Origin of the sequence: Halogeometricum pallidum JCM 14848 (genome assembly GCF_000337095.1) — an archaeon.
GTDB classification, from domain to species: Archaea; Halobacteriota; Halobacteria; order Halobacteriales; family Haloferacaceae; genus Halogeometricum; species Halogeometricum pallidum.
On record NZ_AOIV01000008.1, the window covers coordinates 1 to 53,682 of the forward strand.

A 53,682-nucleotide genomic window follows, 5' to 3' on the forward strand; every position below is an offset into this window, starting at 1 on the left:
CGCCGGAATCGTGAACGCGACGCCGAGCCCCTGGCCGAGGCGGATGAGAAGAATCGCGGTGTAGCTGTCGACCAGCGAGTACGCGAAGTTCGCCACGGTGAGCACGAGCAGTCCGACGACGACGAATACCCGCCGCTTGCCCGTTCGGTCGGAGAGTTTCCCGACGAACGGCTGGAGAGCGCTGTTGAAGAACCCGTACGCCGAGAGGATGATTCCGGTGATGAGCGCCGGCGCGAGGCCGAACGTCCCGCCGCTGACGACGCCGCTCGTGATGTACAGCGGCAGGACGACGATGAGAAACGAGTTTCCCAGCGAGTCGGCCATCCGGGCGACTCCGAGCGCGAGGATGCGCCGGTCGATGTCGGCGATGCCCACTACGGGGAACCTCCGCCGCGGTCCGAACGCGAGTCGTAGATATCGTTCTCTGTCATGATCGATCTGACTGACTGCTCAGTCAGTACTCGGTCGTTCCTACCTTCGCCTCGCGTAAAATGCTGTTGCGTGCGGCAACCCGCACCTCGGTCGAAAGAGACCGCGTTCGCGGACGGCCGTCCGCCCCGGAAGCGATAGCGGTTTGGTCGGAGGGTGACGAGATGTAGCCGTGCCCGTCTCTCACGTTCCGCCCGCGGTCCGTCGCGGCGTCCGCGACGCGACTCCCGTCGCCGTCGGCATCATCCCGTTCGGGCTGGTCACGGGCGTCGCCTCCGTCGAGGCGGGGCTCTCGCCGGTGCAGGCGGTCGGGCTCTCCTTTCTCGCCTTCGCGGGCGCCTCGCAGTTGGCCGTCGTCGACCTCTTGGGCCGAAACGCGGCGCTCGCCGTCGTCGTCCTCACGGGCGTCGTCATCAACCTCCGAATGCTGATGTTCTCCGCGTCCATCGCCCCGTACTTCCGGGCGTTCGGCGCGCGCTGGAAGACGCTCTCCTCGTACCTCCTCACCGACCAGGCCTACGCGCTCGCCGTCTCGTGGTACCGCGAGGAGGACCCGGACCCGACGGCGCGCTTCCGGTACTTCGTCGCCGCCGGGGGGTCGCTGTGGGTCGTCTGGCAGGCGTCGCTGGTCGTCGGGGTGTTCGCGGGCGCGAACGTCCCGGCGTCGTGGGGACTGGAGTTCGCCGTCCCCCTCGTGTTCCTCGGCCTCCTCGTCCCCGCCGTGTCGAATCGGCCGACCCTCGCGGCCGCAGTCGTCGGCGGCGGCGTGGCCGTCGCGGGCGACGTGGTAGCGGTGGGCGGCGGCACCGGCCTCCCGTACAACCTCTCGCTCATCGTCGGCGCCGTCGCCGGCGTCCTCGCCGGCGTCGTCGTCTCCGCGGCGGGCGACGGAGACGAGGGGAACGCGGGGTCGCCCGAGGAGGCGGAGCACTGATGCCCACCGACTACGGTCCGGTCGCCGTCTGGGGCGTCGCCGTCGTCGTCGGTCTCATCACGTTCGCCGTCCGCGGGTCGTTCGTCTATCTGTTCGGCCGCGTCGAGACGGTGCCGCCGCGGGTGACGCGTGCGCTCCGGTTCGTCCCGCCCGCGGTGTTCGCCGCCCTCGTCGTCCCCTCGCTGGTGGTCGTCGACGGCTCGGCCGACCTCGTGCCCGTCGCCGTCTCCGCCTCCGAGGGGCTCTCCGTCACCGTCGGCAACGAACGGCTCCTGGCGGGCCTCGTCGCGGCGGGCGCCGCGTGGGTCACGGAGGACGTCTTCGCCACCATCGCCGCCGGCATGCTGACGCTGTGGCTCCTTCGCTTCGTCGTCTGAGTTACGTCGGCGAAACGGAGGGGCCGGGGCGGTTACCGGCGGACGAAGAACACGGCGACGCCGACCACCAACAGCAGGATTCCCCAGAAGAGCGAACTCCCCGGGAGCACCGCGAGGAGAAGCGTAACGATACCGGACGTGATGAGAGACCAACCGAGCGTCGTCTGATAGCTCATGGAGACGTTCGAGCGCCGACGCGGTTGTGCGTTCTGCCGGTAGCTACTTACGCCGAGATTGACTCGCCGACGAGTCCCCCGCGGCGTCGACGGCGGTGGCCGGACCGCGCGGCGGGCACGTGCCACCGCCCGATGCGGCGCTACCGTACGAGGAAGGCGTCGACGCCGTCACGGGCGCGCACGAGAAGGGTGCTCCGGCGGGCGACGACGAGCGTCCGGGTCTTCGTCAGCGACGCCCCGTCCGCGCCGACCGACATCTCCGCGCGGTAGAGGCCGGGTCCGGGGACGAACTCCTCCACCGTCGCCGTCTCCCCGGACGCGAGATCAGACGACCAAGCGGCCGCGCGTTCGCCGTCCCTTCGGAGAACGATACCGGCGGTTCGCGGCCCGCCCTCGTTCCGGAACCGGAGGTCCGCGCCCGCGTCGGGCCACGCGTCGATGCGCACGCCGTCGGCGTCGACGGCGAGGGGGAGAGCAACGCTGCGGTCCTCGTCCAACCGCCCGCTCCACCGGTCGCCGGCCGCCTCGACGGTCACGCGGAGGCGTCTGAGCGGCGGGACGGTCGGGAACGTGAGGACGCTGCCGGGGGGCGGCCGGTAGCGGTAATCCAGCGCGGTCCGGCCGTCTATCTCGAAGTCGACGCGGACCTCGCGGCGTTCGGCGCCCGCGTTGGCGACGGTGACGCCGTACCCCGCCCACGCGTCCACCTCCGGCCACCGCGGATTGCCGAACGGACGAGCGTCGCCGCCGACGGAGACCGGTCCGCAGTCGGGCGCGCAACGAACGGCCTGCCGGACGCGCACGTCGCCGTCGAGTTCCACCGTCGCGTCGGCGTGGACGCCGTCCACGCGGAGTGCGCCGCGCCCCGTCACACCGTCGTCCGTCTCGGCGAACACGTCGTAGACGCCGCGCCGAGCGACCAGCCCCGGGTAGCGCCGCGTGCGGTCGGTTCCCTCCGAAGCGTACTCGGCGCTGTCGACGAAGAGCGTCTCCTCGCCCCAACTCACGACGACGGTGGCGAACCGCGTCTCGGACCCGACGTTGCGCACGACGAGACCCAACGGTCGCTCGACGTTCTCGGCGTCGTCGGCGGCGCGATAGGGCAGCGACGACGCCTCGTCGGGAACCGAGTCGACCGACCGCGTCCCGGTTCCGACCCCGGCCCCGGTCTCGGTTTGCCCCGTCGCCTCGGCCGTCGTCCGCCGCTCCGTCGACCGGTCGCCGCCGAGACCGTCGCACCCGGCGACGCCGGCGCTCCCGGTTGCTGCGAGCGCGGCGAGAACCCTGCGACGAGTTGGCACACCGGAGGTTCGGAGCGGAGCGACAAGACGCTTTCTCGGGGAACGTGCGCTCCGGCCGCGTTTCGACGAGGACTGACCGATCCACGCGGGCGGAACTGGAAGGGGCCGCCCTCTCGTCAGCCGAGACGACGCAAGCACCGCAGGTCAGAGAGCGAGGAGCGCAGCGAGGCGCAGGCGACGAGAGAGCGGGGGCTTTCGTGGTGGTGTCGACCCTCTTGTCGCGGTTTCTCGACGTAACGGTTCCATCGAAGTGCAGGCGAAGCGGATTTACGCGCACGTCGGATACCATCGGTAATGAGTCAGCCGAGCCCCGAGGTGTACGAACGGGGGAAGGGCATGGACGCCCACAACGAAGTGATGCGCGAGATTCGCTCGCGCAAGGACCGAACGTACGACCCGCACGAACCCACGCGCGTCTGGTTGGACGAGGACAACACCCCGGACGGCGTGAAGCAGTCGCTCACCATCATCCTCAACACCGGCGGTTGTCGCTGGGCGCGCGCCGGCGGATGCACGATGTGCGGCTACGTCGCCGAGTCCGTCGAAGGCGGCAGCGTCGCCCACGAGGCGCTGATGGACCAGATACAGGTGTGTCTGGACCACGAGGCGGAGGAGTCCGACGAGACGGCCGACCTCATCAAGATATACACCTCCGGGAGCTTCCTCGACGAGCGAGAGGTCGGCGCGGAGACGCGCCGCGCCATCGCCGAGACGTTCGGCGACCGCGAGCGAATCGTCGTCGAGTCGCTGCCCGACTTCGTCGAACGCGAGCGACTGGAGGATTTCACCTCCCAGGGGCTCGAAACCGACGTGGCCGTCGGACTGGAGACGGCGACCGACCGCGTGCGACACGACTGCGTGAACAAGTACTTCGACTTCGCCGACTTCGAGGAGGCCTGCGCGGAGGCGGGCGCCGTCGGCGCGGGCGTGAAGGCGTACCTCCTGATGAAGCCGCCGTTCCTCTCGGAGTCCGAGGCCGTCGAGGACATGAGATCCTCCATCCGCCGGTGTGCGGCGGTCGAGCACTGTCACACCGTCTCGATGAACCCGACGAACGTCCAACGCTACACGATGGTGGACGAACTCTTCTTCCAGGGTGGCTACCGTCCCCCGTGGCTCTGGTCGGTCGCGGAGGTGCTCGAATCGACCGCCGACGTGGACGCCATCGTCGTCTCCGACCCCGTCGGTCACGGCTCCGACCGCGGTGCGCACAACTGCGGCGACTGCGACGACTTGGTGCAGAAGGCCGTCAAAGACTTCGACCTGCGGCAGGACCCCGCGGTGTTCTCGCAGGTGTCCTGCGACTGTGAGGGCACGTGGGACGTCGTAACGGACGAGGAGACGTCCTACTCGATGCCGCTGGCGCGCTGAGCGTCTATTTAACCGTTAGGACGCGGAAAACCCGGTCTATACGACCCCATACGCTTTCCTAACCGTCGCTTACGCCCCGCGAAGGCTGTGGGTAGTAAGGATGGTGTCCACCCTCTCGGGAAGTAGGTGCGGCGCACGCATCGGAGGCGTTCCCGCGCGCCCGAGCGGTGTCGCACCTCACTATGACAACAACGTACAAGACGGTGTACTACGCCGACGGCTGGCTCGAAATCCGGGAGGGAGACAACCCTGACGGATGGATAGCCACGAGCGACCCGCACGCGGTCGACCCGTAACGACCTGATTCACGCCGATAGAACGGTTTGTTTCGCTCATGGGGTCGGAGACGGGCGGTCCGCGGACCGCCGGTTCGACGTCGACGGTTCAGCGGTGGCGCGACGCGTCGTCGCGGCCGCCTCACCTTTTCGGAGACTCGTGCGCTCGAGCAACCGCTTCGGATTCAGATGCCCTCGAATCCGCGGAGCACGCCCGCGCCGTCGGTGCTGGCGTTCAGGTCCGGGAGCGACGCGCGTTCGGGATGCGGCATCAGCACGCCGACGTTCTCGAACTCCCCGCGGACGCCCGCCACGTTGCCGCGCGACCCGTTCGGGTTCGCCTCGGGCGTGACGTTCCCCTCGGCGTCGCAGTAGCGAAACAGGATGCGGTCCTCCTCGACCAGCGTCTCGTATCGGTCCTCGCTCAACTCGAAGCGCCCCTCGCCGTGCGCGATGGGGAGTTCTATCACGTCGCCCTCCTCGTAGGCCGCCGTCCACGGCGTCTCGGCGTTCTCCACGCGCAGGAAGACGTGTTCGCACTGGAAGCGGGCGCTCTCGTTCGTCGTGAAGGCGCCCTCGGTGAGGCCGGACTCACAGCCGACCTGCGCGCCGTTGCAGACGCCGAGGACGGGCGTGCCCTCGGCCGCCGCATCGCGGACGTCGCCCATGATGGGCGAACGCGCGGCCATCGCGCCCGCGCGGAGGTAGTCCCCGTAGGAGAACCCGCCGGGGAGCACGATACCGGTCGCGTCCGCCGGGAGGCCGTCCTCGTGCCAGACGCGTTCGGCGTCGATTCCGAGGTGTTCGAGGGCGCGTACGGCGTCGCGGTCGCAGTTCGACCCGCCGAACTGGATCACCGCGACCGTCATCGGACTGCACCTCCGTGTGCAGTCTCGACGGGCGGGGTGAAGGCGGCGACTGTCATCGGGATCCGCCTCCGTGCGGGTCCTCGATAGTCGCCGTCGCAGGTGCGACGGCCATCTACGCCTCCGTCACGTCGACGTCGTAGTCGTGAATCGTCGGGTTGGCGAGGAGTCGCTGGGCCATCTCGTCGGCCCGGTCCTCGGCGTCCGACGCCGACGTTGCGTCGACGTCCACCTCGAACTGGTCGGCCGAGCGGAGCGCCTCCAACTCGAATCCGAGGCGTTCGAGGGCGCGCTTGGTCGTCTCGGCTTCCGGGTCGAGGACTCCCCGCTTCAGGCGGACCGTCACCGTGGCGGTGTAGGTCGTCATCGGTTCGTGGTGCGCGGTCGTGCGTAAAAGCAGTTTTGGACTGCGTTTGGTGTGCACGAACGTGCAACCCGGTCGTCGGGCGAATCCCGCGATATCGATACGTACGAATCGCTGCGCGGATGAACATCCTTTTCACCGACCGTCGTCTCCCTTCGCCGATGACTCCGCAGCACGACAGTCGGAGGTGGCACCGATGACAGAACTCACCGAAATCACGGTCATCGGAGGAGATAAGACCGGACTCATCGCCAACTTCACCACCCTGCTGTTCGAGCGCGGGATCAACGTCGAGGACCTCGACCAGGCGGTCCGCGACGGCGTCTTCCGGATGACGCTGAACGCGGACACCTCCGAGATGGTCTGCACGGAGGACACCCTCCGGGAGGCCCTCCAGGACCTCGGCGACGACCTCGGGGTCGACGTGCAGGTCCGGTTCCCCTCCGACCGGGAAACCAAGCGGATAGCCGTCCTCGCCACCCGGGAGAGCCACTGCCTCGAAGCGCTGTTCGAGGCGTGGGCGAACGACGAACTCGGCGCGGACATCTCCGTCGTCATCGGCAACCGCGACGACCTGCGGCCACTCGCCGAACACTACGACGTGCCGTTCCACGACGTCGGCGACGAGAAGGGGTCGCCCGACGAGGACGAACTGCTCGACCGTCTGAACCAGTACGACGCGGACCTCATCGTCCTCGCGCGCTACATGCGCATCCTCGGGCCGAACGTGGTGTTCCGCTACGAGGACCGCATCATCAACATCCACCCGTCGCTGCTCCCGGCGTTCCCCGGCGCGGCCGCCTACCGGCAGGCGAAAGAGGAGGGAGTCCGCATCGCGGGCGTCACCGCTCACTACGTGACGACGGACCTCGATCAGGGCCCCATCATCACCCAGCGAGCGTTCGACGTGCCCGACGACGCCTCCATCGAGGAGATAAAATCGCTCGGCCAACCGCTCGAAGCGGACGCCCTCCTCGAGGCGGTTCACCTCCACCTCGACAACGCGGTGAGCGTCCACCGCGGCCGCACCAGTCTCCGCGAGGACGCCTCGAAGTACCAACTCGGCGCGACCGAGGAAGCGATAGCGGCGAATCCGGACCGCCCCATCGACGGCCTGACCGGAGCGCTCGACGGAGCGGAGAAGGGCGAGGAGAGCGGGGAGGACGACGCGGCGGCCGGCGAGGAGACGGCGCCCGGACCGTCCGGCGACTAGCTCGTTCGGTTTCTTTTCGCGGAACTATTCGGAACCGGCGACCGGCGCGCGTCGCTACAGATTTCGCACGCGGTCGACCGCGTCCGCGACGGGCGGCGCGTCGAACCACTCCGACCCGGTGTAGACGTTCGTCCCCGCGGCGTACAGTTCCGAGACGCCGGTGACGACGGCGGCCGGAAGCGGGTCGGGCGACTCCTCGCAGAGCGACCGCCAGTCGGCGATGCCCTCCTCGCGGGCGCGTTCCTTGGCGTCGGCGACGGCGGCCACCCACTCGGGGTCGGTCTTCTTGTAGTACTGGCGGACGACCTCTTTCGACACTTCCTGCCCGTCGTAGGAAAAGCGGTTCTCGTCGAACGTGCCGACCACGTCCGCGACCTTTATCGTCCCGTCGTGGTACAGACACTCTATCTTCCCGTCCTCGTGGGCGAATCCCGCGCGCTCGGCGCGTTCGTTCAGGATGTGGTTGACGCCGAGAGCGAGTTCCTCCAACCGGTCGAGTTCGGCGCTTCCGGCTATCGACTCGGCCTCGGGACGGTCGAGATAGCGGTCCTGTTCTTCGTACTTCGTGGAGAACTCGACGACCGGTTTCGGAAGGTCGACGACGCCGTCGGGCCACACGTCGGCGTCCAGTCCGTAATCGCGCGGGGTCCCCCGACTCCGGAGGCTGGACCCGACGGGGACGGTGTTTCGGAAGACGATTTCGAGCGGAATCAGGTAGTTCTCGCCCGCCTCGGCGTGGTAGGCGTCGTAGTCGTACGCGCCGTCCTCGTACGGCAGGTCCGGCACCTGCGTGAGTTCGATGACCATCTCCGTCGGCGGCGACTCGCACTCCCCGAGGTCTTTCACTTCTCCGTCCGCTCTCACTCCGAGGTAGTGCGTCGGGATGTGATTGAGGTCCAGAAGCTCGAAGTTGAACGCGCCCATCGTGCAGAGCGACGCCCCCTTTCCGGGAACGTGGTCGGGCATCTCGCCCCAATCGAACACCGAGTACTGGTCGGTGAACACGAACCGGCCGCGTCCCGGTTCCGTCGCCGTCGGCTCCGCCTCCACGCGGAACTCCTTCACGCTGGTCATGCGAGAGGTGGGGTCGGCCTCTCACAAGAATCCTTCCACTCCCGTGCCTACTCCCGCCGATACGCCATCTGATGTAAACACGTACGTGCACCGTTAAGAGTTCTTATTGGCGAATTAATGTCAGGCGTGACGTTTTTACACTTTGACTACTATGGACAGCTATGGATGAACAGGTGGCCGAACTGGCGGAGACGCTGGTCGAGGCCGATGGGGTAACCGTGCTGACCGGTGCGGGGGCGAGCGCCGCCTCCGGCGTACCGACGTTCCGCGGCGATGGGGGAATCTGGGGATCCGAGTTCGCCGTCGAAAATTTCACGCTCGACCGCTTCGAGCGCGACCCGCGAGGGTTCTGGGAGGACCGCCTCGAACTGCACGACCGGATGTTCGGGGACGTCTCCGGACCGAACGAGGCCCACCGCGCGCTCGCGTGGCTGGAGGAACTCGGCGTCGTCGACGCCGTCGTGACGCAGAACACCGACGGGCTTCACCGCGAGGCGGGGACGCAGCGACTCGTCGAACTACACGGCGACGCATCGCGGTCGGTGTGCGTGGAGTGTGAGAACGCCGTGTCCACCGAGGACGCGCTCGCGGCGGTCCGCGCCGGCGACGCTCCGCCGTCGTGCCCCGAGTTCGGGTGCGAGGGTCACCTCAGACCGGACGTGGTCCTCTACGGAGAGGATCTCTCGGAGGCGGCCTACGGGTCGGCGCGCCGACTCGCCTGGGAGAGCGACGTGCTCCTCGTCGTCGGGTCGTCGATGACGGTCGAACCCGCGGCGTCGCTCCCCGTCGAGGCGGCCGAGCGGGGCGAACTCGCCGTCTTCGACGCCGCGGAGACGGCGAAGGACCACCTCGCGGACTACGTCGTCCGCGGCGACGCCGCGGAGACGCTCCCGGCTCTCGTCGAGGCGGTACAGGCGCAGATGCCCGGAATGGAGAAGGCGCGTTCGACCCGGGAAGCGACGCGGGTCAGATAAGAGCGTCTGAGGCGGCGAGACGGACGCGCTCAGGTTCAGATGGAGGTGTCGGTGTCGACGTCGTCGCCGCGGCGGCGCGCGCCGTTCCCGCGTCCGGTTTCTTCGCGGACGTAGACGCCGAGGTAGCCGCCGACGGCGGAGAGACCCGCCGATAACGCCACGACCAGCAGCGTCGCGAGCATCAGGAGGCCCGCGAAGAACACCGTCGCGCCGACTGCGTTCTCCACGATGGTGAAGAACCCGATGCCGCCGAAGATGAGGGCGACCAGCAGGACGACGGGAATCGCGGCGATGACTCCCGAGGCGGCGCCGACGCGGAGGCCGTCCTCGCGCGACCCGGCGTGCAGGTAGCCCGCCACTCCGCCCCCGATGACGGGCGAGAGGGGGACGAACGAGGTGACGACGCTCACCACCGCGCCGAGGAGGGCGCTGACCCAGAAGTTCATTCCGTCCTGTCCCGCAGTAACGATCGATTCATCGTGCATGGTTTCACAGACGCGCGCCGAGGAGATAAATCGCGAGCGACGGGTGCTGTCACCCGTCTGTGAACGAGGGTGAGGTCCTGAGAACGGCTGTGTCGGCCGCTCGCGTCCCCGCGGGTGACCGCTACCGCCCCACTTTTGTGCGCCGGTGCGGTGGTCGTGGGTATGGCCGACACGCCGGTACCGAGCGGGGACGAGGTCGAGTTCGACCACGTTCCCGACACCGACCAGTCGTTCGAGAACGCCTTAGCGAAGGCGCGCGCCGGCGACCGACTCGCCGTCGCCGACGGCGTCGAACTGATGACGACGGGGACGGACCGGGAGGGCATCGACCTCCGGCGCAAAGAGCAGGTGCTGGAGGCCGCGGACCGCCGCCGCGCCGAGGTGGTCGGCGACGACGTCACCTTCGTGGCGAACCTGAACAACAACGTCACGACGGCCTGCAACACGGGCTGTCTGTTCTGTAACTTCAAGAACACCGCCCACCAGTTCGAGTCCGACCACGACGAGGAGCACACCGGGTTCACGAAGACGCCCGCGGAGTCGCGCGAAATAGTCGAGGACGCCCTCGACACCGGCATCTACGAGGTGACCTCCGTCTCGGGCCTCCACCCCGCGTTCGTCCTGAACGAGGAGCACCGCGAGATTCTGGAGGGCTACGACAACCCCTACGCCGAGGTGGACTACAAACCGCCGGCGGCGTACGACAAAGACCCCGGCGCGTACGTCGACCAGATGCGCGCGATGTCCGTCGGCGGCGCGCACCTCCACTCGATGACGCCCGAGGAGGCCTACCACGCCCGCCGCGGCACCGACTGGTCCTACGAGGAGGTCTACCGGGAGCTAAAAGCGGCGGGGCTGAGTTCCGCCCCCGGAACCGCTGCGGAGATTCTCGTCCCCGAGGTGCGCGACGTCATCTGCCCGGGGAAGATTTCGACCGAGGAGTGGGTCGAGGGGATGGAGGGCGCCGTCGCCGCCGGCCTCGACGTGACCGCGACCATCATGTACGGGCACGTCGAGAACGCCGCTCACCGCGTGATGCATCTGAAGGTCATCCGGGACCTGCAGGACCGCACGGGCGGCATCACGGAGTTCGTCCCGCTCTCTTTCGTCCACCAGAACACGCCGCTGTACGAGCGCGGACTCGTCACGGAGGGCGCCTCCGACGCCGAGGACGAACTGATGATCGCCGTCGCGCGCCTGTTTCTCGACAACGTGGACAACGTGCAGTCCTCGTGGGTGAAGTACGGCAACGCGAAGGCGCTGAAACTGCTCAACTGCGGCGCCAACGACTTCATGGGCACCATCCTCTCCGAGGAGATAACGAAGCGCGCGGGCGGCGGCTACGGCGAGTACCGCTCGTTCGACGACTACGTCGACATGGTCTCGGCCATCGGCCGACCGCCGGTCGAGCGCTCGACCGACTACCGACGGATGCGATCGCTCGACGTCGACGACGGCCCGCACGGCCCGACGCTCGGCCCGCGCGCGGACGGGACGCCGATGCTCCCCGACTCGGACTCCGGGGACGGCGGCGGGAGCCCCGCTCCGGCGGACGACTGACCGCGCTCCGGTGAGCGGCGCCGGCGGGCGCAGTCTGAAGTACGCGCCGCCCCTCCTGTCTCCCCATGATGGTGACGACCCACGCGGCCGCCGCGCTCTTTCTCTTCGGCTCGCCCGCAGCGCTCCTCGCGCCGCAGTTCGCCGCGCCGGCGCTCGTCGGGGCGCTCCTCGGCGGCATCGCGCCCGACCTCGACCTGTTCGTCGGGACGCACCGCAAGACGCTGCACTTCCCCGTCTACGCGTCCCTCGCGGGCGTCCTCGTGGCCGTCGTCGCCGCCCTCGCCCCGTCGGCGGCGTCCGTCGCCGCGGCGACGTTTCTCCTCGGTGCGGGTCTGCACGCCGCCTCCGACTGGTTCGGCGCCAGCGACGAACTCCGGCCGTGGGAGCGCACGTCGCCCCGCGCGGTGTATCTGCACCCCGCGAAGCGGTGGCTGAAACCGCTCCACGTCGTCCGCTACGACGGCGCGCCGGAGGACTTCCTGCTCACTCTCGCTCTCTCGCTGCCCGTCGCGTATCTCTTCGGCGGCCCCGTTCGCGTCGTCGTCGGAGCGGGCCTCCTCGTCGCCGCGGCGTACACGTTCTTTCGCCGCCGCGTCCCCGACGTGTTCGGCGTCTGAGCGGTCGTCCGTTCAGTCCGCGGACCCCACGGCCAGCGGTCCGTCGCGGCGGGCGACGCCGCGATACCGCTCGCCGTGCACGTCGTCGGCGTCAATCGCACGTTCGACCCGGTCGGAGAGCCACGAGCGGTCGGTCTCGATGCCGTCGAAACCCTCGCGGCGGTGTCGCGCGGGGAGGTAGCGCTCGTAGACGGGCAGGCGCTCGTAGAGGGGGACGCCGCCGCCGTCCGCGATGTCGCGGAGTTCGTCCAGGGCGGGCCACGCGTAGTCCGGATTGACGTAGTCGTCGGTGACCGGGGAGACGCCGCCCAAGTCGTCGACGCCGCAGTCCAAGAGGTCGCGCGTCGGCGAGAGGTTCGGCGGGACCTGAACGGATATCTCCTCGGGGAGGGCGACGCGCGCCATGGCGGCGACGCGGCGCATCGTCTCCACCGAGGGCTGCTCGAAGTCCGACCGCTCGTTCGGGACGACGTTCTGGACGATGACCTCCTGCACGTGGTCGTACCGCTCGTGCAGTTCGCGGATGGCCAGCAGGCTCTCGGCTCTGTCGCGCCACGTCTCGCCGATGCCGACCAGGAGACCGGTCGTGAACGGGACGCCGACTTCGCCCGCCGCGCGGAGGGTGTTGAGCCGCTGACCGGGCGTCTTCCGCCGCCCGCCGGAGTGGGCTTTCACGTCCGCCGTCGTCTCCAGCATGACGCCCATGCTGGCGTTGACGGGAGCGAGGCGCTCGAACTGGGCCTCGGTGAGGTCGCCGGGGTTCGAGTGCGCCAGCAGACCCTCCTCCATCGCCATCTCGCAGCAGTCGACGAGGTACGCCAGCATGTCGTCGTATCCCCATTCGGCCAACTGGTCGTGAACCGCCGTGTAGCGCTCGTCGGGTTCGTCACCGAACGTGAACAGCGCCTCCGTGCACCCGGCGTCGGCCCCGAGCCGAAGCGTCTCGCGCACGTCCTCGGGCGACATGAGCGTCGCCTCGCCGGGCACGTCGTAGTAGGTGCAGTAGGTGCAGGTGTAGCGACAGGCCGTCGTCAGCGGGAGGAAAACGTTCCGTGAGAACGTGAGTTCGGGCGCCGCGGAGACGTCCTCGGGCGTCGCGGAGAGCAGTCGCTCGACGTCGGCGTCGTCGGGTTCGAGTTCGATGCCGTACTTCTCGGCCGCGGGAAACACGACTCCGCGTGCGCATCGGACGCACAAAAGGGTTCACTTCCGGGCAGACGCGCCGCCTCGGCGGTCGAGCGACGCGCGGGCGGCCGAACCGTGCTCGCGCTACTAACCGTCGCTTCGAGCGACGCCGACGCGCCCCTCTCGGACGGTGACCTCGAAGCCGGCGTCCGCCAGCCAATCGCACGCCCGCCCCTCGCCGTGGACGAGGACCTCCGCGAGGTCGGCGGGTTCGTCGACGTCCGTCGCCAGCCGCATCGAATCGACGACGCCCACGGAGAGACCGGCTTCGGCCGCGATTCGGCGGTGGTCGCGGTACGACGCGCCGTGGTAGTCGACCCGGAAGTCGAGATGACGGACGACGAGCGCGTTCGTGCCGCCGCCGCGACCCGGTGCGACGGCCACCTCGCCCGGCGTCTCGAACAGGCGCGACAGCGACTCGGGCGTCGCCAGCGCGAGGTCGGCCATGACGACGGCCACTGTCTCGCCCGGTTCGTCGGGGAGCGCGTCGTTCACGGCGTCCGTGAGCGGCCTGTCGTCGACGACGACGGGGACGCCGCCGAGTCCGTCGGCCGCGCCCGACGCGACCGGTGCCGTCGTCAGGAGCGTCGGCGCCCCGCCCGCGGCGCGGACGGCGTCGAGCACGTCCGCTCGCATCGCTCGCGCGAACGTTCGTCGCTCGTCGGCGTCGAGAACGTCCGCGAGGCGGCTCTTCGGGTCACGCGCCGCGTACGGGACGACGACCTGCATGGTACGAGTACATCCGCGCCGTCCGAAATAAAGAGCGGTCCGTTTCGTTTGCGAGCCGAGAGTCAGCCCAGCTTGTCGTAGCCGGTCTGCTGGGAGCGCCAGTAGAAGACGCCGCCCACCACGGCGCCGAGGGCGAGGAGCCCGCCGGCGGCGTAGATGGCCATCTGCTTCGTCTGACTCGACTGCTGCGCCTGCCGCGCCTGCGACTGGGCGTCGCCGGCCAGTTCCGTCGCGAGGCCGAAGCTGTTCCCGCTCTCGAAGGCGCTGACCGCCTTCTCGAACGTGTTCTGCGCCTCCTCTGACCCCGAGTCCGCGACGGCGGCCTGCGCCTCGTCGAGCGCGTTCCGCGCGCTCTGGCTCTCCTCGGTGAAGTGGCGCGCCGACCACGAGTCGATGGCGTTCGTCGACCCGCCGCTTCGGGTCTGTTCGAGGCTCAGCACCGTGAACGACTGGGCGGGGTCGTAGGCGTACGACTCCACCTCGGGCGCGGTGCCCGAGACGCTGACTTCGACCTCGCTCGTGCCGTCGTCGGCGACGACGCTCGCACCGCTGAAGTTCTGCCCGTCGAAGGACTCCTGTCCGACCTTCGCACCGGTCTGGTCGTAGTAGGTGACGGTCCACGTCACGTCCTCCAACTCGGTCGAACCGGCGAGCGTCCACGACTCCAACTGCGGGTTCTTGTACAGTTCGTCCAGCGTCACCGACGCGGTGACCTTCGAGCCGACCTGCGCGTCGCTGGGCACGTCGTTCTCGCCGACCGAGACGGCGGCCGCGGGGGCCGCCGCGGTCACGAGAACGACGAGGCAGGCCAGCGCGAGCTTAGAACAGCGACTCCAACTCGTCTTCGTCATCGTTGACTAAGTTCTCCAAGTTCTGGTCGCTCTCCTGTCTGATATCGTCGATGTTCTCCTGCGCCTCGATGGCGACCTGCTGGAGTTCCTTGATGCGGGGCACGTTCGTGATGCCCGACAGCAGGATGACCGACGCGACTTTGCCGGAGTTGCGGATGGGGTAGTCCCCGCCGCGGACCTCCATGCTGCCGGTCTGCTCTTCGATCCACTTCCGCCCGCGCTCTATTCCTTTCCGATTCAGGTGCTCCGGCGGGCCGGCCATCACCAACAGTGCGCGTTCGGTGCCCTCTATCTCGCAGGGGAGCGTGAGGCGGCCGAGCGCCGCTTTCCGGACCAGCGACGTGATGCGGTTGGTCGTGTGAGCGGTGTCTATCTGCTCGTCCTCGCCCCCGCCCGTGATGCGCGAGAGGAGACCGCCGCTCGAACTCTTCTCCTCGACGGTCTCGGAGGCGTATCCGACCGTGGAGACGCCGCCGCCGGCGAGCGTGTTGATAATCTCCGAGGAGTCGACGACGCTTTCGGCGACTTCTCCCCCCTGTTCGATCTCACCGGCCCCGAAGAGCACGCCGAAGCGCGTCACTATCTCCTCGTTAATCTCGTCGTAACCGCCCTGAACCGACTCCCCGGTCTTCCGCCAGGAGTCGTTGTCGAACACCATGAGGTTGTCCACTTCGCGGACGAACGTCTGGAACGATCGCGCGGCGTTGAGGGTGTAGATACCGCCCTCGTCGCCGCCCGGCAGGACGCCGATCCCGTAGACCGGTTCCGTGTAGATGCGCTTCAGATGCTTCGCGAGTACCGGCGCGCCACCGCTTCCGGTGCCGCCGCCGAGACCCGAAATGACGAGGAACGCGTCCACCTCGTGGACGGGGATGCTGTCGACGGCACCCTGTACCTCGTCGATGTCCTCTTCGGCGATTTCCGCGCCGAGTTCGTTGTCGGCGCCGACGCCGTGGCCCTTCACGCGAGACTGCCCGATCAGGACTCGCTGGTCCTGCGGGATGTGCTCGAGGCCCATCAGGTCGGCTTTCGCCGAATTGACGGCGACCGCGGCCCGGACGATTCCGGACCCGTGTCGCTGGTCGTACTCGACGAACTTGTCGACGATCTTTCCCCCGGCTTGCCCGAATCCGATCATTGCGAGCTTCATCGTTTCTTTAGTCCCCTCACCATTGACTGTCACCTACACGAACACGAACATAAACTTTACGCCGAACTAATATCAGTAAAATGATATAATAATTTCGAGAAACGGCAGACTACGGCCACTCGTGGCGCATACATTATGATATAAAGTTATGTAATAAAATAAAGACTGTGTATGTTATAGAACTGTTTTTGGTCGATTAACGGCCGAAAAAGAGTCGTAAATCGGTCAGTTCGGGGTCGGAACTATCGCCCGCGCCGGTCGTTGAGGTACGCTTTGAGGGTCGTCAGTTCACCGGTTCCGTAGTTGAACGCGCCGATGTCGTTGTCGTCGGTGACGTTGTCGAACTTCAGCGAGCGATACTGATCGGCCCCCATCGGGAACCCGGGAACCGACCCCGCGACGGTGAGTCCGATCTTCGCCAGGCCCATCGGGAGCGGAACTACCGTCGTCGACTGGCCGTTCGACTTGTGGATCAACTTCGCTATCTCGGCCAGCGTCATCTTGTCGGGGCCGCCGATCTCGTACACCTGTCCGACGTGCGACTCGTCCTCGACGGCGTCGCTCATCATCGGCACGAGGTCTCCGACCCAGATTGGCTGGAATCGGGTCTTACCGCCGCCGGGCAGGACGCTCACGTACGGGGGTGCGAGCATCTTCGTGAACGAGACGAACTCGCCCCCGTCGCCGAACACCACCGAGGGTCGAAACACGGTCCACTCGAGGACGGACTCGGTGACTATCTCCTCGGCCCGTCCCTTCGCGCGGATGTAGGCGGTCGGACCGTCCGGGTCGGCGCCGAGCGCACTCATGTGGACGAGATGGCCCACGTCGTGTTTCTCGGCGGCGCGCACGACGTTCTCCGTCCCCTGTCGGTGGATCTTGTCGTGCATCTCGTTGCCCCCGCTGGGTTTGAACAGCGGCGAGAGGGCGACGAGGTTGTAGACGGCGTCCATTCCCTCGAACGCCTCCGTGATGGAGTCGTACGCCGTGACGTTCCCCATCGTCTTGTTCACGCCCGACGGTAGGTCTTCGCTGCTCGGACTCCGCGAGAGTGCCGTCACCTCGTGACCCCGCGATTTTAGTTCGCGACACAGGTTCGTCCCGATAAAGCCGCTGCCGCCGACGACGAGAACTTTCATCGCCTATAGTTGTCGCCGATGCGACGTAAATGTACTCCCGGTCGCCCCCGTCGTCTTTCGGTTTCGCGTCGGATTCGAGGAGTGGGCCCGCGGGTGCTCGTGCCGCTCTCGACTCGTGCGATTTTAACCCCGCCGCCGTCCACCCCGAAGCATGCTCATCACGCTGGAGGGGTTGGACGGCAGCGGAAAAACCACCGTCTGGGAGGCGCTACAGGCCGTCTACCCGGACGCGGTCTTTACCTGCGAACCCACCGACTCGTGGTACGGCGACGCCGTCTACCGCTCGATGACCGACGAGGACGCCGACTCGTTGGCGGAACTGTTCTTGTTCACCGCGGACCACGCCGACCACCTCTCGCGGGTGGTTCGCCCCGCCCTCGCCGAGGGCGACCTCGTCATCTCCGACCGGTACTCGGACTCCCGGTTCGCGTACCAGGCGGCGTCGCTCGAAGACTCCGAACTGCGCCGACCCCTTGACTACGTCCGCGGTATCCACGCCGCGTTCTCCCGGCCGCCCGACGCGACCATCTACCTCGACGTCGACCCCGAGACGGCCGCCGCCCGCGCCGGCGCGACGAACAAATTCGAGCGCGCCTCCTATCTTCGACGGGTGAGAGAGAACTACGAGCGACTCATTGACGCCCAACCGCACCGCTTCGTCCGCGTCGACGCGACCCAACCCCCGGAGGACGTCGTCGAGATGGTCGAACGAAGCGTCGAACGACTCGTCCGAGAGGGCGACCGGACGTAACCCGCTCAGTTCTGCGTCTCCGGCAGGTCGTACTCCTCCGGCGGCGGGACGTACAGCGTATCGACGGTGAACCCGAGCGCCAGCGGCATCCCGACCATCACCGCCAGCGCCGCCACCGGATCTCCGAGGTTCGGCCCGATGCCGAGGACGCCCGTGAACACCAGCGTCGTGACGAATAGGGTGACGGGGATGAGCGTCAGCGAGTACACCACGTACCCCCACTGCGTGTTCAGTCGGATGCGGAAGAACCGGGTCATCACCGCCGCGAGGAGGGTGTGGCCGGCCAGCACCACACCGAACAGCACGAGGTTGAGGACCGAGACCATATCCGACGTAGGGCGTCTGCGAACTTTACACCCTCGGGTCGGGGCGGCCGAACGGAGCGTGAACCGCGGACGTTTATCACGGACGCCGGTGAGGTGGCCGACATGCACCGACTCATCGGCGAACGCTCCCTCGCCGACTCGTGGCTCGACGAGGCGGACGCACGCGCCGCGTTCCGCGATATGGTCCGGACGCGGCGCTTCGACGAACGCGCACTCGCGCTCCAGCGGCGCGGGTGGATGAGCGGCTACCCGCCGTTCCGCGGACAGGAGGCCTCGCAGGTGGGCGCCGCCCACGCGATGCGCGAGGACGACGTGCTCTTCCCCACGTACCGCTCGAACGCCCTCCAGATAGCCCGCGGCGTGCCGATGAGCGACGTGTTCGCCTTCCGCCGCGGTCACCCCGAGTTCACCTCCGGACACGACGTACCCGTCTTCCCGCAGGCCGTCCCCATCGCCACGCAGATTCCGCTGGCGACGGGCGCGGGGATGGCGGCGACGTACCTCGAGGACGCGCACGTGATTCTCGTCTGCTTCGGTGACGGCGCCACGTCCGAGGGGGACTTCCACGAGGGGCTGAACTTCGCGGGCGTGTTCGACGCGCCGGTGGTCTTCTTCTGTGAGAACAACGACTGGGCCATCTCGATGCGGCGGGAGCGACAGACCGCGAGCGACTCCATCGCCGTGAAGGCCGAGGCGTACGGCTTCGAGGGCGTACAGGTCGACGGCAACGACCCGTTCGCCGTCCGCGAGACGGTCACGGAGGCGCTGACGGACGCGCGCGAGGGCAGTCCCGTCCTCGTCGAGAGCCTCACCTACCGACGGGGGCCGCACACGACGGCCGACGATCCGAGCGCCTACCGCGACGACGACCCGGACCTGCCGGAGTGGCGCGTCCGCGACCCCCTCGAACGGACCGAGGAGTTCCTGCGCGAGGAGGGGACGATAGACGAGGAGTTCGTGGAGTCGACGTACGAGGCGGCCGACGAGGAACTGCGCGAGGCCGTCGAGACGGTGGAGGACCTGCCGACCCCCGACCCCGACGACGTGTTCGAGCACGCCTACGAGTCGCTCCCGCCGGACCTGGCGGCCCAGCGGGAGGGGATGCGCGACTTCCTGACCCGAAACGATCCGAACGAACTGGAGCGCTGAGGCGTCTCCGGCGGCGAAGACGCGTCCCCCGTCGCGGGCCGTCGTCAGTAGATTGTCTGGAGGCCGCCGAACATACCACCGCGGCAGTGAGGGCGGGAATCGCGCTTCGGGCTCAGTCTTCCATCGAGATGTACGTCTTCGTGTCGGTGACGCCGTCGAGGCCCTGAATCCCGCTGGAGGCCGTCCGCAGCACCTCGTACACCTCCTCGGCCACCACCTCCGCGATGATGTCGTACGCGCCCGCGACGACGTGCGCCTCCGACACCGTCTCCAACTCCCGAATCGGGGCGAGCAGCGACTCGGAGACGCCCGCTCCCGTCTTCACCATAATGTATGCGTGTACCATGGCATACAGGTGCACGGCGCGCGACATAGCGTTTGCGCCGGCCGGTTCGGCGGGGCAAGGTTATTCATCTCAGACGGCGTACCACATCCCATGCGGTTCGTTATCATTGGATCAGGACGTGTGGGGCTTCGAACGGCCCGTGTTCTCAGAGACGAAGGGCACGAAGTAACGCTCGTAGAAATCGACGACGACCGGGCCGAACGCGCCCGCGAGGCGGACTTCCAGGTCGTCGAGGGAGACGGATCTCGGGAGGAGGTGCTCGAACGGGCGGGCGTCGTCGACGCCGACGCGCTCGGCGCACTCACGAGCGACCTGAACGTGAACTTCGCGGCCTGCTCCATCGCCAAGCACCACGGGCTTCGGACGGTGCTCCGCGTCGACGAGGACTACCGCGAGGAGGTGTACCAGCAGTACGCCGACCAGGTCGACGAGGTGGTCTACCCCGAGCGACTGGGCGCCATCGGCGCGAAGAACGCCCTGCTCGGCGGGTCGGTTCGCGCCATCGCGGACATCGCGCAGAACCTGCAGGTCGTCCTCATGACCGTCACCGACGACTCCCCGATGCACGGATACTCAATCGAGGAGGTGGCGCTCCCGGGGCAGGCGCGCGTCCTCGCGTTCGGGAAGGCGGACCGGCCGATGGGCATCCCGGTGACCGACGACTCCCTTGAGACGGGCGACAGACTGGCCGTCCTCGCCGACTTCGAGGTGCTCGGGGAGGTCCGACAGTTGATCGTCGGCGAGAACAGCGTCGCCGCCGCCGCGGGGGGTGCCTGAGATGGTCACCGCCTACGTGATGGTGAAGGCGTCGACGGGCGACGTGGACGGGTTGAAACACTCGATGCTGAACCTCCACGACGGCGTCGAGAGCGTCAGCATCGTCGCCGGCGACGTCGACTTCATCGTCAAAACGAGCGTTGACGACACCGCGCAGGTCAAAGAGATAGCGGCGTCCATCCACGAGATGTCCGGCATCGAGGACACCCAGACGTACATCGCGATGGACTGAGCGCGGTCAGAGCGGCGTCCCCTCGCTGTTCGCTGCGTCGGTGGCTCGGTTGATGAGGCCCGCGACGGGGTCGGTGTACTCGTACCCGGGGATGATGCCCTGCACGTACGTTCCTTCCACGTAGTCGATGACGGCGCCCGCGTCCTCGACGCCTCGCCGCTCGTTGATATCCGAGAGCGACGTCCTGACGACGGCCGACGTCCCCTCGCGGGTCACGTCCACGTCGAATTCGCGCTCCTTCTTCGTCACGCCGCCCACGTCCTCGACGCGCAACTCGAACGTCTCGTACCAGCCGTCTTCGACGACGGGGGCCACCGCGTCGGCGGTGACGTCGGCGAGCATCGGCACGCGGACGGTCACGTCGAACGTGATTTCGCCGCCGTCTTCGCCGACGTCGACCCGGCCGTCGAACGCCGTCGCGGTCCACTCGTAGGTCGATCCGTCTCGCTTCTCGAAGGAGTCGTGGTCGCGGAGGGCGCGCCGCGCCCTGTCGGGTAGTTCGCTCATAGGACGGGAGAGGCGTTCACGGGACAAAAGCCCCTCGCGTCGGCCGTTCGGTCGGCGGCTACCGACTCGTCTGTGGCCCTCGCCGGCGCTTCCCCGGACGGCACCTCTCCCGTTCTCGATAGCGGGCACGTAGCCGGAGGATTTGCGAGCGTGCGGCACGCTTAAGTGGTTGCCAGGCCTGGTTGCAAGTGACGCTTCGCTTTGGAGGGCCGAAGCGTCAGCGGGGACCAATTCAGGGCGGCAGCGTCCGTTCGGGCTGTTCCCGAACGGACGCTACCTTTTCCCACGATACTCACGTTCTGAGCGTGCCGTCCGTCGCGTGCGATAACTCGATAAAACGCGCAGTGGCGACGCTCGCAGAGTCGTGTCCCGGAGAACGGTCGAAGCGCGGAACGAAACGCGACAGTTCGCTTTCGCGCTACAGGTACTCGCCGAGGGTGCCGCCGACGAGGACGCCCGCGGCGAGGATGGACCCGGCGCTCGCCGCGAGGTGGACGGGAACCGAAGAGAGGACGCCCAACACCGCGGCGCAGGCGAGACTGACTCCCATCACCGCCAGGAGATAGTCGAAGCGCGTCGGCTCGTTGGCGGGCATTACCGACATGATGTAATGAGATGTAATTAGGCCAGCCGGGAATAAGTTGCGGCGCGAGTCACTCCTCGCGGAGGCGGTTCAGCGAGCGCGTTTCCAGACCGCTCCGCGCCCTCTCTTCGATTTCGGCGGCGCGGTCGTACTCGCCTAGCGCCTCCAGCGCCCGGCGTCGCTCGTCGTCGAGCCACGCCGTTCGCAGACCGAGCGAGGCGGCCGCGTCGAGGCATCGGAGCGCCTCCTCGTGTTGGCCGCGTTCGTTCAGGAGGTAGCCGCGGTTGTACCACGCCTCGGCCAACCGCGGGTCGCGTTCGACGGCCGCCTCGGCGTGTTCCAACGGCGCCGTGCTCTCGCCGGACTCCCACAGCGCCGCCGCGAGGTTCGTCTCCGCCGCGGCCGAGAGGGCGTCGTCGGCGTCGATTCGCAGCGCCTCGCGGTGCGAACTCGCCGCGTCGTCCCACTCGGTCAACTCGCCGTGCGCGATACCTTTGTTCACCCACGCCTCCGCCGCCGCGGCCGACTTCTCGGGCGCGTAGAAGGCCGCGCGCGCGAACGAGTCGATGGCCTGCTCGTACTGCTCGATGGCGAGATACTCCAGTCCAACGTCTATCAGCGCCGTGATATCCACGCTGTCGGGGCGCACCTGCGACTCGTCGACCGCGTCCGCGAGGACGTGGTCGTCCACCGGGTCCACGTCGGCCACCGGGCCGTCGGCGCCAAGGTCGAACCCCTCGTACGGGTCGCCGAACCCCTGTCCGTCGGAGTACCGGTGCGGGCGGTCGTTTCTGGCGGTCATTCGTCTATATTGGTGTGAAGAGGAGATAACCGCGTCGGCGAGCGTCCGGCGGGACGGACGTGAGTGCCGCTTTCCGCTCACCTCGTTCGCGTCGCTCCCTGATTCGAATCCCACCGTAGAATCGAACCACTCGCTATCGCTCGCGGATTCGAGTGCGGGGGATGGGATTCGAACTTCCGAAACTCGCTTCGCTCGTTTCGACGGTCGAATCCATCCGTGCGGCCGTCGCTGCTCGCTTCGCTCGCAGACGACTATGCGGGGGATGGGATTCGAACCCATGAACTCCTACGAGAGCGGATCTTAAGTCCGCCGCCTTTGGCCTGGCTCAGCCACCCCCGCTCGTCTGTGGCTTTTCTGCCGTCACCAATATGGTTTCGCTTCGTCGGCGCCGGAGGGTCGGCGTCGGGCGGTTCGACGACGACGGTCGTTCGCCTCCGGCCCACCGCTCCGTGACGTTCGTCCGCTTTTCGTCGCAGCACCGTCCGAGACGGCGGAAAGCAACGCGTCCTGCGCCAAGCTTTTTAGCCGCTATCCGCTAATTCCCGAGAGAATGACCGAGGAGAGCGACAATCGCTCGAGGCGGAGAGTGCTGCAAGGCATCGGGGCGGCGGGAATCACCGGTCTCGCCGGCTGTGCGGGCGGCGACGGCGGCGAGGGGACCGCGGCGGGCACCGAGACGTCGACGGAAGGGTCCGAGAGCACGGGGACGGAGGCGACCACGGGCGAGGCGGGCGGACAGACGCTCAACTTCGCGCAGACGAAGTCGCCGCTGGATTTCGACCCGATGAAGGCCAACGACATCCCGTCGCTACAGGTCGTCGAGCAACTGTTCGACGGGCTGTACACCTACGAGGAGGGGACGACGCTGACCCCCCAACTCGCCGACGGCGAACCCGAGGTGAGCAAAGGGGGAACGCGGTACGTCGTCTCGCTGAAGGACGGCGTCACGTTCCACAACGGCGACCCCATCACCGCCGAGGACGTGAAGTACTCGTTCCTCGCGCCGGCGCGCGAGGAGACGGAGAACGGGTCGGAGTTCACGATGATAGACTCCGTCACCACCGTCGACGAGACGACGGTGCAGTTCGACCTGAAATATCCGTTCGGGCCGTTCCGGCACAAGCTCGCGTGGTACCCGGTGCCGAAGTCCGTCCGCGAGGGGGACAAGAAAGCGTTCAACACTTCGGACCCCGTCGGCAGCGGCCCCTACGAGTTCGTCGAGTGGCAGGAGGGCAGTTACGTCCGCATGCAGCGATACGACGACTACTGGGGCGAGCCCCTGCCGGAGATAGAGTCACTGGAGTTCACGCCCATCACGGAGCCGACGACGCGGATCACGACGCTCCGCAACGGCGAGAATCAGATCATCCAGACGGTGCCGCCGAAGCTCTACTCGACGGTCGAGGGGATTTCGGAGGCGAACATCGCCGAACGGGGCGGCCTCGGCTACTACTATCTCTCCTTTAACTGCAACGAGGGGCCGACGGCCGACAAGAAGGTGCGCGAGGCCATCGACTACGCCATCTCGATGGACCAGGCCGTCTCCAACTACGTCGAACCCGCGGGGGTTCGCATGACCAGTCCCCTGCCGCAGAGCCTCATCGACTCGTGGGGCTTCCCGGACGAGGAGTGGGCGCAGATACCCCACGATCAGGACCAGACCAAGGCAGAACAGCTAATGGAGGAGGCCGGCGTCGACAAGGACTACGACTGGACCATCATCGTCCCGCCGGACGACAAGCGCGAACAGATCGGTATCACCGTCTCGAACGCCCTCAACAGCATGGGCTTCTCGAACGCCTCCGTCCAGCGTCTCGACTGGGGGGCGTTCCTCGATAAGTACGCGACGGGTAACGAGGACGACTACAACATGTACACCCTCGGCTGGGTGGACGAAGTCGACCCGGACGGCTACCTCTACTACATGTTCCACGAGTCGGAGGCGGGGTCGACCAACGGCTGTTACTACGAGAACGACGAGGTGATGACCCAACTCGACCAGGCGCGCGAATCACCCGACCGCGAGGAGCGCAAGCGGTTGTACACCGACGCCATCACGACGATTCTGGAGGACCGCCCGCACCTCCCGGCGTACAACCTCAAGAACAGTTTCGGCGTCCGGAACGAGGTGAAGGGCTTCCGCCCGCACACCATCTCCGGCATCAACCCGCGCATGGCCGGCCCCCTCGGGACGGTCACGCTGGACGAGTAGTCCGGCTACCAGTCGACGCTCAGCGACCCGTCCCCGTTCGGGTCGGGGGCTATCTCCTCGTCTTTTCGCCGGTCGATGACGTGGATGACCCCTCGTTCCTTCTTCGCCGGGCACACCTCCGCGGCCCTGACGTTCTCCTCTAACTCGTCCTCGCCGACGAAGTACGACTTGGGCCGCGCGAGCCCCGACGCCATGTCCATCTCCCAGTTGTCCGCGACTTCCGCACACCGGCCCGCGCCGAAGCATTTGTTCGCCTCGAAGATTATCTTGTACGGCTTCTCGTCTATCGGCGGCGCGTTGGCCTCGTCGCCCACGTCGCTCGGACGGAGTGGCCCGTCCGACCCCTCGGAGTCGCTCATGGAACCACCTAGCGGGGAGACGGACTTTGCGCTGTCGGTTAGCGCGTCGAAACGAGAAGCGGGCGCGATGAGGTGTCTACCGGTCCACGTCGACGGACTCGATCTCCACGTCCTTCATCGGCTTGTCGTTGCGGTCGGTCGGGAGCGAGCCGATCTCCTCGACCACGTCCATCCCCTCGATAACCTCGCCGAAGACGGCGTGGCGGTCGTCGAGGTGCGGTTGGGCGTCGAGGGTGATGAAGAACTGCGACCCGTTCGTGTTCGGACCGCTGTTGGCCATCGACAGTTTGCCCGCGCTGTCGTGGCGGAGTTCGTCGTGGAACTCGTCGTCGAACTGGTAGCCGGGCCCGCCGCGGCCGGTCCCCTCGGGGTCCCCGCCCTGAATCATGAAGTCGTCGATGATGCGGTGGAAGACGGTGCCCTCGTACAGCGAGTCCGTCCGCTCCTCGCCGGTCTCGGGGTCCTTCCACTCCTTCTCGCCCGTCGCCAGACCGATGAAGTTCTCCACCGTCCGGGGGGCGCGCTCTTCGAACAGTTCGACGACGATGTCGCCTCGGGTCGTGTGGAGCGTCGCAGTCGGGTTGCTCATATCACCTCGGATGCGGTGCGGAGTGAAAACGTTGGTGAGTCGGCCCGTCGGCCGGTAACACCATACCGGTCGCATCCCGGTTTTTCGTATGTCCGAAGAGACGACGCGCTGGGAGTACCACACGCTCCGTCCGCCCCGGGGGTCCACCAGAGCGGAGGCGTCCGACCCCGCCGCGGAGTTGAACGAACTCGGCGACGACGGCTGGGAGTTGGTGTGCGGCGTCGACTACGTCGACGGGGGAACGAAGTACCTCGTCCTCAAGCGGCCGAAAACGGACGGCGGTGGGGGGCAGCATGGTTGATCGCTCGGACGAATCGGAAATCCTCGACCGGACGTACGATCCGAGCAAGGACGACGACGCGACGGTCGGATCGGCGAACACGATGCGGGAACGGGCCGGCGAGTCGCGACTGAAACTGTGGCTCCTCCTCGAAGCGAATCGCCTCGTCGCCACGGGAGTGCTCGCCACCGTCTTCTTCGTCCTTCTCGTCATCGGCGGCATCTCGCTCGATCCGCCGTTCCTGACGACGGTGCGGTCGGGCGACGTGTTGGACTCCCTCTTCGCGACGATGGCGAGCGCCACCATCACCGGCGTCACCCTCGTCGTCACCATCACGCAGGTGGTCATCTCGCAGGAACTCGGTCCGTTCGGCGACCAGCGCTCGCGGATGAGCGGTGCGATGGACACCCGCGAGTACATCCGCGACCTGACCGGCCTCGACTCCGCCCCGGCGGACCCCTCGGCGCTCCTGTCGGCGCTCGTCGCGGCGGCGCAGGTTCAGGCCGCGAACGTGAAGGAGGCGACGGCGCAGATAGACGACGAGGACGCCAGCGACGAACTGACCGAGTTCTGCGACAGCGCCTCCGAGAACGCCGACGTGGTCCTCGACAGACTTCACGGCGCGCAGTTCGGCACGTTCGACCTCCTCTCGGCGGCACTGGATTTCAACTACGGCCGCAAGGTGTTCGAGGTGGACCGCCTCCTCGCGCGGCACGCCGACGCCGTCGGCCCGGAGACGCGGGCGGCGCTGAACGACCTGCGGGACGCCCTCGTCATGTTCGGTCCCGCCCGCGAGCACGTGAAGACCCTGTACTTCCAGTGGGCGCTGACCAGTCTCTCGCAACTCGTCGCCTACGCCGCCATTCCGGCGCTGTTGGTGTCGGTGGGGATGCTGGCGTTCGTCGACTACACGACGTTCACGGGGTCGTTCTTCGCCGTCGACAACATCGTCTGGGTGACGATGCTCGCGTTCTCCGTCTCGATCCTGCCGTTCCTCCTGCTGCTGTCGTACGTGCTCCGCATCGCCACCGTCGCCAAGCGGACGCTCTCCATCGGGCCGTTCGTCCTCCGGGACAGTCAGCGCTGACCCGTGGCGGCGTGGCGCGGTGCGGGGGCGGGCGACCGACCGCGGCGCCCGGTCGACGCGTCCCGGTTTCCGTAGCTACAAACCGTCGCCTCACGAACCGCCGAGTATGCACACCGCCGAGACGGTCACGCTCGCGCGCCTCCCCTCGGGTATCGACGTGGAGACGACGGTCCACACGTACGGAGACGCCGCCGAACGGAGTTCGGCGAGCCGACAGACGCGGTCCGGCGACGGCGACGGTCCGACCGTCTACGTCCAGGCCGCACAGCACGGCCGCGAGATAAACGGCACGGAGACGCTTCGCCGCGTCCACGAGCGACTGGACCACGGGGAACTGTCGGGGACGCTCGTCGCCGTCCCCGTGGCGGACCCGCTGACGTTCGACCGCGTCTCCTATACGACCCCCGAGTCGCTCGACTCGGTCCACTCGAACATGAACCGCGTCTGGCCGGGGGACGCCGAGGGGTCGCTGCACGAACGCATGGCCGCGGCGCTGTGGAAGTACGCGGGCGAGGCCGACTACATCGTCGATTTGCACACCGGCAGTCCCGAGATGCTCACGCACACCGTCTACCTGCACGGCGACGACGAGAGCCGTCGTCTCGCGGAGGCGTTCGGCACCGACCTGCTCCTCGCGGAGGCGGCCGGCGACGACGCCGACGTGGAGTGGTCCGAGCGCAACTTCGGCGGGAAACTTCGCGTCGCCGCCACGCGCGAGGGAATCCCCTCCATCACGCCCGAACTCGCGCACAACAAGCAGTTGGTCGAACCCGCCATCGAGACGGGCGTCCGCGGCGTCTTCAACGTTCTGCGCGAACTCGGGATGCTCTCGGGCGACCCCGAGACGCCCGCCGAGCAGACGACGGCCCGGAACCACCTCGGGCGGGTCACCGCCACCGACTCCGGTCTCTTTCACCCCGCCCCGGACGCCGAACTCGGCGCGGACGTCGCGGAGGGCGATCACCTCGGGCGCGTCTACGACCCGACGACGTACGAGGTGCTGCAGGAGGCGACGGCCGACCGCTCCGGCGTCGTCTACTCGGTCTGCCGCGAGGCGACGGTGACGGCCGGCCAGACGCTCGTCGGGGTGGCGATGCCGCTGGAGGACGCGTAGCGTAGCTGTCCTCTATTTTACTGGTAAGCGAATCGCCCAAACCGCCTACGGTCGTCCCCTCCGTACCACGATTCGATGAAAGCCGTCGAGATTCCGGAACCCGGAGCGGAGTTCGAAGTCGTCGAGCGAGACGTGCCCGAACCGGACGCCGAGGAGGTCAGAGTCGCCGTCGAGGCGTGCGGCATCTGCCACAGCGACGCGTTCGTCAAGGAGGGCCAGTGGCCCGGCGTGGACTACCCGCGCGTCCCCGGCCACGAGGTGGCCGGCCGCGTCGACGCCGTCGGCGAGGACGTGACCGAGTGGGAGGAGGGCGACAGGGTGGGCGTCGGGTGGCACGGCGGCCACTGTTTCACCTGCGACGCCTGCCGTCGCGGCGACTTCATCGCCTGCGAGAACGCGCAGGTGACCGGCTTCGACTACGACGGCGGCTACGCCGAGTACCTGACCGCCCCGCACGAGGCGCTGGCGAAAATTCCCGACGAACTGGACGCCGTCGACGCCGCGCCCCTCCTGTGCGCCGGCATCACGACGTTCAACTCGCTGCGGAACTCGGAGGCGCGACCCGGTGACCTCGTGGCCGTGCAGGGCGTCGGCGGCCTCGGCCACCTCGGCATTCAGTACGCCTACGAGGCCGGGTTCGAGACGGTGGCCGTCTCCACGTCGCCGGAGAAGGAGGACCTCGCGTACGAACTCGGCGCGGACCACTTCATCGACGCCAGCGAGGTCGACGCAGGCGAGGAACTGCAGTCGATGGGCGGCGCGAAGGTCGTCCTCGCCACCGCGCCCAGCGCCGACGCCATGTCCTCCATCGTCTCGGGGGTCGGCGTCGACGGCAAACTGCTCACCATCGCCGTGCCGGGCGAACCGCTCTCGGTCGACGTGCAACCGCTCGTCACCGGGCGACGGAGCGTCGGCGGGTGGCCCTCGGGCACGCCGCACGCCTCGGAGGACACCCTCGACTTCAGCGCCCTACGGGACGTGACGCCGAAGGTGGAGACGTTCTCCCTGGAGGAGGCCGACGACGCCTACGCGGCGATGATGGACAACGAGGTCCGGTTCCGGGCGGTGCTGGTGCCCGAGTAGGGGAGGCGGACCGCCCGCGACCGGGTCGGATGCGGTCGGCGCGACTACCGATCCGGTCGGCCGCAGTTGCTATGGGTATCACACAGCGGTTCGCGTGCTTTAGCGTTCGCTACCCGCTGAACCCGATACCGCGTGAGTGGTAACAGCCTCGCTCGGCCAGCAATCGCCGACCGCGACCGACTACGACTCGGCCGCCACCCGGCGAATCGACTCGGTCACCACGTCGACGGCGATGTCCAGCGACTCCTCCTCGACGTCGAAGTACGCCGTGTGGTGACCGGCGGGGTTGCTCGCGCCGACGCCGACGTAGGTGGCGACGCCGCCGTTCTCCTGCACCTTCCGAATCAGGAAGGAGGCGTCCTCGCTCCCGCCGAACGGGCTCCGACCGCACACCTGGTCGACGCCGTCGACGGTCTCCGCGGCAGCCATCACCGTATCGACGACCGACTGGTCGTTCTCGAACGTCGTCGTCATGCCGTACAGACTCGTCTCGTAGTCGACGTCGTGCATACCGGCGGCGCCGTCGAGGACGCGTTCGGCCTTCCCCATCATGTAGTCGTTGAGGTCGGCGTCGCCGCCGCGCACCTCCACGCGCATCCGGGCCTCCTCGCAGATGACGTTCTGCGCGTTGTCCGCTGTGACCCGGCCCACGTTGATGCGCGTCATCCCGTCGGCGTGCCGCGGAATGGCGTAGAGGTTCTGTATCGCCGTGCTCATCGCCTGCAGGGCGTTTCGTCCCTCCTGCGGCGCGCCGCCGGCGTGGGCGGGTTCGCCCTCGAACGTCACGTCTATTTTCGCGTTCGACAGCGGGCGGTCGTAGCCGCCGACGACGGTGCCCGTCTCCTCGTCGAGGCCGAGGTGGAGGGCGAACAGGACGTCCACGTCGTCCAGGTGGTCCGTCTCGCTCATCGGCTTGCCGCCGCGGCCGCCCTCTTCGGCGGGTTGGAAGAACAGTTTCAGCGTGCCGTCGAACCCCTCCTCGTCGAACGCGCGGGCGATACCGACGCCGATGGCGGTGTGGCCGTCGTGGCCGCAGGCGTGCATCTCGCCGGGGTGGGTGCTGGCGAACCCCTCGCGGGCGGGGCGGTGGTCGTCGTCCATCGCCTCCGAGCGTTCGAGGGCGTCGATGTCGACGCGGACGCCGACGGTCGGGCCGTCGCCGTAGCGCTTCTGCGCGACGAGACCCGTCACGTCGTCCATGTACTCCAGGTACTCCTCCGGGGCGCCCTCGCGCCTCGCGCGTTCGCGCGCGCCGGCAACCTCGTCGTCTGCGGGGACTCCCAGTCGCTCCGCGACGTTCACGGCGTCCGACCCCAGAGAGAGGTCGAAGCCGAGGGCGTCCAGTTCCTCGGCGACGAGCGCGGTCGTTCGGAACTCCTTCCACCCCGCCTCGGGGTGGCGGTGGAGGTCGCGGCGGATCTCCCGGAGCGTCAGGTCGGCGAACTGCGTCATACCCGTCGCTCACCGTCCGTACAAAAAAGCGCGCGGGAAGCGGACAGGGGCGTCGGCGTCGCGGCCGCCGGCGTCGGTGCGCCGCGGACGGCGACGCTCCCCGTCCGGACCTCAGAACGCCCGCAGGTCTTCGAGGACGGCCTCGGCCGCGCCCGAGTCGATGCTCTCGCGGGCCATCTCCAGTCCCTTGCTCAGCGACTCGGCGTCCTCGCGGGCGTAGATGCGGAACGCCGCGTTGAGTTCGACGGCGTCGGCGAACTGGTCGTCCCTCTCGCCGGCGACGACGGCCTCGGTTATCGCCGCGGAGTCGCCCGCCACGTCGTCGGGGTCGACTTCGAGGTCCTCCGTCTCGAAGTCCATCCCGTACTCGGCCGTCTCTATCTCGAAGTCGGTGAACACGCCGTCGGTGGACTCGCCGACCTTCGTGTAGCCCGGTCGGATGTCGTCGTAGCCCTCCATGCCCTGGAACATGACGACGCGGCGCGGGCCGAGTCGCTCCGACTGTTCGAACGTGTCGACGATCTTCTTCGCGAACGAGAGGTGATAGAAGCTCCCGAGGTGGACGTCGGCGTTCGCCGGGTTGGCGATGGTCTCGACGGTGTTGACGAACGTGCGCACGCCCATCTGGTCGCGGCGGTCGAACAGGTCGTGGACGGCCGGGTTGAACGCGGGTTGGTAGTAGAAGCCGAAGCCCGTCTCGTCCACCTGGTCGGCGCTCTCCTCGGGAGAGAGTTCCGTGCGGACCCCGAGTTCGTCGAGGACGTGCTTGTAGGCGTCCTGCTTCTGCGTCGGCACCCGGTCCCCGGAGTGGACGACGACGGGCGTTCCGGCGGCGGCGGCGACGATGCCCGCGGCGGCGCCGAGGATGGCCGTCTTCCCCTTCCCGTCGTAGTTGGCGCCGCAGTCGACGGGGTCGGCGTCCGGTTCGGCGTACTCGACGTGCTCGCACATCACGTCCGCGTAGGCGGCGAGTTCCTCGGCGACGTTGTGCTTCCAGCGGTTCGCCAGCCAGAACGCCCCCAGCGTCGTGTGGTCGGGTTCGTCCGCGAGGATGCGCTGCATCGCCTCAGTCGCCTGCTCGCGGTTCATGTCCTCGGCGGACTTCGTCCCCGTCCCGACCACTTCGGTCATGAGTCGCTTCAGCGGCCACTCCCCGAACTCCCGTCGCTCCGGTACCTGTGACATGGTCTGACGTTGGATATCGCGGGCCAAAAGTGGTGCGTTAGCGATAGCTGACTCGCCGCCCGAACCCGAAATAGGTACGTTCACCGAGTCCCCAGAGACGACAATGAGCGCACTGACCGACGACTGGCGCGCGGACCTCGACGACGTGGACGCGGCCCTCGTCGACGGGTTCCAGAGCGGTTTCCCGGTCGTCGAGCGTCCGTTCCGGGCCGTCGGCGAGCAACTCGGTATCTCCGAAGACGAGACGCTCGCGCGCGTCCGCGCCCTCTCCGAACGGGGTATCTTCCGGCGGTTCGGCGCGGTGTTGAACCCCCCCGTCATCGGCAGTTCGACGCTGGCCGCCGTCTCGGCGCCCGAGGACCGGTTCGCCGAGGTGGCGGCGATAATCAACGACCACCGGCAGGTGAACCACAACTACCGGCGGGACCACGAGTGGAACATGTGGTTCGTCGTCACCGCCGCCTCGCGCGAGAAGCGCGACGAGATTCTGGCCGACATCGAAGCGCGGACCGGTTTGGAGGTGCTGAACCTCCCGATGCTGACGGACTACTACATCGACCTCGAATTTCCCGTCGTTAACGACGACCGGTTCGCCCGCGAGAGTCTCGCGGCGACGGAGGTGAACGCCACGCGCATCTCCGAGGAGGCGGCGGGCGGCCTCTCGGACCTCGAAGCCGCCCTGCTGGTCGAGATTCAGGACGGTTTCCCCCTGACGGCGACGCCGTACCGCGACGTCGCCGAACGCGTCTCCGCCTCCGCCGGCGTCGACGCGAGCGTCGAAGATGTGCTCGCCGCCGTCCGGCGACTCCTCGACGACGGCTGCATCAAGCGCATCGGTTGCGTCGTCAACCACGTCGTCACCGGCTTCGACGCCAACTGCATGGTCGTCTGGGACGTGCCCGACGACGAACTCGACGCGCGGGGCGAGGCGGTGGGCCGCCTGCCGTACGTCACCCTCTGCTACCACCGGCCGCGCCGCCCCGAGCAGAACTGGCCGTACAGCCTGTTCACGATGATTCACGGGCGCGAGGCCGAGGCGGTGGACGAGAAGATAGACGAACTCGCCTCGGAGTACCTGCCGTTCGACCACGAGCGCCTGTACTCGACGGCGACGCTGAAGCAGACGGGCGCGCAGTACGAGGAACTGGTCGGCAGCGGCGAGTAGGCCTCACACCCGCGACCGGATATTTCTGCACTCTGACACGAATCCCGAGACGTGTCTTCCGAATCGAGCGACAGCGGCGAGGAGAGCGTAGATGAATCCTGCGACGGGTGGCACGGGGGACACGCCCCCCATATCGCACAGACTGAGTCCGGTACTCACCGTGACGAATCCGCCACCAGGAGGACGGAGACGGGAGTTCTCCGTGCTGAAATCCCGACTCGCGCCCGTCGCGTTGAAGGGCACCAATCCGTTCTATCGGCTGACAGAATAAGCAGCTTCGACACTGAAGACGACTACCGCGAGAACGACCAGGAGAACGGCGAGACGCGGTAGAGCGTCTGCGCCATCTGCGCGGCGCCGGTCTTCGCGAGCGACCCGCTCTTGAGGGCGCCCCGTTTGGCGAAGTAGCCGCTCTTACGGGCGCCCGCGCCGGCGTAGTGGCGCGCGCTAGTCGGGATGGGCGTCCGGCGGCCCTCGACGCGGGTGGACCCGCCGCGGATGGCGTCGAGGACGACGTCCTCGGAGAGTTCCGCGCGCGTCGCGTTCGGGATGTCTATCTCGGTGTAGGCGCGTCCGACGTACCCCACCTTGTGCGCGTCGCTACCGGCGACGCCGGGGTAGCCGCGACCCTTCGCGAACCGGCGCGCGCGGCGGTTCTTCCACCCCGTGAACAGCCACGAGTTGTACACCTCGATGGCGTCGGGGTCGACGCCGCGCAGGCGCTTTTTCCGGATGCCGTGGCGACTCCGCTGGAACGGGTGCGGGACGATGGCGACGCCGCCGCGGTCGCGCACCCACTCGACCGTCTCCTTCATCGGCGCCTGCCGCGGCGGCATCTCTCGGATGCCGAGACAGAGGAGGTGGCCGTCCGCGGTGGAGACTTCGACGCCGGGGATGCCGACGAGGCCGTACATGGGGGCCAACTCGGCCGCGCGGACCGACTCGTGGACGACGTCGTGGTCGGTGATGACCACGGCGTCGAGGCCGATTTCGGCGGCCTGCTCCAGTATCAGCTCCACGGGGTCGTCCGCGTCGTACGACGCTTCCGAGTGGACGTGGGGGTCGATACGGACGGTAAGAGACACACGAGAACATTCGCGTTCTCGGACAAAAAACCCTCGGAGCGTATGACAACACGGGCCACGGTTCCGGCGTAGCGGTCCACGCCGGCGACCTGACGGTTCTCTGCAGTGGACGGACACTTCGTCCAATTCCTGAATTATCAGAACTTTTTATGACAAGCGTCGGCGAACGCTTACCTCGCGGTGCGTGCTATCGTCACTCATGAGTTCGACAGACCGATTCCGCGAAGTCGTCCCCGTCGACGAACTCGAACGAGCGGGGCGGGTGCAGACCACCGTCGACGGCCGTTCGCTCGCGCTCTTCCACCACGAAGGGGAGGTGCGCGTCGTCGACAACCGCTGTCCGCACATGGGCTTTCCGCTGTCGCAGGGCAGCGTCGAGGACGGCGTGCTGACGTGCCACTGGCACCACGCCCGCTTCGAACTCTCCTGTGGCGACACGTTCGACCCGTGGGCCGACGACGTGCGGACGTTCCCCGTCGAGGTGCGCGACGGGAGCGTCTACGTCGACCCGCATCCCGAACCGGACGCGCCGCCCGCCGAACACTGGTCGACGCGACTGGAGGACGGCCTCGAACAGAACCTCCGCCTCGTCGTCGCTAAGTCCGCCATCGGCCTCGTCGACGCCGGCGTCTCCGAAGACGAGATAACGGAGCGCGGGGTGCGCTTCGGCGCGCGCTACCGCGAGAGCGGGTGGGGGCCGGGACTGACTATCCTCGCCGCCATGCGGAACGTCCTCTCCGACCTCGCGGCGGAGGACCGCAAGCGGGCGCTGTATCAGGGGCTCGTCCACGTCGGCGACGACTGCGCGGGCGAACCGCCGCGGTTCGACCAGGAACCGTTCGACACCGACGACGTCCCCTTCGCCCGCCTGAAGGAGTGGTTCCGCGAGAACGTCGAGGTTCGCGACGCCGACGGCGCGGAGCGAGTGCTCCGAACCGCGATAGCGAACGGCGCCGACGACGCCCGCCTCGCGGAGATGCTGGCCGCGGCGGCGACGGACCACCGCTACCTCGACGCGGGCCACGCGCTCGACTTCGTGAACAAAGCGTGCGAGGCCCTGGACCGCGTCGGCTGGGAGCACGCCGGGGCGGTCCTGCCGAGTTTGGTCGACGGACTGGCGGCGGCCTCGCGCGCCGAGGAGACCTCCTCGTGGCGGCAACCGGTCGACCTCGCGGCGATGCTGGAGGGGACGTTTTCGGACCTCGATTCGCTGGTCGCCGAGGGCTCGGAGTCGAACTGGTCGGCGCCCGACGGCTTCACCGAGACGCTGCTCGCCGAGGACCCCGACGCCGTCGTCGAAGCGCTCGAAGACGCGATTCGCGGGGGCGCGTCCGTCGAGGCACTGGCGGGCGAAGTCGCGTTCGCCGCCGCGACGCGCGTCGCCCGGTTCGCCACCGTCAACGAGTTCTCCGATTGGAACACGGTCCACCACACGTTCACCTACGCGAACGCCGTCCACCAGTTAGCCCGGCGGACCGAGTCGACCGACCTCTATCGCGGCGTGTTCGACGCCGCGGCGAACGTCTACCTCGACCGCTTTCTCAACACGCCGCCCGCGCCGCTTCCCGACCCCGCGTCCGACCCGGACGCCGACCCGTCGGCGCACCTCGACGCTCTCGTCGAGACGTTCGACGCGGAGGGCGAGGTGAACGAGGCGGGCGAACGCGCCGCGCACTTTCTCGACTGCGGCGGCGACGCGGCACTGCTCCGCGAGCGACTCGGCGCGGCCCTCCTGCGCGAGGACGCCGGCTTCCACACCTACCAGGCGCTCGAAGCCGGGTTCGCGCAGGCGCGTCTCCGCGAGGACCCCGAGGAAATTCGGACGCTCCTCGTCGCCGTCGCGCGCTACCTGGGCGCGCACTTCCCGACGCGGCGCGAACGCGAGCAGACGTTCACCATCGCCGCGCGGTTGCAACGCGGCGAGAAGCTACACGTCGACGGCGGGAGCGAGTAAGTCAGTCGCGTTCGGCGATTCGCTCGCCGGCGTCGTGACCGCTCCAGAGCGCCCGGTGGACGCGCCCCTCGCCGACCGTCCAGTCGCCGGCGAAGAACAGGCCGGCGTCCTCGGCGCTCCGAACCGCCTCCCCGTCGGCGCCGTTCTCCGGCAAGGCGTAGCGCCAGCCCTGGTCGTCGACCCACTCGGGGTCGGCGTACCGCTCGTCGTCCAGCAGGTCGGCGACCAGTTTCGCGGCGTCCGCGCCCGCCTCCTCGAGGGGGTCGTCGTAGCGGTCGGCCGACCAGTCGGGCGCCATCTGCGCGACGAGGAGGCTCTCCCCGTCGGGGACGTGTCCGTCCTTGCACTCCTCGCGGGAGAGCCACCCCACCTCGTGGCCGTCGTCGACGTTGACCGCGCCGTACCACGGGAACGCCTCGCGGAACGGGTAGTTCAGCACGAACGTGCGGATGGTGCGGTACTCCACGTCGGCGACGGCGTCGGTCAGGGCCCCGAGTCGGTCGTCGTCCCACTCGGTCGCCTCCAAGAGGGCGGCCGTCTGCGGCGCGGGCGGCGTCAGGAGGAGGGCGTCGAACGGCCCGTGCGTCGCGCCGTCGGTGTCGGTGAGGGTCCACGTCGACCGCTCGGACCCGACGTCCGCCCCCTCGCGGGCGATTCGCTCGACGCGGGTTCCCTTTCGCACTTCGGCGTCCGTCCGGTCGAGGAGGCGCTTGCCCAACTGGGTGATGCCCTCCGTCCACGTCCACTTGTGCGCCTCGTCGTCGTCGCCCTCGCGTATCTCGCCGTCGCCCTCGAATATCCAGACGGGTTCCTCGACGTCGACCAACCCCTCCTCGCCGAGGTCCCGAATCAGTGACTCGGTCCGCTCGTCACCCTCTTTCACGTAGTTGGCGCCGTGGTCGTAGCGGCAGTCGTTCTTCCTCCGCGTCGCGGCGCGCCCGCCGACGCCGCGGCTCTTCTCCAGTATCGTCACCTCGGCGTCCGCCCCGCGGAGGGCGTACGCCGCCCCGGCGCCCGCCGCGCCCGCGCCGACGATGCCGACGCGGGGGGTCATCGCTTCGTCTCGCCGTCGTCCGGTGTCGTCCTGTCGCTCACGAACGCGGCTTAGGACCGTCCCCGCTTCATAGTAGCGCCCGCGGGCCTTCGCGCTCTCGACCCCGCGCGAATCCGGGGGTCTATTACCCGCGCCGACGCCGACTCGCGTATGAACGAACACGGGACGGTCGGCGATGCGGAGATTCCCGCCGTCGGACTCGGGACGATGGGCCTCGACACCGCCGAGGAGGCGCGCGCGGTCACGACGGCGCTGGAGATGGGCTACCGCCACGTCGACACCGCGCAGATATACGGGAACGAGTCGGTCGTCGGCGACGCCGTGGCCGCCGCGGACGTGCCGCGCGAGGAGGTGTTCCTCGCGACGAAGGTGTGGGCCGACAAACTCGCGCACGACGACGTGCTCTCCAGCGCGCGGGAGAGTCTGGACCGGTTGGGGGCGGAGTACGTCGACCTGCTGTACGTCCACCGCCCCATCGACGCCTACGACCCGGAGACGACGCTCGCGGCGTTCGACCGCCTCCGCGAGGAGGGGCTGATTCGCCACGTCGGCGTGAGCAATTTCACCGTCGAGGAACTCGCCGCGGCGCGCGACCACCTCGACGCGCCGATAGCCGCCCACCAGACGGAGTTCCACCCGCTGTTCAACCGACCGGAACTGCTCGAGGACGCCCGAGAGCACGGCGAGGCGGTCGTCGCCTACTCGCCCATGGCCGGCGGCCTCGTCTCGGAGGTGGAGGAGGTGGTCGCCGTGGCCGAGAAACACGACACCACTCCTCACGCCGTCTCGCTGGCGTGGGCGCGCGAGAAGGGGTGCGCCGTCGTCCCGAAGGCGAGTTCGGAGTCGCACCTCCGCGCCAACCTCGCGGCGGCGACGACGCTCGAACTCGACGGGGCCGACGTGGCGCGAATCGACGGCGTCGGTCGGGAGCGAGAGCTATTTCCGGAGTGACGGCGAATTCCCCGGAACGGTTATAAGTCATAATATAGTGAATAGGAGTATGCGGATTCCGAGTGGGGTCAGCGGTTTCGATCACCTCATCCAAGGGGGGTTCCTCCCCGGTCGACTCTACGTGCTGTCGGGTCCTCCGGGAAGTGGGAAGACGACGTTCACCGCCCAGTACGTCGCCGAGGGACTACGAAACGGGGAGAACTGTATGTATATAACGATGCACGAGACGCGCGAGGAACTCGTCAACGACATGTCGAGCTACGAGTTCGGCTTCGAGACGCTCACCTCGTCGGACCAGTTCCGGTTCATCAATCTCGCCAGCCAGAAAGGCAAGCACGTCCTGAATCAGTTTTCGGGGAGCGGGAACACCTCGGGCGTGCAGAGCCTGACGGACAAAATCGTCGCGTTCGTGAACTCGCGCAAGGTGGACCGCCTCGTCATCGACTCGACGATGCTGCTCCAACTGCTGTTCACCGGCGACGACCAGGAGATGACGCGGTTTCTGACCGCGCTGAAGCAGGGGGACGCGACGACGCTTCTCATCTCCGAGATGACCGACCCGAGTTCCTACTCCGACGAGCACTTCCTCGCTCACGGGGTCATCTTCTTCCACAACTACCTCGAAGCGACGGGGATGACGCGGGGGATTCAGGTGGTGAAGATGCGGGGGACGAACATCGACTGTGACATCCGGTCGCTGACGTTCACGGACGAGGGATTGAGCGTGGACCCGATGGACCACGTGGACTTCTGAGCCATGTACGAACGCGCCTTCGACGTGGACTGGGACTCGCTCAGTGCCGAGGAGGCCCTCCGTCGGATGTACGCGCTGGGCACCGCCGCCGAGTTAGGCCACGAATACGAGGCCGAGCGTACGCGCATCCTCCGGATGGCCACCACAGCGTACCAGCGGAGCGTCCTCGACTTGGCGTACGCCGAGGGGCGAAACGCCGTCCGGGACCACCGCGAGGAGTACGACTCCGACGCGGAGACGTGGGAGGCGCTCATCGAGGCGAAGGGAATCACGGTCGACCCCGAGACGGACGCCGATGCCGACGCCGACGACGAACCGGGACAGCACCTCCCGGACGCCATCGGACGGGCGTCGATGCTCGAACTCGACGTCGACGACCTCGAACGGCTCAGACTGCCGAAGTTCCTCCGCCGCGAGGACTGAGACCCGGCCGCCATCTGCCGCTCGCTGCTCGCCGTTCGTCGCTCGTCGCCGACCGTGGATTCTTCGGTGTCGGACGCCTACGGTCGAGTATGTCCCGACAGGGTTCGGACGTTCCGACGAGCGACGACGAGTGGCGCGAGCGACTTACGGACGAGGAGTACGAGATACTCCGCGAACGCGGGACGGAATCCCGCTTCAGCGGCGAGCACCTCGACCGCGACGAAGACGGCGTCTACCGCTGTGCGGGGTGCGGCGCCGAACTGTTCGAGGCCGAGACGAAGTACGACTCGGGGTGCGGATGGCCCGCCTTCTTCGCGGCGAACGACGACGCCGTCGAGACGGAGACGGACACCCGCCACGGGATGCGCCGTATCGAGGTCACCTGCAAGAACTGCGACGGCCACCTCGGCCACGTCTTCGACGACGGCCCCGACCCGACCGGCAAGCGCTACTGCATCAACTCCGTCGCCCTCGACTTCGCCCCCGAGGAGTGACGCGCCGAACCGGCCGTTAAGCCGTCGTTCCGACGCTCGCTCCCCGTCCGGAGAGCGAGTCTCCGTCCCACCCCGCGGAGTCGGTCCGCGTTACCGCGCTCGTAACGCGGCGTAACGGCCGAATTCGCCCGGGATACCGCGTTTATACTGAATACTCGCCCGGCGAGTGGTTCCGCAATGACTCACGGCACCTCCGGGCGGACGCTGTCGCTCTCGGCGTACGGACTCGTGTTCTTCGGGTTCCTCGCCGTCGCGGCCGGCGTGCTCTACCCCGCCGAGGCGTTCCTCTCGGAGACGACGGCGTGGACGCTCGTCTCCTCGGGGGCGACGTTCGACGGGCGGCCCGTCGTCGTCGGCGCCGGACTCGTCCTCGTCGGGTTGACGTGGGCGTTCCTCGGCGAGATGCTCGTCCTCGCCCGCGGTCGGACCTGACCGGACGACCGATTTTTGTCCTCGCCGCGAACACTCGCGGTATGCACGTCCTTCTCGTCGGCGGCACCGGTCTCATCAGCACGGGTATCACGCGGCAACTCGTCGAGTCGGGCCACGACGTGACGACGGTCACGCGCGGCGAGACGGACGCCGACGTTCCCGACGGGATTCGCGAGGTCCACGTCGACCGCACGGACTACGAGGCGTTCGAGCGCGAGATGCGGGAACTCGAACCCGCCCCCGACGCCGTCATCGACATGGTGTGTTTCTCCGAGGACGACGCCGAGAGCGCGGTCCGCGCGTTCGAGGGCCGTGTCGACCGCTTTATCTTCTGCTCGACCATCGACGTCTACCACCGGCCGCCGCCGTCGAACCCCGTCGACGAGGACGCGCCGCGGAACCCCCCGGTCAGCGACTACGCCGCGGGGAAGATAGCCGCCGAGGACGTGTTCTTCTCGGCCGACGGCGACGCCTTCGACGTGACGATTCTGCGCCCGTGGAGCACCTACGGCGAGGGTGGAACGCTCCTGCACACGTTCGGGACGGACTCCTCCTATATCTCCAGAGTCCGCGAGGGGCGGCCGATAGTCGTCCACGGTGACGGCACCTCGCTGTGGGGGCCGTGCCACCGCGACGACGTGGCCCGCGCGTTCGTCGGAAGCGTGGAGGCGGACGCCGAGACGGTGGCCGGCGAGGCGTACAACGTCACCAGCGAGGAGACGATGACGTGGAACCAGTACCACCGGCGCGTGGCCGAGGCCCTCGACGCGCCCGACCCGGACCTCGTTCACGTCCCGACGAACGTGCTCCGCGTCGTCGCGCCCGACCGGACGGAGATGCTCCGCGACCACTTCCGGTACAGCACCGTCTTCGACAACTCGAAGGCGAAACGCGACCTCGGGTTCGAGTACACCGTCGACTTCCGAACCGGGGCGAGGCGGACGGTCGAGTGGTTGGACGAGCGCGACGAGGTCGACGCCCTCGGAGAACGGGAGTTCGAGGACCGACTCGCGGCGGCGTGGCGCGAGTCGACCGACGAGTTCGTCGCGTCGTTCGACGCCGAAGAGGCCTGATGATTCGGGTTCAGACGTCGCCGGCCTCGTCCTCCGCCGATGTCTCCGCGTTGGCCTGTCGCTCCGAACTCGCCCCCTCGTCCCGGTCGTTCGCGGCGTCTATCCAGCGGTTCGCCCTGCTCTCGGGGACGCCCGCCGCTGTCGCCACGCGCGCGGCGTCGGCGCGGCGTATCGACGACAGCGAGTCGATGCCCTCCTCGTGGAGTCGCTCCGCGTACGTCTCCCCGAGACCGCCGAGCACGGTCAGTTCGCTGCGGAAGCCGTCCTCGACGGTCGACGACGACGATTCCGGCGCCTCGGAGTCGTCTTCCGACGCCGCGGCGTCCCAGACGTTCTCGCCCGTCCGCGTCGTCGCGTCGGCGGATAGGACGTACTTCAGTTCCCCGTGCGGGACGAACCCCGAGACGCGCTTTCGCTTCGTATCCTCGAAGAGCAGGACGCCCCCGTCTATCGCTTTGAAATTCTCGCATTCGACCGTCAGTCCGGACTTCGTGACGGCGTACATCTCTGACTCGGCCGCGTCATCGTCTCCCATATCGGGTACGAGTAGGTCGCCGGCCCGTAAACGCCCTGCGGCGGGAGGACTTTCCCGTTCGGCCCTCGTCGAGGAGGTATGGCCGCCGACGTGCCCGACGAGGTGGAGGAACTGCTGACGAGCGAACCGCTGATGGCGCACCTGGCGACGTGCCGCGACGGCCGACCCCACGTCGCGCCCGTCTGGTACCGCTACGAGGACGGCATCGTCGAAATCGTCACCACGGGGACGAAACTGCGGAACCTGCGCGAGAACCCCCGCGTCTCCCTGTCGGTGCAGAAGGACCAGGGCGGGCGCGCCGAGTGGGCGGTGACGCTCCTCGGGACGACCGAGATAGTCGAGGACGAGGCGGAGACGCGGGAGGCGACGCGGCGGATAAACCGAAAGTACGGCGCCGAGGAGGACGCGTGGTCCGAGAACGTCCTCGTCCGCGTCGACGTCGGCACCGCGACGCACAGCGCGTACGACTGAGCGAGCGCCGGCCGACGAACGCTTTTATCAGATGCGGTGAATAGACGTCCCGTAGCGATGGACAGGCGCGCGGACTTGGATAGGTTGTACGCCCTCCTCGGCCGCCTCGACGCGCGGGTCGGCGGCGCGCGCCGCCTCGGCGACTGCACGGGCTACATGGACTGGCCCGACCGCGGGGTGTACCTCTTCCTCGCGCCGGGGGAGACGCGGGCGTTTAGCGGCGCGCGCCGGGTGACGCGCGTCGGCACGCACGCCGTCTCGACGGGGAGTTCGACGACGATGTGGGACCGATTGAAACAGCACTACGGCACCGGCGCGGGCAGTTCGGCGCACCCGCACGGCGGCAACCACCGCGGTTCCGTCTACCGCCGCCGCGTCGGCGAGGCGTTCGTCGAGCGGTACGCGCTTCACGACCGGTACCCCGACTGGGGGACGACGCGGGTTCCGGCGGACCGCGAGCGGAGCGAGGTGCGAGACGAGGAGTACCCGCTGGAACGCCGCGTCAGCGCGTTCCTCCGCGACCAGCCGTTTCTCTGGGTCGACGTGGACGACGAACCGGGACCGGACAGCGACCGAGCGCACCTCGAACGCAACCTCGTCGCCCTGCTGAGCAACTACGACCGCTCCCCGGTCGACCCGCGGCGGAGCGACTGGCTCGGAAACTACGCGCGGAGCGCGAAGATTCGCGCCTCCGGGCTCTGGAACGTCGAGCACGTCGCGGAGTCGTACGACCCGGCCTTCCTCGACGCGTTCGAGGCGGCCGTCGAACGGACGGGGTCGGTCTGAGGGTCTTCGGTCACCTGGCTACTCCCCCGACTCGTCGTCGGCCAGCACCGCGACGCCCGTGAGGACGAACCACGTCATCCACAGGGCGAACGCGAGCAGGGCCAGCGCGTACCGGGCCGTCGCGTACGCCGCGCCCTCGAAGACGGCGGGAACGAGGAACTCGGCGACGGCGACGAGAAGGGTCGCACAGACCGCCCCCGCCGCGGTGTTGCGTCTGATGGCGGGCGCGCCGGTGAGCGACATCGTTCGCCCCTCGCACACCGCGGACAAACCGTTTACCCTGCCCGCGGGCGCCGCCGGGTCGGTCGAGCGCGGCGCCGACGAGCGCGCTATATAGCTCGGGCGACTCGGTTCGAACGTGACTCTGACGCGCGGCGCCGGCGGTGAGGGCTGACGTGACGAGCGAGGCGGAAGCGCCGGCCGCCCCTCCCGCCCCCGACGGTGGGTCGATGTGGCAGCTGTACGCCGAGTACGGCCGCGACAACGGCGGCAACGCGATTCTCGGCACGGTGATGGCGCTGTTTTCCCGAGCGACGGGACTCGTTCCGCCGCTCGTGTTGGGGCTGGCGATCGACGCTATTCTGCTGGGGACACGCCCCTTCGGGTTCCCGTTCGTCCCCGACTCGTGGCTCCCGAATGCGCCCGGCGGGCAGGTGTGGCTCACCGTCGGCGTGCTGCTGACGGCGACGCTCCTCGGCGGTGCGGCGTCGTGGCTCCAGAGCTACGGCTGGAACCGGTTCGCACAGAACATCCAGCACGCGCTCCGCGTCGACGCCTACGAGCGGCTGCAGCTACAGGACCGCGCGTTCTTCGACCGCTCGCGGACGGGCGAACTGCTGTCGGTGCTGAACAACGACGTGAACCAACTGGAGTCGTTCCTGACCGACGGCGTCAGTTCGGCGCTCCGACTCGTCGCCCTCGTCGTCGGCGTCGGCCTCGTGCTGGCCGCGCTGAACCCGTGGTTGGCGCTGGTGTCGATGGCGGCGGTGCCGCTGTTGACCGTCTTCACGCTCCTGTTCGTTCGGCGCGTCCAGCCGAAGTACGCCCGGATGCGGCGGACCGTGGGCGAGTTGAACGCCCGACTGGAGAACAACGTCAGCGGCATCGAGGTGATAAAGACCGAACACACCGAGCGGTACGAACTCGACCGCGTTCGCGAGGCGTCCCGCTCGTACTACGACGCCAACTGGGACGCCATCCGGACGCGCATCACGTTCTTCCCCGGTCTCGCGGTCATCTCGGGACTGAGCTTCGCCGCGACGTTCGCCGTCGGCGCGTTCTGGGTGCTGAACGGACCGCCGGCGTTCCTCTCGGGCGCCGTCTCGCCCGGGGAGTTCGTCACGTTCATGCTGTACACCCAGCAGTTCATCTGGCCGCTCGCGCAGTTCGGGCAGATAGTCAACAATTACCAGCGCGCGAAGGCGTCGAGCGACCGCGTGTACGGCCTGCTCCACGCCGAACGAGCGGTGACGGAGCGACCCGACGCCGCCCCGCTGGACGCCGTCGCGGGCCGCATCGACTACGAGGGCGTGACGTTCGGGTACGAGACGGAGTACGACGCGGAGAGCGAGGGCGAGAGCGACGATACCCCGTCCGCGTCGGCTCCGGCCCCGACCCCGGTCCTCCGGGACGTGTCGTTCTCGGTCGAACCGGGACACACCGTCGGCGTCGTCGGCCCCACGGGGAGCGGGAAGTCGACGCTCGTGAAACTGCTCGTCCGTCTGTACGACCCCGACGAGGGCGTCGTCCGCGTCGACGGCCGGGACGTACGCGACGTGACGCTGTCGAGTCTGCGCCGGGCGGTCGGCTACGTCTCACAGGAGCCGTTCCTGTTCTACGGCACCGTCCGCGAGAACATCGCCTACGGCACGTTTGATGTCGCCGAGGAAACCTCGGCGAGCCGCCGGACGTCGTCCGGCGACGCCTCCGACGAGGACGTGCGGACGGCGGCCGAACGGGCGGCGGCCCGCGAGTTCATCGAGAACCTGCCCGACGGCTACGACACGCTGGTCGGCGAGCGGGGGGTGAAGCTCTCGGGCGGCCAGCGCCAGCGCGTCGCCCTCGCGCGGACGTTCCTGAAAGAGCCCGCGATTTTGGTGTTGGACGAGGCGACGAGCCACGTCGACACCGAGACGGAGGCGCTCATCCGCCGGAGCTTAGACGAGTTCGCGGCCGACCGGACCACCGTCGCCATCGCCCACCGACTCTCGACGGTGAAGGACGCCGACGAGATTCTCGTCCTCGAAGCCGGGCGAATCGTCGAACGCGGAACCCACGAGGAACTGCTCGACGAGGACGGACTGTACGCCAACCTCTGGCGGGTGCAGGCCGGAGACATCGACTCGTTGCCCGAGTCGTTCTTCGAGGCGGCCATCGCGCGGCGGGCGGCGCTGGAGAGCGACGGCGGGGAGTGACGGGGAGTGAACGGACGCCGGGACGCGGGTCCTCGCGTCCGGCCCTCAGAGGACGAACGCGCCCTCGGGGAGCAACTCCCGTTCGGTCCGTTCGGCCTCCGGCCCCGACTCCACGAGACCCGGTTCGGTCGGCGCCTCCGCGAAGCGGTCCGGGTCGGGTTCGACCCGTTCGAGCATCGAGGAGAACACCGTGTCCTTCCGGCCGCCGGCGCAGACGATGCCGCCGTACCTCCGTTCCTCGAACGGCGCCTCGTCGGGGTGGGGGAACTCCTCGCGGAGTATCTCCGCCGTCTCCTCGACGAGTTTCGCCGCCTCGCGCTGGGTGTAGAGGCTCTCCTCGGCGTACGTCGCGGCGTGCTCCGCCTCCAGTCGCTCGGTGAGGTGTTCGGGCGACTCGTACAGCACGGACCGCGTCGTCCGGTGGCCGGCCGCGAACCGGAGGTTGACCGTGAAGCAGTCCGGGTAGCGGAGGATTATCGGGAAAAAGAGCATGTCCAAGACGGTGATGCGCTGCTGCATCCGCCAGATGCCTTCGAGGTAGTAGGCCGCGATGGCTCCGACGGCGTCGTCGCGTTCGCCGCGCGCGTAGGCGAAGGCGACAGACTCGTAGTCCTCGCCCGCGACGCTCCGTAGTCGGTTTCGATAGGTGTCTGCGATTTCCTCCATCTCGCGTTCGTACGCCTCCAGAAGCGGCACGTCCGGGTCCGCGAGCATCGCGGCCTTCCGCTCTTGAGCGTCCGCTACCCGCATCATGTTCCGGTGGAACTCCCGCTCTGCGTCCTCGTCCGGGAGGGGCGTCACCACCGCCCGCCCGTGCAACACGTCGAGACTCCCGTTGTACCGTTCCCGCTGACTCCCCATTCGAGCGATAATATGTCGACTGGCTGTATTAAACTCTCGCACCTGCGCGCGGACGCGTGTTTCTGCGTGCCACACCCGACACGGCGTCGGCGCCCGTCCCGGCGCAGTCCCGCGAACTCGTCTCCGCTACTCCAGCGCCGCTCTGACGTTCGCCTCGGCCTCCCGAAGCGCCGCCACAGCCCGATCTTCCGGCAGTTCGTACTCGACGACGAGCGGTGCGGTCAGGTCGGCGTGTTCGTCCAAGAGAGCGACGAGGGTGGGCAGGTCCAACCGTCCCGCCCCCGGCAGGTCCTCAATCTCCGCCTCGGTGGTGTCCTTCAGGTGGACGGCGACGATTCGGTCGCCGAGTTCTCGAATCACGTCCTCGGGGTCCACGTCCTCGACGAGGAAGTGGCCGGTGTCGACGCAGACGCCGAGTCGCGGGTCGTCGTAGCGCTCCAGCACGGCGCGCACGTCGTCGATGGACGAGAAGACGGCCGAGAGGTCGTCGTGGTGGACCGACGAGTAGTTGTGGACGGCGACGTCGACGTCGAACTCCGCGGCCGCTTCGACGAGCGCCTCCGTGACGTCGTCGCGGTCCGGCGGGTAGTTGACCGCGAGGTACGACGCCCCGAGTCGGTCGGCGAACGCGACGTAGCCGCGGACCTGCTCGGCGTCCTCGATGTCGACGACGCCGTATCCGCAGACGGAGACGCCGGCGGCCGAGAGGGCTCGCTCGGCGGCCGCGACGGTCTCCTCGTCGTCGTCGGCCGAGAGGTGCCCCTCCCAGAGGTCCACGGCGTCGATACCCGTCTCCGCGAGGTCCGACAGCAGTTCCTCGAGCGTTCGGTGCTGGAAGACGACGGTCTGTACGCCGACGGCGTAGTCCCCGGTCATGCTTTCCCCTGCGCGCGACGGGGGAAAACTGTTCGCGCGTCGCGCCGTCCAACAGTTAACACGTCACGGCCCTTGGTGTCTCCAATGAGTTCGACCCGCTCCCTCGGGGCCCTCCGACTGACGAAGCCCGAACTGGCGGTGTTCGTCTCCGGCGTCGCCAGCATGGGGTTGGAGATTCTCGCCGGTCGGATGATAGCGCCGCAGTTCGGCAGCAGCATCTACACTTGGGGCAGCATCATCGGCGTCTTCCTCGCGGCGCTGAGTTACGGCTATCACCGCGGCGGCAAACTCGCGGCCGAGCGAGCGACGAACGGCCGGATGGCCCGCGTGTTCCTCCTGACGGGGGCGTACGTCGCCGGTCTCATCTTCCTCGGCGACCTGCTGTTGCGCGCGTCGGCCGGCTTCCCGCTCCCGAGTCGGTTCGCGTCGCTGCCGGCCATCACGCTCCTGTTCGGCCCGCCCACGTTCTTCCTCGGGTACGTCAGCCCGTACGCGGCGCAGTTGTCCGCGAAGGACGGAGTCGGCGAGGCGTCGGGGCACGTGTACGCTCTCGGCACCGTCGGGAGCATCGTCGGCGCGTTCGCCACGACGTACTTTCTCGTCCCGTCGTTGGGGATAACTCAGATAGCGCTCGTTTTCGGCCTGCTCTCGGTCGGGACGGCGCTCGTCCTCGTTCGCCCGCGCGCCGACGGCGACCACGCCGTCGCCAGCGCGTTCGTCGTCCTGTTACTCCTCGCGGCCGCCGGGAGCGGCGCGGCCGGCCTCAGCGTCGAGGGCCGCGTCGTCTACGAGACGCAGACGCCGTATCAGGAGCTCCGCGTGGTCGACAGCGGCGAGGTGCGGACGCTCTACCTCGACGGCCAGCGACACAGCGCGATGGATCTCGAAGAGCCCTACCGCCACGTGTTCGACTACACGCGTTACTTTCATCTCCCCCTCCTGATGACCGACGACGTCGACCGGGTGCTGTTCGTCGGCGGGGGCGGGTTCACCGGGCCGAAACGGTTCGTCCGCGACTACCCGAACGTCACCGTCGACGTGGTGGAGATAGACCCCGAAGTCGTCTCGACGGCGAAGCGGTACTTCTCCGTCGAGGAGTCTGAACGGCTGAACGTCTACACCCGGGGCGGCAGACAGTACCTGCAGGAGACCAACCAGACGTACGACCTCATCGTCCTCGACGCCTACCGCAAGGATAAGGTGCCGTTCGAGTTGACGACGGTCGAGTTCATGGAACTCGCGAACGACCGACTCGACGAGGACGGCGTGCTCTTCGCGAACCTCATCTCGGCGCCCTCCGGGCCGGCCTCGCAGTTCTACCGAGCGGAGTACAAGACGATATCGCGGGCGTTCCCGCGGGTGTACAGTTTCCCGACGGCCGGCGGCACCGTCGTGCAGAACATCGAAGTCGTGGCTACGAAAAACGACGCCCGACTGACCGAGGAGGAACTGCTCGCGCGGAACGCGGAGCGCGAGATAGGAATCGACCTGTCGAGCGAGATACGGAACTACCGCGAGGCGCCGCCGACCGACGACGTACCCCTCCTCCGCGACGACAGGGCGCCCGTCGATAGCCTGCTCGACCCGATGGTCGGCCAGCGCTACGTCCTGCAGGAGTCGAACGCGTCGAACTCCTCTGACGCCGGAAACGCGACGATCGGGACGGCGGCCGACCGCGAGTCCCTCGCCGCGCGGTCGCTCGGTCCGACGGCGTCCGCGGAGACGCCGTGGACGCCCGCCGCGCGCGAAGCGGCGACGGTCGGCGGCGGGTTCGCCCGGTAGTCTCCGCTCGTCCTCCAGTCGCGTCGCGCTACCGCAGGTTCATCTTCTTCGCCGTCTCGGCGGCGTGCTGCGCCACCTGGTCGATGCTCGCGCCCGACTGCTGGGAGAGGACGCGGGCCAGCATGCCGAGTTGGCGGGTGGCCATCTCCTGTAACTCCTCTTCGTCCACGTCGTTGGCGAAGTAGTACTCGTCGTCGACGTTGTCGCCGACGAGGCCGACGTACACCGACTCGGCATCGCTGTCTCGGACCGCCGCGGCCGCCTGTTCTTTGACCTCCTCGAACTCCATGGGTTCCTCGCGTTCGCTCATGGGGGGACGGACGGCCGCCCGCGGGTAAAGTGAACGGGCCGCGGCGAGACCGTCGGACCGGTCGTCGCCCCGCGCCCTTTCCCGTCCGCCGCCAACCATTAGCCGCCGCCCCGCGCACGCCCCGACGTGCCGGACGCGTTCGCGTGGACCGAGAGCTACTGGCTGGTGCGCCTCGTCTTCCAGCGAGCGCTCGCCGTCGTCTACGTCGTCGCCTTCCTCGTCGCGGCGCGGCAGTTCCGGGCGCTGGCGGGCGAGGACGGCCTGCTCCCCCTCGACGAGTACGTCGACCGAACGGCGTTCCGCGAGCGACCGAGTCTCTTTCATCTCTTTCCCGACGACCGGGTCGTCGGCGCGGCGGCGTGGACGGGCGTCGCCCTCGCCGTCTGCGCCCTCCTCGGCGTCCCCTACTGGCTCCCCGACCCGTACGCCGTCCCCGCGTCGATGCTGCTTTGGGGTGCGATGTGGGCGCTGTACCTCTCCTTCGTCAACGCCGGCCGGGTGTTCTACGGCTACGGCTGGGAGTCGATGCTGTTGGAGACGGGCTTTCTCGCCGTCTTCCTCGGCGCGGGGCCGAGCGGTCCGCCCGTCGTCGTGATGTGGCTCCTGAAGTGGGTGCTGTTCCGCAACATATTCGGTGCGGGCCTCATCAAGATTCGCGGCGACGACTGCTGGCGCGAGTTGACCTGCCTCGACTACCACTACGAGACGCAGCCGATGCCGAACCCCGGAAGCTGGTACGTCCACCACCTCCCCGAGCGGTTCCACCGCCTCGAAGCGCTCGGCAACCACGTCGTCGAACTCGCCGTCCCGTTTCTCTTCTTCGCGCCGCAACCCTACGCGGCGATAGGCGGCGTCGCCACCATCGCCTTTCAACTGTGGCTGATGGTCTCGGGCAACTTCTCGTGGCTGAACGCGCTCTCGGCGGTGCAGGCGATAGCGACGTTCAGCGACGGCGTGCTGACGGGTGCCGCCTCGCTCCTCCCCGGAGTCTCCCTCGCGGCGCCGACGGTCGCGCCCGCACCGCTTCCCCTCCGAATCGCGGCGTGGCTCGTCGCTCTCGTCGTCCTCGCGCTGAGCGTTCGCCCCGTCACGAACCTCCTCTCGGAGTCTCAGGCGATGAACACGTCGTTCGACCCGCTCAGCCTCGTCAACACCTACGGCGCGTTCGGGTCGGTCACGCGAGAGCGCTACCAACTGGTCGTCGAGGGGACGAACGCCGACGACCCGAGCGAGAGCGACTGGACCGCCTACAAGTTCGCGGGACAGCCCGTGCGGACGGACGAGCGACCGCCGCAGTGGGCGCCGTACCACCTCCGACTGGACTGGCAGCTCTGGTTCGCCGCGATGCGGCCCCGCCCCGGCCCCCGCCAGCGGTGGGTCGCGCCGTTCCTCGCCGGCCTCCTCGACGGCGACGAGGCGACGCTGTCGCTCTTGGGGGAGAACCCGTTCGAGGGCGACCCGCCGGAGCGGGTTCGCGTGTTCCGCTACCGCTATCGGTTCACGACGCCGGCGGAGCGGGCCGAGACGGGCGAGTGGTGGCGCCGCGAGCGACTCGGCACCTACGTCGCCCCCGTCTCCGGCCGGGAGTTCGAGCGCAGGGGGCAGCGGGCGATTCGGCGGCCGGCGACGACCCGGTGAGGGGCGGCTTTCCTCGTCCGGTTCCCGGTCTCACGCCCGCGTCGGCTTCGAGACGATTTTCCCGAGAAGGTCGCGGTTGTCCGCCCCGCGGCGGTACGCCCACTCGCGGGCGTTCCGGTAGGCGCCGTACTCCCTGAGCGCCGAGGCGAGCGGACGGGCGTGCGACCCGTACTCGGTTCGGAGCAGCGCCTCCTCTATCGCGGCGCCGCAGGAGTACCGCTCATCGCCGACGAGGAGGTACGCGCAGTTCTCGTACACCGGCGGAAGCCGGTCGCGGAGCGAGGCGTCGATGTCGGAGAAGCCGACGATTCGCACGTCCGCGTTGCCGTCGAGCCAGTCGGCACACCACGTGCAGAAGCCGCAGTCGTCGTCGTAGACGAACGTCGCTTCGGTCATGCGCGGGGGTTGGGGCCGGAGACGGAAAGTCTGTGTCTCTCGGCACGCCGCGGGCGGTGGAACTTCCCGACGGGGGCGAGACGGGCGCGTATGGAACGGTTCGTCCGACGCATCGTCGGCGGCGGCGTGGCGCTGGTCGCGGGACTCTGGGCGGTCGCTCTCCCCGGCGAACGACCGCTATGGGCGGCGGGCGTCGCACTCGTCCTCGTCGGCGTCGCTGCCCTCGCGGACGGCGTCTGGCGCGAACTCGACGTCGGCGGTTGACGGCGCGACACCGGGAGAGGTGGGACCGTCAACCCCCGATCGAGGCGAAAACGGCGCGAATCCGACCGCGGGGCTACCGCTCGTGCGCGTCGAACTCCTGGTAGATGACGTGTCCGCAGGCCTTGCAGTGGGAGGCGTCGTGGTCGTGGCCCGTGAGGCCGCAGTCGGGGCAGGTGACGTCGACCGTCTCCCGTCCCGTCCACTCGCGGACGATCTTACTCGCCTGCCACGGGACGAGGATGATCGCGGCGAGGACCGCGGCGACGGTCACCCACCGTCCCGCCTGCGTGACGGGGGTGATGTCGCCGAAGCCGACGGTGGTGAGAGCGACCACGACGTAGTAGAACGCGTCGCCGAAGTTCCCGATTTTCGGGTTCGTCCCGGCTTCGACGCCGTAGAACAGTCCCGCCGAGAGGAAGAACAGGACGAGGACCGTCAAGAGCAGTTTCGTCACTCGGAGCGACTGGACGGAGACGGTGCCGAAGAAGAACTCCTCGTCCCGCGTGAACCGATAGAACCGCAGCACGCGGACGATGCGGATGGCGCGCAGGAATCCGACCGTCGTCACGATTACGGGGATGGGGAGAAAGAGCACCGCAAGCGTCGGCAGGACCGACAGCAGGTCGACCACGGTGTACGGGTCGGTGAACTCGGCGACGCGGTCCCGGGCGCCGTACAGTCTGAGCGCGTATTCGAGGAAGAACACGGCCGCGACGGCGACCTCCGCGTTCCAGAGCAGCGACCGGGTCGCCGCCGAGAGGGCGTACGTCTGCACGACGAAGATGCCGACGAACACCACGTTCAGCGCCAGCAGCGCGATGTCGATGGTTTTGCCCGTCGGCGTCCGGTGGTCGAGGAGGTAGAAGCGCACCCGCTCTCGGAGACCGTTCGGCACCCCCGCCGCGTGGTCAGTCATCGTCGGCAGTTGGAACTCACGGTAGATGGGCTTTTCAGATGACGGCCGCTCCCGACGGCGGGGTCACGGCGAGCGATGAAACGACCGGAATGACAGAAACGCTGGCGGTCGGAGCGCGCGGGAACGTAGCGCTCGTACGTTCGCCGTCAGTCGGCGCTCACGCCTCGAACTCGTCTGTCACGTCCTCCAGTTCCACAGTGCCCTCGGGGACGCGGTAGGCGGCGACGACGTGCCGGTCGGCGTCCGGGGAGTTCTCGGTTTTGTCGACGGCGTAGCCGACGTAGGTGCAGTCCTCGCGCGTGAACTCGACGACGGAGTACCCCCAGTTGTGGCTGTCGAAGAACTCGATGTGCGGGTTCATCGCCGTCACGAGGGTCGTGAGCAGGGGTTCGGTGAGGCGGCCGCGCAGGCCGCGGGTGAGGTGGAGCGCTTCGGCGACGTTCAGCGACGTTATCGCGGGCGTCATGAACTCCACGCCGATGCGTTCGCCCTGCGCGACGCCCTTGCCGCCCGACACGCGTCCGGGGTAGGAAGTCTGCTGGTAGGCGGCGACGTAGCAGTGCATGTCGCCGGTGAGCGTCACGAAGTTGTCGACGTCGGCCGCGCCGATGGCCTCCGTGATTCGCTGCCGTTCGCGCGTGTAGCCGTCCCAGCCGCCCTGCACCGGAAACACCGAGAGCGGTCCCGACCCGAGACGGAACGGCACCGTGAGCACCTCGTCGGCCCAGACGGTCCACGTCGACGCCGACTCGGTGACGGTTCGTATCAGCCAGTCTCGCTGCTCTTCGCCCAGCATCGTCCGCCCCGGCGGTTCGTACTGCGGGCCGACGTTGTCCGGCGTGGGTATCGCCTCCCGCGGCGGGTCGCGGTACAGTCGCTCGTCGGTCATCGCCAGCGTGACCAAGTCGCCGAACTCGAAGGAGCGCCAGAGCTGAAACCGCTCCTGCAGCGACTCGCCCTCGGGGTCGTACGACACCCGCGCGGGCAGATACTCCCACCACGCGTGCATCGCGTCGGCCACCAACCCGGTCATGAACTCGGGGTCGTCGGCGCGCGGGTGGTCGCCCGACGGCGCGTCCGCCCGCCGGTCCCAGTAGACGTCGTTCACGAGTTCGTGGTCGTCCCAGCCGACGACGAGCGTGTG

Annotated in this window: 61 protein-coding genes and 1 tRNA gene (1 of these 62 only partly in view); 30 read left to right on the forward strand and 32 right to left on the reverse strand. The window is 68.2% G+C overall.

Features of this window, described 5'->3' with window-relative positions:
- The coding region (locus tag C474_RS04275; RefSeq protein ID WP_394295415.1) for an MFS transporter at positions 1-324 on the reverse strand (324 nt) is incomplete at its 3' end.
- Between the two features lie 277 nt (positions 325-601).
- Here C474_RS04275 and C474_RS04280 point away from each other — a divergent pair.
- Together C474_RS04280 and C474_RS04285 are read left to right on the forward strand one after the other, a co-directional pair.
- A complete protein-coding gene (locus C474_RS04280; protein WP_008384320.1) occupies positions 602-1,363 on the forward strand; it encodes an AzlC family ABC transporter permease in 762 nt (253 codons plus the stop codon).
- The gene (locus tag C474_RS04285; protein ID WP_008384322.1) at positions 1,363-1,740 is read left to right on the forward strand and encodes an AzlD domain-containing protein; all 378 of its coding nucleotides are present in this window, start codon (positions 1,363-1,365) and stop codon (positions 1,738-1,740) included. Before C474_RS04280 ends, C474_RS04285 begins: the two co-directional genes overlap by 1 nt.
- 32 nt (positions 1,741-1,772) lie before the next feature.
- Here the strand turns inward: C474_RS04285 and C474_RS22505 are convergent, their stop codons facing one another.
- Both C474_RS22505 and C474_RS04290 read right to left on the reverse strand, forming a co-directional pair.
- Entirely contained in the window at positions 1,773-1,916 is a 144-nt protein-coding gene (locus C474_RS22505) for a hypothetical protein (RefSeq protein ID WP_008384323.1), read from the reverse strand.
- Positions 1,917-2,056: 140 nt separating this feature from the next.
- Positions 2,057-3,217, reverse strand: coding sequence for a hypothetical protein (locus tag C474_RS04290; RefSeq protein WP_008384325.1), 1,161 nt, complete (start codon positions 3,215-3,217; stop codon positions 2,057-2,059).
- Between the two features lie 294 nt (positions 3,218-3,511).
- Here C474_RS04290 and C474_RS04295 point away from each other — a divergent pair, with 294 nt between their 5' ends.
- A complete protein-coding gene (locus C474_RS04295; RefSeq protein ID WP_008384327.1) occupies positions 3,512-4,588 on the forward strand; it encodes an archaeosine biosynthesis radical SAM protein RaSEA in 1,077 nt (358 codons plus the stop codon).
- A gap of 460 nt (positions 4,589-5,048) precedes the next feature.
- Here the strand turns inward: C474_RS04295 and purQ are convergent, their stop codons facing one another.
- Both purQ and purS read right to left on the reverse strand, forming a co-directional pair.
- Entirely contained in the window at positions 5,049-5,732 is a 684-nt protein-coding gene (gene purQ, locus C474_RS04300; protein ID WP_008384332.1) for a phosphoribosylformylglycinamidine synthase I, read from the reverse strand.
- 112 nt (positions 5,733-5,844) lie between these two features.
- Positions 5,845-6,096: a phosphoribosylformylglycinamidine synthase subunit PurS gene (gene purS / locus C474_RS04305; RefSeq protein WP_008384334.1), complete on the reverse strand. Its 252-nt coding sequence runs from the start codon at positions 6,094-6,096 to the stop codon at positions 5,845-5,847.
- A 193-nt stretch (positions 6,097-6,289) separates the two neighbouring features.
- Here purS and C474_RS04310 point away from each other — a divergent pair, with 193 nt between their 5' ends.
- Positions 6,290-7,306 (forward strand): formyltetrahydrofolate deformylase, encoded by a 1,017-nt coding sequence (locus tag C474_RS04310; RefSeq protein WP_008384336.1) that lies wholly within the window; start codon positions 6,290-6,292, stop codon positions 7,304-7,306.
- Between the two features lie 54 nt (positions 7,307-7,360).
- Here the strand turns inward: C474_RS04310 and C474_RS04315 are convergent, their stop codons facing one another.
- A complete protein-coding gene (locus C474_RS04315; RefSeq protein ID WP_008384338.1) occupies positions 7,361-8,380 on the reverse strand; it encodes a phosphoribosylaminoimidazolesuccinocarboxamide synthase in 1,020 nt (339 codons plus the stop codon).
- A 161-nt stretch (positions 8,381-8,541) separates the two neighbouring features.
- Here C474_RS04315 and C474_RS04320 point away from each other — a divergent pair, with 161 nt between their 5' ends.
- A complete protein-coding gene (locus tag C474_RS04320; protein WP_008384341.1) occupies positions 8,542-9,354 on the forward strand; it encodes a Sir2 family NAD-dependent protein deacetylase in 813 nt (270 codons plus the stop codon).
- 35 nt (positions 9,355-9,389) lie between these two features.
- Here the strand turns inward: C474_RS04320 and C474_RS04325 are convergent, their stop codons facing one another.
- Positions 9,390-9,839: a DUF5518 domain-containing protein gene (locus tag C474_RS04325; protein WP_049916712.1), complete on the reverse strand. Its 450-nt coding sequence runs from the start codon at positions 9,837-9,839 to the stop codon at positions 9,390-9,392.
- A 162-nt stretch (positions 9,840-10,001) separates the two neighbouring features.
- On the opposite strand from C474_RS04325, the gene cofH reads away from it, so the two are divergent.
- Positions 10,002-11,399, forward strand: coding sequence for a 7,8-didemethyl-8-hydroxy-5-deazariboflavin synthase subunit CofH (cofH, locus tag C474_RS04330; protein WP_008384344.1), 1,398 nt, complete (start codon positions 10,002-10,004; stop codon positions 11,397-11,399).
- Positions 11,400-11,464: 65 nt separating this feature from the next.
- The gene (locus C474_RS04335; RefSeq protein WP_008384347.1) at positions 11,465-12,016 is read left to right on the forward strand and encodes a hypothetical protein; all 552 of its coding nucleotides are present in this window, start codon (positions 11,465-11,467) and stop codon (positions 12,014-12,016) included.
- Between the two features lie 12 nt (positions 12,017-12,028).
- Here C474_RS04335 and cofG read toward each other — a convergent pair whose 3' ends face one another.
- The 5 genes from cofG to C474_RS04360 form a co-directional block, all read right to left on the reverse strand.
- The gene (gene cofG, locus C474_RS04340) at positions 12,029-13,186 is read right to left on the reverse strand and encodes a 7,8-didemethyl-8-hydroxy-5-deazariboflavin synthase subunit CofG (protein ID WP_008384348.1); all 1,158 of its coding nucleotides are present in this window, start codon (positions 13,184-13,186) and stop codon (positions 12,029-12,031) included.
- A gap of 102 nt (positions 13,187-13,288) precedes the next feature.
- The gene (cofC, locus tag C474_RS04345; RefSeq protein ID WP_008384350.1) at positions 13,289-13,930 is read right to left on the reverse strand and encodes a 2-phospho-L-lactate guanylyltransferase; all 642 of its coding nucleotides are present in this window, start codon (positions 13,928-13,930) and stop codon (positions 13,289-13,291) included.
- 62 nt (positions 13,931-13,992) lie between these two features.
- On the reverse strand, positions 13,993-14,781 hold the full coding sequence (locus C474_RS04350; protein ID WP_049916713.1) for a hypothetical protein: 789 nt from the start codon (positions 14,779-14,781) through the stop codon (positions 13,993-13,995).
- Positions 14,750-15,931, reverse strand: coding sequence for a tubulin/FtsZ family protein (locus C474_RS04355; protein WP_193363645.1), 1,182 nt, complete (start codon positions 15,929-15,931; stop codon positions 14,750-14,752). The genes C474_RS04350 and C474_RS04355 overlap by 32 nt, the downstream gene beginning before the upstream one ends.
- Before the next feature lie 242 nt (positions 15,932-16,173).
- Complete coding sequence (locus C474_RS04360) at positions 16,174-17,070, reverse strand: complex I NDUFA9 subunit family protein (RefSeq protein ID WP_008384357.1); 897 nt, start codon at positions 17,068-17,070, stop codon at positions 16,174-16,176.
- A gap of 151 nt (positions 17,071-17,221) precedes the next feature.
- Here C474_RS04360 and tmk point away from each other — a divergent pair, with 151 nt between their 5' ends.
- Entirely contained in the window at positions 17,222-17,821 is a 600-nt protein-coding gene (tmk, locus tag C474_RS04365; protein ID WP_008384359.1) for a dTMP kinase, read from the forward strand.
- Between the two features lie 5 nt (positions 17,822-17,826).
- Here the strand turns inward: tmk and C474_RS04370 are convergent, their stop codons facing one another.
- A complete protein-coding gene (locus C474_RS04370; RefSeq protein WP_008384361.1) occupies positions 17,827-18,147 on the reverse strand; it encodes a hypothetical protein in 321 nt (106 codons plus the stop codon).
- Between the two features lie 102 nt (positions 18,148-18,249).
- Here C474_RS04370 and C474_RS04375 point away from each other — a divergent pair, with 102 nt between their 5' ends.
- Positions 18,250-19,296: a thiamine pyrophosphate-dependent enzyme gene (locus C474_RS04375; protein ID WP_049916714.1), complete on the forward strand. Its 1,047-nt coding sequence runs from the start codon at positions 18,250-18,252 to the stop codon at positions 19,294-19,296.
- Between the two features lie 112 nt (positions 19,297-19,408).
- Here C474_RS04375 and C474_RS04380 read toward each other — a convergent pair whose 3' ends face one another.
- A complete protein-coding gene (locus C474_RS04380) occupies positions 19,409-19,642 on the reverse strand; it encodes an Lrp/AsnC ligand binding domain-containing protein (protein ID WP_049916715.1) in 234 nt (77 codons plus the stop codon).
- Positions 19,643-19,732: 90 nt separating this feature from the next.
- On the opposite strand from C474_RS04380, the gene C474_RS04385 reads away from it, so the two are divergent.
- Together C474_RS04385 and C474_RS04390 are read left to right on the forward strand one after the other, a co-directional pair.
- On the forward strand, positions 19,733-20,419 hold the full coding sequence (locus C474_RS04385) for a potassium channel family protein (RefSeq protein WP_008384366.1): 687 nt from the start codon (positions 19,733-19,735) through the stop codon (positions 20,417-20,419).
- A 1-nt stretch (position 20,420) separates the two neighbouring features.
- A complete protein-coding gene (locus tag C474_RS04390; protein WP_008384369.1) occupies positions 20,421-20,651 on the forward strand; it encodes an Lrp/AsnC ligand binding domain-containing protein in 231 nt (76 codons plus the stop codon).
- 6 nt (positions 20,652-20,657) lie between these two features.
- Here C474_RS04390 and C474_RS04395 read toward each other — a convergent pair whose 3' ends face one another.
- The 4 genes from C474_RS04395 to C474_RS04405 all read right to left on the reverse strand — a co-directional run bounded on the left by C474_RS04395 (position 20,658) and on the right by C474_RS04405 (position 22,882).
- Entirely contained in the window at positions 20,658-21,158 is a 501-nt protein-coding gene (locus C474_RS04395; RefSeq protein ID WP_008384371.1) for a DUF5813 family protein, read from the reverse strand.
- 418 nt (positions 21,159-21,576) lie between these two features.
- Positions 21,577-21,753: a hypothetical protein gene (locus tag C474_RS21955; protein ID WP_008384374.1), complete on the reverse strand. Its 177-nt coding sequence runs from the start codon at positions 21,751-21,753 to the stop codon at positions 21,577-21,579.
- 58 nt (positions 21,754-21,811) lie between these two features.
- Positions 21,812-22,543, reverse strand: coding sequence for a tetratricopeptide repeat protein (locus C474_RS04400; RefSeq protein ID WP_008384376.1), 732 nt, complete (start codon positions 22,541-22,543; stop codon positions 21,812-21,814).
- A gap of 254 nt (positions 22,544-22,797) precedes the next feature.
- Positions 22,798-22,882, reverse strand: a tRNA-Leu gene (locus C474_RS04405).
- A 211-nt stretch (positions 22,883-23,093) separates the two neighbouring features.
- On the opposite strand from C474_RS04405, the gene C474_RS04410 reads away from it, so the two are divergent.
- Complete coding sequence (locus C474_RS04410; protein ID WP_049916716.1) at positions 23,094-24,755, forward strand: ABC transporter substrate-binding protein; 1,662 nt, start codon at positions 23,094-23,096, stop codon at positions 24,753-24,755.
- A gap of 5 nt (positions 24,756-24,760) precedes the next feature.
- Here C474_RS04410 and C474_RS04415 read toward each other — a convergent pair whose 3' ends face one another.
- Both C474_RS04415 and C474_RS04420 read right to left on the reverse strand, forming a co-directional pair.
- A complete protein-coding gene (locus C474_RS04415; protein ID WP_008384380.1) occupies positions 24,761-25,114 on the reverse strand; it encodes a ferredoxin in 354 nt (117 codons plus the stop codon).
- Between the two features lie 76 nt (positions 25,115-25,190).
- Positions 25,191-25,703, reverse strand: a complete 513-nt coding sequence (locus tag C474_RS04420) for a peptidylprolyl isomerase (RefSeq protein ID WP_008384382.1) — start codon at positions 25,701-25,703, stop codon at positions 25,191-25,193.
- 88 nt (positions 25,704-25,791) lie between these two features.
- On the opposite strand from C474_RS04420, the gene C474_RS04425 reads away from it, so the two are divergent.
- The 4 genes from C474_RS04425 (at position 25,792) to C474_RS04440 (ending at position 29,267) form a co-directional block, all read left to right on the forward strand.
- A complete protein-coding gene (locus C474_RS04425; protein ID WP_008384384.1) occupies positions 25,792-26,004 on the forward strand; it encodes a hypothetical protein in 213 nt (70 codons plus the stop codon).
- Positions 25,997-27,070: a hypothetical protein gene (locus tag C474_RS04430; protein ID WP_008384386.1), complete on the forward strand. Its 1,074-nt coding sequence runs from the start codon at positions 25,997-25,999 to the stop codon at positions 27,068-27,070. Before C474_RS04425 ends, C474_RS04430 begins: the two co-directional genes overlap by 8 nt.
- A 106-nt stretch (positions 27,071-27,176) precedes the next feature.
- On the forward strand, positions 27,177-28,184 hold the full coding sequence (locus C474_RS04435) for a succinylglutamate desuccinylase/aspartoacylase family protein (protein WP_008384388.1): 1,008 nt from the start codon (positions 27,177-27,179) through the stop codon (positions 28,182-28,184).
- A gap of 75 nt (positions 28,185-28,259) precedes the next feature.
- A complete protein-coding gene (locus C474_RS04440) occupies positions 28,260-29,267 on the forward strand; it encodes an alcohol dehydrogenase (RefSeq protein ID WP_008384390.1) in 1,008 nt (335 codons plus the stop codon).
- 180 nt (positions 29,268-29,447) lie between these two features.
- Here the strand turns inward: C474_RS04440 and C474_RS04445 are convergent, their stop codons facing one another.
- Positions 29,448-30,719 (reverse strand): amidohydrolase, encoded by a 1,272-nt coding sequence (locus C474_RS04445; protein WP_008384393.1) that lies wholly within the window; start codon positions 30,717-30,719, stop codon positions 29,448-29,450.
- Positions 30,720-30,830: 111 nt separating this feature from the next.
- Entirely contained in the window at positions 30,831-31,904 is a 1,074-nt protein-coding gene (locus C474_RS04450; RefSeq protein WP_008384395.1) for an anthranilate phosphoribosyltransferase, read from the reverse strand.
- Between the two features lie 103 nt (positions 31,905-32,007).
- Here C474_RS04450 and ahbB point away from each other — a divergent pair, with 103 nt between their 5' ends.
- Positions 32,008-33,069 carry a siroheme decarboxylase subunit beta gene (gene ahbB, locus C474_RS04455; protein ID WP_008384397.1) on the forward strand — a complete coding sequence of 354 codons (1,062 nt, stop codon included), beginning with the start codon at positions 32,008-32,010 and terminating at the stop codon, positions 33,067-33,069.
- A gap of 293 nt (positions 33,070-33,362) precedes the next feature.
- On the opposite strand, the gene C474_RS04460 is transcribed toward ahbB, so the two are convergent.
- Complete coding sequence (locus C474_RS04460) at positions 33,363-34,154, reverse strand: CehA/McbA family metallohydrolase (protein ID WP_008384400.1); 792 nt, start codon at positions 34,152-34,154, stop codon at positions 33,363-33,365.
- A gap of 199 nt (positions 34,155-34,353) precedes the next feature.
- Between C474_RS04460 and C474_RS04465 the strand changes: the two genes are divergently transcribed.
- Entirely contained in the window at positions 34,354-36,108 is a 1,755-nt protein-coding gene (locus tag C474_RS04465) for a Rieske (2Fe-2S) protein (protein WP_008384402.1), read from the forward strand.
- Position 36,109: 1 nt separating this feature from the next.
- Here C474_RS04465 and C474_RS04470 read toward each other — a convergent pair whose 3' ends face one another.
- Entirely contained in the window at positions 36,110-37,162 is a 1,053-nt protein-coding gene (locus C474_RS04470; protein WP_008384404.1) for an NAD(P)/FAD-dependent oxidoreductase, read from the reverse strand.
- A 150-nt stretch (positions 37,163-37,312) separates the two neighbouring features.
- Here C474_RS04470 and C474_RS04475 point away from each other — a divergent pair, with 150 nt between their 5' ends.
- From C474_RS04475 to C474_RS04500, 6 genes are all read left to right on the forward strand, one after another.
- On the forward strand, positions 37,313-38,113 hold the full coding sequence (locus C474_RS04475) for an aldo/keto reductase (RefSeq protein ID WP_008384405.1): 801 nt from the start codon (positions 37,313-37,315) through the stop codon (positions 38,111-38,113).
- 49 nt (positions 38,114-38,162) lie between these two features.
- Positions 38,163-38,867 carry an RAD55 family ATPase gene (locus C474_RS04480; RefSeq protein WP_008384406.1) on the forward strand — a complete coding sequence of 235 codons (705 nt, stop codon included), beginning with the start codon at positions 38,163-38,165 and terminating at the stop codon, positions 38,865-38,867.
- 3 nt (positions 38,868-38,870) lie between these two features.
- Entirely contained in the window at positions 38,871-39,290 is a 420-nt protein-coding gene (locus C474_RS04485) for a hypothetical protein (RefSeq protein ID WP_008384407.1), read from the forward strand.
- A gap of 89 nt (positions 39,291-39,379) precedes the next feature.
- Positions 39,380-39,784, forward strand: coding sequence for a peptide-methionine (R)-S-oxide reductase MsrB (msrB, locus tag C474_RS04490; protein ID WP_008384408.1), 405 nt, complete (start codon positions 39,380-39,382; stop codon positions 39,782-39,784).
- A gap of 177 nt (positions 39,785-39,961) precedes the next feature.
- On the forward strand, positions 39,962-40,216 hold the full coding sequence (locus C474_RS04495) for a hypothetical protein (RefSeq protein ID WP_008384409.1): 255 nt from the start codon (positions 39,962-39,964) through the stop codon (positions 40,214-40,216).
- Between the two features lie 41 nt (positions 40,217-40,257).
- Positions 40,258-41,289 carry an NAD-dependent epimerase/dehydratase family protein gene (locus C474_RS04500; RefSeq protein WP_008384410.1) on the forward strand — a complete coding sequence of 344 codons (1,032 nt, stop codon included), beginning with the start codon at positions 40,258-40,260 and terminating at the stop codon, positions 41,287-41,289.
- Between the two features lie 10 nt (positions 41,290-41,299).
- Here C474_RS04500 and C474_RS04505 read toward each other — a convergent pair whose 3' ends face one another.
- Positions 41,300-41,824 (reverse strand): helix-hairpin-helix domain-containing protein, encoded by a 525-nt coding sequence (locus C474_RS04505; protein WP_008384411.1) that lies wholly within the window; start codon positions 41,822-41,824, stop codon positions 41,300-41,302.
- A 78-nt stretch (positions 41,825-41,902) separates the two neighbouring features.
- On the opposite strand from C474_RS04505, the gene C474_RS04510 reads away from it, so the two are divergent.
- Both C474_RS04510 and C474_RS04515 read left to right on the forward strand, forming a co-directional pair.
- Positions 41,903-42,295, forward strand: coding sequence for a pyridoxamine 5'-phosphate oxidase family protein (locus C474_RS04510; RefSeq protein ID WP_008384412.1), 393 nt, complete (start codon positions 41,903-41,905; stop codon positions 42,293-42,295).
- A 57-nt stretch (positions 42,296-42,352) separates the two neighbouring features.
- Positions 42,353-43,081, forward strand: a complete 729-nt coding sequence (locus tag C474_RS04515; protein WP_008384413.1) for a hypothetical protein — start codon at positions 42,353-42,355, stop codon at positions 43,079-43,081.
- A gap of 18 nt (positions 43,082-43,099) precedes the next feature.
- Here C474_RS04515 and C474_RS04520 read toward each other — a convergent pair whose 3' ends face one another.
- A complete protein-coding gene (locus C474_RS04520; protein WP_008384414.1) occupies positions 43,100-43,324 on the reverse strand; it encodes a hypothetical protein in 225 nt (74 codons plus the stop codon).
- Positions 43,325-43,476: 152 nt separating this feature from the next.
- Between C474_RS04520 and C474_RS04525 the strand changes: the two genes are divergently transcribed.
- A complete protein-coding gene (locus C474_RS04525) occupies positions 43,477-45,495 on the forward strand; it encodes an ABC transporter ATP-binding protein (protein WP_049916717.1) in 2,019 nt (672 codons plus the stop codon).
- A gap of 45 nt (positions 45,496-45,540) precedes the next feature.
- Here C474_RS04525 and C474_RS04530 read toward each other — a convergent pair whose 3' ends face one another.
- Entirely contained in the window at positions 45,541-46,356 is an 816-nt protein-coding gene (locus tag C474_RS04530) for a hypothetical protein (RefSeq protein WP_008384419.1), read from the reverse strand.
- A 126-nt stretch (positions 46,357-46,482) separates the two neighbouring features.
- A complete protein-coding gene (locus C474_RS04535) occupies positions 46,483-47,232 on the reverse strand; it encodes a sugar phosphate isomerase/epimerase family protein (protein WP_008384421.1) in 750 nt (249 codons plus the stop codon).
- Between the two features lie 84 nt (positions 47,233-47,316).
- Here C474_RS04535 and C474_RS04540 point away from each other — a divergent pair, with 84 nt between their 5' ends.
- Positions 47,317-49,014, forward strand: coding sequence for a spermidine synthase (locus C474_RS04540; RefSeq protein WP_008384424.1), 1,698 nt, complete (start codon positions 47,317-47,319; stop codon positions 49,012-49,014).
- 28 nt (positions 49,015-49,042) lie between these two features.
- Here C474_RS04540 and C474_RS04545 read toward each other — a convergent pair whose 3' ends face one another.
- Positions 49,043-49,324: a hypothetical protein gene (locus C474_RS04545; RefSeq protein ID WP_008384425.1), complete on the reverse strand. Its 282-nt coding sequence runs from the start codon at positions 49,322-49,324 to the stop codon at positions 49,043-49,045.
- A 126-nt stretch (positions 49,325-49,450) separates the two neighbouring features.
- On the opposite strand from C474_RS04545, the gene C474_RS04550 reads away from it, so the two are divergent.
- Positions 49,451-50,962 carry a lipase maturation factor family protein gene (locus C474_RS04550; RefSeq protein WP_008384427.1) on the forward strand — a complete coding sequence of 504 codons (1,512 nt, stop codon included), beginning with the start codon at positions 49,451-49,453 and terminating at the stop codon, positions 50,960-50,962.
- Positions 50,963-50,992: 30 nt separating this feature from the next.
- Here C474_RS04550 and C474_RS04555 read toward each other — a convergent pair whose 3' ends face one another.
- Entirely contained in the window at positions 50,993-51,358 is a 366-nt protein-coding gene (locus C474_RS04555; protein ID WP_008384429.1) for a DCC1-like thiol-disulfide oxidoreductase family protein, read from the reverse strand.
- Between the two features lie 90 nt (positions 51,359-51,448).
- On the opposite strand from C474_RS04555, the gene C474_RS22510 reads away from it, so the two are divergent.
- Positions 51,449-51,622: a hypothetical protein gene (locus C474_RS22510; RefSeq protein ID WP_008384431.1), complete on the forward strand. Its 174-nt coding sequence runs from the start codon at positions 51,449-51,451 to the stop codon at positions 51,620-51,622.
- Positions 51,623-51,695: 73 nt separating this feature from the next.
- On the opposite strand, the gene C474_RS04560 is transcribed toward C474_RS22510, so the two are convergent.
- Positions 51,696-52,538 (reverse strand): ion transporter, encoded by an 843-nt coding sequence (locus tag C474_RS04560; RefSeq protein WP_049916718.1) that lies wholly within the window; start codon positions 52,536-52,538, stop codon positions 51,696-51,698.
- 157 nt (positions 52,539-52,695) lie between these two features.
- On the reverse strand, positions 52,696-53,682 hold the 3' portion of the coding sequence (locus C474_RS04565) for an alkaline phosphatase D family protein (protein WP_008384435.1). Its footprint extends 753 nt past the window's final position; 987 of the gene's 1,740 nt are visible here — the last part of the coding sequence; its start codon lies beyond the right edge, outside the window — the gene reads right to left on this strand; it ends in the stop codon at positions 52,696-52,698.

What these genes read in the sequence shown, in the direction of transcription:
- C474_RS04375 (WP_049916714.1), top strand. Translation starts at nt 18,250, where the DNA reads ATGCACCGACTCATCGGCGAACGCTCCCTCGCCGACTCGTGGCTCGAC.
- C474_RS04395 (WP_008384371.1), bottom strand. Translation starts at nt 21,158, where the DNA reads ATGAGCGAACTACCCGACAGGGCGCGGCGCGCCCTCCGCGACCACGAC.
- C474_RS04315 (WP_008384338.1), bottom strand. Translation starts at nt 8,380, where the DNA reads ATGACCAGCGTGAAGGAGTTCCGCGTGGAGGCGGAGCCGACGGCGACG.
- purQ (WP_008384332.1), bottom strand. Translation starts at nt 5,732, where the DNA reads ATGACGGTCGCGGTGATCCAGTTCGGCGGGTCGAACTGCGACCGCGAC.
- C474_RS04540 (WP_008384424.1), top strand. Translation starts at nt 47,317, where the DNA reads ATGAGTTCGACCCGCTCCCTCGGGGCCCTCCGACTGACGAAGCCCGAA.
- C474_RS04435 (WP_008384388.1), top strand. Translation starts at nt 27,177, where the DNA reads ATGCACACCGCCGAGACGGTCACGCTCGCGCGCCTCCCCTCGGGTATC.
- C474_RS04485 (WP_008384407.1), top strand. Translation starts at nt 38,871, where the DNA reads ATGTACGAACGCGCCTTCGACGTGGACTGGGACTCGCTCAGTGCCGAG.
- C474_RS04350 (WP_049916713.1), bottom strand. Translation starts at nt 14,781, where the DNA reads ATGACGAAGACGAGTTGGAGTCGCTGTTCTAAGCTCGCGCTGGCCTGC.
- C474_RS04355 (WP_193363645.1), bottom strand. Translation starts at nt 15,931, where the DNA reads ATGAAGCTCGCAATGATCGGATTCGGGCAAGCCGGGGGAAAGATCGTC.
- C474_RS04430 (WP_008384386.1), top strand. Translation starts at nt 25,997, where the DNA reads ATGGTTGATCGCTCGGACGAATCGGAAATCCTCGACCGGACGTACGAT.
- C474_RS04380 (WP_049916715.1), bottom strand. Translation starts at nt 19,642, where the DNA reads ATGGTACACGCATACATTATGGTGAAGACGGGAGCGGGCGTCTCCGAG.
- C474_RS04560 (WP_049916718.1), bottom strand. Translation starts at nt 52,538, where the DNA reads ATGACTGACCACGCGGCGGGGGTGCCGAACGGTCTCCGAGAGCGGGTG.
- C474_RS04515 (WP_008384413.1), top strand. Translation starts at nt 42,353, where the DNA reads ATGGACAGGCGCGCGGACTTGGATAGGTTGTACGCCCTCCTCGGCCGC.
- C474_RS22505 (WP_008384323.1), bottom strand. Translation starts at nt 1,916, where the DNA reads ATGAGCTATCAGACGACGCTCGGTTGGTCTCTCATCACGTCCGGTATC.
- C474_RS04445 (WP_008384393.1), bottom strand. Translation starts at nt 30,719, where the DNA reads ATGACGCAGTTCGCCGACCTGACGCTCCGGGAGATCCGCCGCGACCTC.
- C474_RS04495 (WP_008384409.1), top strand. Translation starts at nt 39,962, where the DNA reads ATGACTCACGGCACCTCCGGGCGGACGCTGTCGCTCTCGGCGTACGGA.
- C474_RS04390 (WP_008384369.1), top strand. Translation starts at nt 20,421, where the DNA reads ATGGTCACCGCCTACGTGATGGTGAAGGCGTCGACGGGCGACGTGGAC.
- C474_RS04535 (WP_008384421.1), bottom strand. Translation starts at nt 47,232, where the DNA reads ATGACCGGGGACTACGCCGTCGGCGTACAGACCGTCGTCTTCCAGCAC.
- C474_RS04415 (WP_008384380.1), bottom strand. Translation starts at nt 25,114, where the DNA reads ATGAGCGACTCCGAGGGGTCGGACGGGCCACTCCGTCCGAGCGACGTG.
- C474_RS04470 (WP_008384404.1), bottom strand. Translation starts at nt 37,162, where the DNA reads ATGACCCCCCGCGTCGGCATCGTCGGCGCGGGCGCGGCGGGCGCCGGG.
- C474_RS04285 (WP_008384322.1), top strand. Translation starts at nt 1,363, where the DNA reads ATGCCCACCGACTACGGTCCGGTCGCCGTCTGGGGCGTCGCCGTCGTC.
- C474_RS04530 (WP_008384419.1), bottom strand. Translation starts at nt 46,356, where the DNA reads ATGGGGAGTCAGCGGGAACGGTACAACGGGAGTCTCGACGTGTTGCAC.
- C474_RS04480 (WP_008384406.1), top strand. Translation starts at nt 38,163, where the DNA reads ATGCGGATTCCGAGTGGGGTCAGCGGTTTCGATCACCTCATCCAAGGG.
- C474_RS04360 (WP_008384357.1), bottom strand. Translation starts at nt 17,070, where the DNA reads ATGAAAGTTCTCGTCGTCGGCGGCAGCGGCTTTATCGGGACGAACCTG.
- C474_RS04500 (WP_008384410.1), top strand. Translation starts at nt 40,258, where the DNA reads ATGCACGTCCTTCTCGTCGGCGGCACCGGTCTCATCAGCACGGGTATC.
- cofC (WP_008384350.1), bottom strand. Translation starts at nt 13,930, where the DNA reads ATGCAGGTCGTCGTCCCGTACGCGGCGCGTGACCCGAAGAGCCGCCTC.
- C474_RS04545 (WP_008384425.1), bottom strand. Translation starts at nt 49,324, where the DNA reads ATGAGCGAACGCGAGGAACCCATGGAGTTCGAGGAGGTCAAAGAACAG.
- msrB (WP_008384408.1), top strand. Translation starts at nt 39,380, where the DNA reads ATGTCCCGACAGGGTTCGGACGTTCCGACGAGCGACGACGAGTGGCGC.
- C474_RS04370 (WP_008384361.1), bottom strand. Translation starts at nt 18,147, where the DNA reads ATGGTCTCGGTCCTCAACCTCGTGCTGTTCGGTGTGGTGCTGGCCGGC.
- C474_RS21955 (WP_008384374.1), bottom strand. Translation starts at nt 21,753, where the DNA reads ATGCCCGCCAACGAGCCGACGCGCTTCGACTATCTCCTGGCGGTGATG.
- C474_RS04295 (WP_008384327.1), top strand. Translation starts at nt 3,512, where the DNA reads ATGAGTCAGCCGAGCCCCGAGGTGTACGAACGGGGGAAGGGCATGGAC.
- C474_RS04555 (WP_008384429.1), bottom strand. Translation starts at nt 51,358, where the DNA reads ATGACCGAAGCGACGTTCGTCTACGACGACGACTGCGGCTTCTGCACG.
- C474_RS04475 (WP_008384405.1), top strand. Translation starts at nt 37,313, where the DNA reads ATGAACGAACACGGGACGGTCGGCGATGCGGAGATTCCCGCCGTCGGA.
- C474_RS04425 (WP_008384384.1), top strand. Translation starts at nt 25,792, where the DNA reads ATGTCCGAAGAGACGACGCGCTGGGAGTACCACACGCTCCGTCCGCCC.
- C474_RS22510 (WP_008384431.1), top strand. Translation starts at nt 51,449, where the DNA reads ATGGAACGGTTCGTCCGACGCATCGTCGGCGGCGGCGTGGCGCTGGTC.
- C474_RS04320 (WP_008384341.1), top strand. Translation starts at nt 8,542, where the DNA reads ATGGATGAACAGGTGGCCGAACTGGCGGAGACGCTGGTCGAGGCCGAT.
- tmk (WP_008384359.1), top strand. Translation starts at nt 17,222, where the DNA reads ATGCTCATCACGCTGGAGGGGTTGGACGGCAGCGGAAAAACCACCGTC.
- C474_RS04505 (WP_008384411.1), bottom strand. Translation starts at nt 41,824, where the DNA reads ATGGGAGACGATGACGCGGCCGAGTCAGAGATGTACGCCGTCACGAAG.
- C474_RS04400 (WP_008384376.1), bottom strand. Translation starts at nt 22,543, where the DNA reads ATGACCGCCAGAAACGACCGCCCGCACCGGTACTCCGACGGACAGGGG.
- C474_RS04385 (WP_008384366.1), top strand. Translation starts at nt 19,733, where the DNA reads ATGCGGTTCGTTATCATTGGATCAGGACGTGTGGGGCTTCGAACGGCC.
- C474_RS04520 (WP_008384414.1), bottom strand. Translation starts at nt 43,324, where the DNA reads ATGTCGCTCACCGGCGCGCCCGCCATCAGACGCAACACCGCGGCGGGG.
- C474_RS04325 (WP_049916712.1), bottom strand. Translation starts at nt 9,839, where the DNA reads ATGCACGATGAATCGATCGTTACTGCGGGACAGGACGGAATGAACTTC.
- C474_RS04440 (WP_008384390.1), top strand. Translation starts at nt 28,260, where the DNA reads ATGAAAGCCGTCGAGATTCCGGAACCCGGAGCGGAGTTCGAAGTCGTC.
- C474_RS04450 (WP_008384395.1), bottom strand. Translation starts at nt 31,904, where the DNA reads ATGTCACAGGTACCGGAGCGACGGGAGTTCGGGGAGTGGCCGCTGAAG.
- C474_RS04420 (WP_008384382.1), bottom strand. Translation starts at nt 25,703, where the DNA reads ATGAGCAACCCGACTGCGACGCTCCACACGACCCGAGGCGACATCGTC.
- C474_RS04465 (WP_008384402.1), top strand. Translation starts at nt 34,354, where the DNA reads ATGAGTTCGACAGACCGATTCCGCGAAGTCGTCCCCGTCGACGAACTC.
- C474_RS04410 (WP_049916716.1), top strand. Translation starts at nt 23,094, where the DNA reads ATGACCGAGGAGAGCGACAATCGCTCGAGGCGGAGAGTGCTGCAAGGC.
- purS (WP_008384334.1), bottom strand. Translation starts at nt 6,096, where the DNA reads ATGACGACCTACACCGCCACGGTGACGGTCCGCCTGAAGCGGGGAGTC.
- C474_RS04510 (WP_008384412.1), top strand. Translation starts at nt 41,903, where the DNA reads ATGGCCGCCGACGTGCCCGACGAGGTGGAGGAACTGCTGACGAGCGAA.
- C474_RS04335 (WP_008384347.1), top strand. Translation starts at nt 11,465, where the DNA reads ATGATGGTGACGACCCACGCGGCCGCCGCGCTCTTTCTCTTCGGCTCG.
- C474_RS04310 (WP_008384336.1), top strand. Translation starts at nt 6,290, where the DNA reads ATGACAGAACTCACCGAAATCACGGTCATCGGAGGAGATAAGACCGGA.
- ahbB (WP_008384397.1), top strand. Translation starts at nt 32,008, where the DNA reads ATGAGCGCACTGACCGACGACTGGCGCGCGGACCTCGACGACGTGGAC.
- cofH (WP_008384344.1), top strand. Translation starts at nt 10,002, where the DNA reads ATGGCCGACACGCCGGTACCGAGCGGGGACGAGGTCGAGTTCGACCAC.